Source organism: Rheinheimera sp. D18, from assembly GCF_004345025.1.
GTDB classification, from domain to species: domain Bacteria; phylum Pseudomonadota; class Gammaproteobacteria; order Enterobacterales; family Alteromonadaceae; genus Alishewanella; species Alishewanella metallidurans.
In genome coordinates, this window is record NZ_CP037745.1 from 979,714 (window position 1) to 1,037,384 (window position 57,671).

The 57,671-nt window shown below is 43.4% G+C and carries 54 protein-coding genes (2 of these 54 only partly in view); 28 read left to right on the forward strand and 26 right to left on the reverse strand.

From position 1 onward, the window contains the following. Window positions 1-472: the 3' portion of a hypothetical protein gene (locus E0Z06_RS04680; protein WP_132582347.1), read on the forward strand. It extends 98 nt beyond the left edge of the window; 472 of the gene's 570 nt are visible here — the last part of the coding sequence; its start codon lies beyond the left edge, outside the window; its stop codon occupies window positions 470-472. A gap of 133 nt (window positions 473-605) precedes the next feature. Here E0Z06_RS04680 and E0Z06_RS04685 read toward each other — a convergent pair whose 3' ends face one another. Beyond that, complete coding sequence (locus tag E0Z06_RS04685) at window positions 606-1,157, reverse strand: DUF3617 domain-containing protein (protein ID WP_132582349.1); 552 nt, start codon at window positions 1,155-1,157, stop codon at window positions 606-608. Window positions 1,158-1,389: 232 nt separating this feature from the next. Between E0Z06_RS04685 and E0Z06_RS04690 the strand changes: the two genes are divergently transcribed. From E0Z06_RS04690 to E0Z06_RS04700, 3 genes are all read left to right on the forward strand, one after another. Then, complete coding sequence (locus tag E0Z06_RS04690; RefSeq protein WP_132582351.1) at window positions 1,390-2,886, forward strand: hypothetical protein; 1,497 nt, start codon at window positions 1,390-1,392, stop codon at window positions 2,884-2,886. A 153-nt stretch (window positions 2,887-3,039) separates the two neighbouring features. Then, window positions 3,040-3,225 carry a hypothetical protein gene (locus E0Z06_RS04695; protein ID WP_132582353.1) on the forward strand — a complete coding sequence of 62 codons (186 nt, stop codon included), beginning with the start codon at window positions 3,040-3,042 and terminating at the stop codon, window positions 3,223-3,225. A 97-nt stretch (window positions 3,226-3,322) separates the two neighbouring features. Further along, complete coding sequence (locus tag E0Z06_RS04700) at window positions 3,323-4,030, forward strand: DUF445 domain-containing protein (RefSeq protein WP_132582355.1); 708 nt, start codon at window positions 3,323-3,325, stop codon at window positions 4,028-4,030. Window positions 4,031-4,081: 51 nt separating this feature from the next. Here the strand turns inward: E0Z06_RS04700 and E0Z06_RS04705 are convergent, their stop codons facing one another. Beyond that, window positions 4,082-5,266 carry a dipeptidase gene (locus E0Z06_RS04705; RefSeq protein WP_132582357.1) on the reverse strand — a complete coding sequence of 395 codons (1,185 nt, stop codon included), beginning with the start codon at window positions 5,264-5,266 and terminating at the stop codon, window positions 4,082-4,084. Between the two features lie 230 nt (window positions 5,267-5,496). Here E0Z06_RS04705 and E0Z06_RS04710 point away from each other — a divergent pair, with 230 nt between their 5' ends. Next, a complete protein-coding gene (locus E0Z06_RS04710) occupies window positions 5,497-5,880 on the forward strand; it encodes a cytochrome b562 (RefSeq protein ID WP_132582359.1) in 384 nt (127 codons plus the stop codon). Window positions 5,881-5,943: 63 nt separating this feature from the next. After that, window positions 5,944-8,136: a M3 family metallopeptidase gene (locus tag E0Z06_RS04715; RefSeq protein WP_132582361.1), complete on the forward strand. Its 2,193-nt coding sequence runs from the start codon at window positions 5,944-5,946 to the stop codon at window positions 8,134-8,136. A gap of 83 nt (window positions 8,137-8,219) precedes the next feature. Here the strand turns inward: E0Z06_RS04715 and E0Z06_RS04720 are convergent, their stop codons facing one another. Continuing rightward, window positions 8,220-8,924, reverse strand: coding sequence for a YebC/PmpR family DNA-binding transcriptional regulator (locus E0Z06_RS04720; protein WP_132582363.1), 705 nt, complete (start codon window positions 8,922-8,924; stop codon window positions 8,220-8,222). A 228-nt stretch (window positions 8,925-9,152) separates the two neighbouring features. Between E0Z06_RS04720 and E0Z06_RS04725 the strand changes: the two genes are divergently transcribed. The 3 genes from E0Z06_RS04725 to E0Z06_RS04735 are packed head-to-tail and all read left to right on the forward strand — an operon-like array spanning window position 9,153 to window position 10,265. Further along, the gene (locus E0Z06_RS04725) at window positions 9,153-9,404 is read left to right on the forward strand and encodes a hypothetical protein (RefSeq protein ID WP_132582365.1); all 252 of its coding nucleotides are present in this window, start codon (window positions 9,153-9,155) and stop codon (window positions 9,402-9,404) included. Window positions 9,405-9,456: 52 nt separating this feature from the next. Further along, window positions 9,457-9,978: a hypothetical protein gene (locus E0Z06_RS04730; RefSeq protein ID WP_132582367.1), complete on the forward strand. Its 522-nt coding sequence runs from the start codon at window positions 9,457-9,459 to the stop codon at window positions 9,976-9,978. Further along, entirely contained in the window at window positions 9,975-10,265 is a 291-nt protein-coding gene (locus E0Z06_RS04735; RefSeq protein ID WP_132582369.1) for a hypothetical protein, read from the forward strand. The genes E0Z06_RS04730 and E0Z06_RS04735 overlap by 4 nt, the downstream gene beginning before the upstream one ends. Here the strand turns inward: E0Z06_RS04735 and E0Z06_RS04740 are convergent. Beyond that, entirely contained in the window at window positions 10,262-10,600 is a 339-nt protein-coding gene (locus E0Z06_RS04740) for a methylated-DNA--[protein]-cysteine S-methyltransferase (RefSeq protein ID WP_132582371.1), read from the reverse strand. The genes E0Z06_RS04735 and E0Z06_RS04740 overlap by 4 nt on opposite strands. A gap of 173 nt (window positions 10,601-10,773) precedes the next feature. Here E0Z06_RS04740 and E0Z06_RS04745 point away from each other — a divergent pair, with 173 nt between their 5' ends. Together E0Z06_RS04745 and E0Z06_RS04750 are read left to right on the forward strand one after the other, a co-directional pair. After that, a complete protein-coding gene (locus E0Z06_RS04745; RefSeq protein ID WP_132582373.1) occupies window positions 10,774-11,361 on the forward strand; it encodes an HAD family hydrolase in 588 nt (195 codons plus the stop codon). Between the two features lie 102 nt (window positions 11,362-11,463). Continuing rightward, window positions 11,464-12,453 (forward strand): GGDEF domain-containing protein, encoded by a 990-nt coding sequence (locus E0Z06_RS04750; protein ID WP_132582375.1) that lies wholly within the window; start codon window positions 11,464-11,466, stop codon window positions 12,451-12,453. Here the strand turns inward: E0Z06_RS04750 and E0Z06_RS04755 are convergent. The 9 genes from E0Z06_RS04755 to E0Z06_RS04795 all read right to left on the reverse strand — a co-directional run bounded on the left by E0Z06_RS04755 (window position 12,450) and on the right by E0Z06_RS04795 (window position 24,067). Next, window positions 12,450-15,521, reverse strand: a complete 3,072-nt coding sequence (locus E0Z06_RS04755; RefSeq protein ID WP_132582377.1) for a transglycosylase domain-containing protein — start codon at window positions 15,519-15,521, stop codon at window positions 12,450-12,452. The genes E0Z06_RS04750 and E0Z06_RS04755 overlap by 4 nt on opposite strands. A 5-nt stretch (window positions 15,522-15,526) precedes the next feature. Further along, window positions 15,527-16,615, reverse strand: coding sequence for a ferrochelatase (gene hemH, locus E0Z06_RS04760; RefSeq protein WP_132582379.1), 1,089 nt, complete (start codon window positions 16,613-16,615; stop codon window positions 15,527-15,529). Between the two features lie 191 nt (window positions 16,616-16,806). Continuing rightward, complete coding sequence (locus tag E0Z06_RS04765) at window positions 16,807-17,298, reverse strand: peptidylprolyl isomerase (RefSeq protein WP_132582381.1); 492 nt, start codon at window positions 17,296-17,298, stop codon at window positions 16,807-16,809. 187 nt (window positions 17,299-17,485) lie between these two features. Beyond that, on the reverse strand, window positions 17,486-18,286 hold the full coding sequence (trpA, locus tag E0Z06_RS04770) for a tryptophan synthase subunit alpha (protein WP_132582383.1): 801 nt from the start codon (window positions 18,284-18,286) through the stop codon (window positions 17,486-17,488). Continuing rightward, window positions 18,283-19,473 carry a tryptophan synthase subunit beta gene (gene trpB / locus E0Z06_RS04775; RefSeq protein WP_132582385.1) on the reverse strand — a complete coding sequence of 397 codons (1,191 nt, stop codon included), beginning with the start codon at window positions 19,471-19,473 and terminating at the stop codon, window positions 18,283-18,285. The genes trpA and trpB overlap by 4 nt, the downstream gene beginning before the upstream one ends. After that, window positions 19,466-20,866 (reverse strand): bifunctional indole-3-glycerol-phosphate synthase TrpC/phosphoribosylanthranilate isomerase TrpF, encoded by a 1,401-nt coding sequence (gene trpCF, locus E0Z06_RS04780; RefSeq protein ID WP_207903143.1) that lies wholly within the window; start codon window positions 20,864-20,866, stop codon window positions 19,466-19,468. The genes trpB and trpCF overlap by 8 nt, the downstream gene beginning before the upstream one ends. Then, window positions 20,856-21,878 carry an anthranilate phosphoribosyltransferase gene (gene trpD / locus E0Z06_RS04785; protein ID WP_132582387.1) on the reverse strand — a complete coding sequence of 341 codons (1,023 nt, stop codon included), beginning with the start codon at window positions 21,876-21,878 and terminating at the stop codon, window positions 20,856-20,858. Before trpD ends, trpCF begins: the two co-directional genes overlap by 11 nt. Next, entirely contained in the window at window positions 21,875-22,465 is a 591-nt protein-coding gene (locus E0Z06_RS04790; protein ID WP_132582389.1) for an aminodeoxychorismate/anthranilate synthase component II, read from the reverse strand. Before E0Z06_RS04790 ends, trpD begins: the two co-directional genes overlap by 4 nt. Window positions 22,466-22,468: 3 nt before the next feature. Further along, window positions 22,469-24,067, reverse strand: a complete 1,599-nt coding sequence (locus E0Z06_RS04795) for an anthranilate synthase component 1 (RefSeq protein ID WP_132582391.1) — start codon at window positions 24,065-24,067, stop codon at window positions 22,469-22,471. Window positions 24,068-24,369: 302 nt separating this feature from the next. Between E0Z06_RS04795 and E0Z06_RS04800 the strand changes: the two genes are divergently transcribed. From E0Z06_RS04800 to rluB, 5 genes are read left to right on the forward strand one after another with little or no spacing between them, the layout of a single operon-like run. Further along, window positions 24,370-25,284 (forward strand): PHP domain-containing protein, encoded by a 915-nt coding sequence (locus tag E0Z06_RS04800; protein WP_243695564.1) that lies wholly within the window; start codon window positions 24,370-24,372, stop codon window positions 25,282-25,284. Window positions 25,285-25,315: 31 nt separating this feature from the next. Next, window positions 25,316-25,936 carry an L-threonylcarbamoyladenylate synthase gene (locus tag E0Z06_RS04805; protein WP_132582393.1) on the forward strand — a complete coding sequence of 207 codons (621 nt, stop codon included), beginning with the start codon at window positions 25,316-25,318 and terminating at the stop codon, window positions 25,934-25,936. A 21-nt stretch (window positions 25,937-25,957) separates the two neighbouring features. Further along, a complete protein-coding gene (locus E0Z06_RS04810) occupies window positions 25,958-26,785 on the forward strand; it encodes a ScpA family protein (protein WP_132582395.1) in 828 nt (275 codons plus the stop codon). Further along, window positions 26,785-27,369: an SMC-Scp complex subunit ScpB gene (scpB, locus tag E0Z06_RS04815; RefSeq protein WP_132582397.1), complete on the forward strand. Its 585-nt coding sequence runs from the start codon at window positions 26,785-26,787 to the stop codon at window positions 27,367-27,369. Before E0Z06_RS04810 ends, scpB begins: the two co-directional genes overlap by 1 nt. Beyond that, window positions 27,369-28,385 (forward strand): 23S rRNA pseudouridine(2605) synthase RluB, encoded by a 1,017-nt coding sequence (gene rluB, locus E0Z06_RS04820; protein WP_132582399.1) that lies wholly within the window; start codon window positions 27,369-27,371, stop codon window positions 28,383-28,385. The genes scpB and rluB overlap by 1 nt, the downstream gene beginning before the upstream one ends. Before the next feature lie 94 nt (window positions 28,386-28,479). On the opposite strand, the gene E0Z06_RS04825 is transcribed toward rluB, so the two are convergent. Both E0Z06_RS04825 and E0Z06_RS04830 read right to left on the reverse strand, forming a co-directional pair. Further along, window positions 28,480-29,283 (reverse strand): SDR family oxidoreductase, encoded by an 804-nt coding sequence (locus tag E0Z06_RS04825; RefSeq protein ID WP_132582401.1) that lies wholly within the window; start codon window positions 29,281-29,283, stop codon window positions 28,480-28,482. 48 nt (window positions 29,284-29,331) lie between these two features. Beyond that, complete coding sequence (locus E0Z06_RS04830; protein ID WP_132582403.1) at window positions 29,332-30,102, reverse strand: hypothetical protein; 771 nt, start codon at window positions 30,100-30,102, stop codon at window positions 29,332-29,334. Between the two features lie 129 nt (window positions 30,103-30,231). Between E0Z06_RS04830 and E0Z06_RS04835 the strand changes: the two genes are divergently transcribed. Together E0Z06_RS04835 and E0Z06_RS04840 are read left to right on the forward strand one after the other, a co-directional pair. Continuing rightward, on the forward strand, window positions 30,232-31,389 hold the full coding sequence (locus E0Z06_RS04835) for a histidine kinase (RefSeq protein WP_132582405.1): 1,158 nt from the start codon (window positions 30,232-30,234) through the stop codon (window positions 31,387-31,389). After that, window positions 31,382-32,038: a response regulator transcription factor gene (locus E0Z06_RS04840; RefSeq protein WP_132582407.1), complete on the forward strand. Its 657-nt coding sequence runs from the start codon at window positions 31,382-31,384 to the stop codon at window positions 32,036-32,038. Before E0Z06_RS04835 ends, E0Z06_RS04840 begins: the two co-directional genes overlap by 8 nt. A 50-nt stretch (window positions 32,039-32,088) precedes the next feature. Here the strand turns inward: E0Z06_RS04840 and galE are convergent, their stop codons facing one another. Together galE and E0Z06_RS04850 are read right to left on the reverse strand one after the other, a co-directional pair. Next, window positions 32,089-33,099: a UDP-glucose 4-epimerase GalE gene (gene galE / locus E0Z06_RS04845; RefSeq protein ID WP_132582409.1), complete on the reverse strand. Its 1,011-nt coding sequence runs from the start codon at window positions 33,097-33,099 to the stop codon at window positions 32,089-32,091. Between the two features lie 23 nt (window positions 33,100-33,122). Beyond that, window positions 33,123-33,422: a YciI family protein gene (locus E0Z06_RS04850; RefSeq protein ID WP_132582411.1), complete on the reverse strand. Its 300-nt coding sequence runs from the start codon at window positions 33,420-33,422 to the stop codon at window positions 33,123-33,125. A gap of 190 nt (window positions 33,423-33,612) precedes the next feature. Here E0Z06_RS04850 and E0Z06_RS04855 point away from each other — a divergent pair, with 190 nt between their 5' ends. After that, complete coding sequence (locus E0Z06_RS04855; RefSeq protein ID WP_132582413.1) at window positions 33,613-35,025, forward strand: sodium-dependent transporter; 1,413 nt, start codon at window positions 33,613-33,615, stop codon at window positions 35,023-35,025. Window positions 35,026-35,085: 60 nt separating this feature from the next. On the opposite strand, the gene E0Z06_RS04860 is transcribed toward E0Z06_RS04855, so the two are convergent. From E0Z06_RS04860 to can, 4 genes are all read right to left on the reverse strand, one after another. Further along, window positions 35,086-36,813, reverse strand: coding sequence for a proline--tRNA ligase (locus E0Z06_RS04860; protein WP_132582415.1), 1,728 nt, complete (start codon window positions 36,811-36,813; stop codon window positions 35,086-35,088). Between the two features lie 60 nt (window positions 36,814-36,873). Beyond that, window positions 36,874-37,941 (reverse strand): galactose oxidase, encoded by a 1,068-nt coding sequence (locus E0Z06_RS04865; RefSeq protein ID WP_132582417.1) that lies wholly within the window; start codon window positions 37,939-37,941, stop codon window positions 36,874-36,876. Then, on the reverse strand, window positions 37,910-38,620 hold the full coding sequence (tsaA, locus tag E0Z06_RS04870) for a tRNA (N6-threonylcarbamoyladenosine(37)-N6)-methyltransferase TrmO (protein ID WP_132582419.1): 711 nt from the start codon (window positions 38,618-38,620) through the stop codon (window positions 37,910-37,912). Before tsaA ends, E0Z06_RS04865 begins: the two co-directional genes overlap by 32 nt. A gap of 78 nt (window positions 38,621-38,698) precedes the next feature. After that, entirely contained in the window at window positions 38,699-39,355 is a 657-nt protein-coding gene (gene can / locus E0Z06_RS04875) for a carbonate dehydratase (protein WP_132582421.1), read from the reverse strand. Between the two features lie 345 nt (window positions 39,356-39,700). On the opposite strand from can, the gene E0Z06_RS04880 reads away from it, so the two are divergent. Further along, a complete protein-coding gene (locus E0Z06_RS04880) occupies window positions 39,701-40,228 on the forward strand; it encodes an H-NS histone family protein (protein ID WP_132582423.1) in 528 nt (175 codons plus the stop codon). Between the two features lie 55 nt (window positions 40,229-40,283). On the opposite strand, the gene E0Z06_RS04885 is transcribed toward E0Z06_RS04880, so the two are convergent. Continuing rightward, entirely contained in the window at window positions 40,284-41,033 is a 750-nt protein-coding gene (locus E0Z06_RS04885; protein WP_347812438.1) for a YciK family oxidoreductase, read from the reverse strand. Window positions 41,034-41,248: 215 nt separating this feature from the next. Between E0Z06_RS04885 and E0Z06_RS04890 the strand changes: the two genes are divergently transcribed. From E0Z06_RS04890 to tmpT, 3 genes are all read left to right on the forward strand, one after another. After that, window positions 41,249-43,726 (forward strand): VolA/Pla-1 family phospholipase, encoded by a 2,478-nt coding sequence (locus tag E0Z06_RS04890; RefSeq protein ID WP_132582427.1) that lies wholly within the window; start codon window positions 41,249-41,251, stop codon window positions 43,724-43,726. 97 nt (window positions 43,727-43,823) lie between these two features. Beyond that, window positions 43,824-44,822, forward strand: a complete 999-nt coding sequence (gene sohB, locus E0Z06_RS04895; protein ID WP_132582429.1) for a protease SohB — start codon at window positions 43,824-43,826, stop codon at window positions 44,820-44,822. Continuing rightward, window positions 44,822-45,469 (forward strand): thiopurine S-methyltransferase, encoded by a 648-nt coding sequence (gene tmpT / locus E0Z06_RS04900; RefSeq protein WP_132582431.1) that lies wholly within the window; start codon window positions 44,822-44,824, stop codon window positions 45,467-45,469. Before sohB ends, tmpT begins: the two co-directional genes overlap by 1 nt. Window positions 45,470-45,513: 44 nt before the next feature. On the opposite strand, the gene E0Z06_RS04905 is transcribed toward tmpT, so the two are convergent. Then, the gene (locus tag E0Z06_RS04905; protein WP_132582433.1) at window positions 45,514-46,848 is read right to left on the reverse strand and encodes a dicarboxylate/amino acid:cation symporter; all 1,335 of its coding nucleotides are present in this window, start codon (window positions 46,846-46,848) and stop codon (window positions 45,514-45,516) included. A gap of 171 nt (window positions 46,849-47,019) precedes the next feature. Between E0Z06_RS04905 and E0Z06_RS04910 the strand changes: the two genes are divergently transcribed. Continuing rightward, entirely contained in the window at window positions 47,020-49,368 is a 2,349-nt protein-coding gene (locus E0Z06_RS04910) for an Ig-like domain-containing protein (RefSeq protein ID WP_132582435.1), read from the forward strand. A gap of 139 nt (window positions 49,369-49,507) precedes the next feature. Then, the gene (locus E0Z06_RS04915; RefSeq protein WP_132582437.1) at window positions 49,508-50,482 is read left to right on the forward strand and encodes a hypothetical protein; all 975 of its coding nucleotides are present in this window, start codon (window positions 49,508-49,510) and stop codon (window positions 50,480-50,482) included. A 72-nt stretch (window positions 50,483-50,554) separates the two neighbouring features. Here the strand turns inward: E0Z06_RS04915 and astB are convergent, their stop codons facing one another. Next, complete coding sequence (gene astB / locus E0Z06_RS04920) at window positions 50,555-51,901, reverse strand: N-succinylarginine dihydrolase (RefSeq protein WP_132582439.1); 1,347 nt, start codon at window positions 51,899-51,901, stop codon at window positions 50,555-50,557. 224 nt (window positions 51,902-52,125) lie between these two features. Here astB and topA point away from each other — a divergent pair, with 224 nt between their 5' ends. Then, window positions 52,126-54,711: a type I DNA topoisomerase gene (topA, locus tag E0Z06_RS04925; protein WP_132582441.1), complete on the forward strand. Its 2,586-nt coding sequence runs from the start codon at window positions 52,126-52,128 to the stop codon at window positions 54,709-54,711. Between the two features lie 73 nt (window positions 54,712-54,784). Here topA and E0Z06_RS04930 read toward each other — a convergent pair whose 3' ends face one another. Further along, complete coding sequence (locus tag E0Z06_RS04930; protein WP_132582443.1) at window positions 54,785-55,549, reverse strand: hypothetical protein; 765 nt, start codon at window positions 55,547-55,549, stop codon at window positions 54,785-54,787. Between the two features lie 76 nt (window positions 55,550-55,625). Beyond that, window positions 55,626-56,318, reverse strand: a complete 693-nt coding sequence (locus tag E0Z06_RS04935) for a HAMP domain-containing sensor histidine kinase (protein ID WP_132582445.1) — start codon at window positions 56,316-56,318, stop codon at window positions 55,626-55,628. Between the two features lie 165 nt (window positions 56,319-56,483). Here E0Z06_RS04935 and cysB point away from each other — a divergent pair, with 165 nt between their 5' ends. Further along, on the forward strand, window positions 56,484-57,461 hold the full coding sequence (gene cysB / locus E0Z06_RS04940; protein WP_132582447.1) for an HTH-type transcriptional regulator CysB: 978 nt from the start codon (window positions 56,484-56,486) through the stop codon (window positions 57,459-57,461). Between the two features lie 120 nt (window positions 57,462-57,581). Continuing rightward, a protein-coding gene (locus E0Z06_RS04945) for a PepSY-associated TM helix domain-containing protein (RefSeq protein ID WP_132582449.1) crosses the window boundary here: on the forward strand, window positions 57,582-57,671 show its start. Its footprint extends 540 nt past the window's final position; 90 of the gene's 630 nt are visible here — the first part of the coding sequence; its start codon is at window positions 57,582-57,584; its stop codon lies beyond the right edge, outside the window.

Consider the following 57,671-nt stretch of genomic DNA (forward strand, 5'->3'; position numbering starts at 1 on the left):
ATTTACCGAAAACGCAGATAAAGCTGAAACGTCTGGTTTTGCATTAGGGTTACGCAAAGTAGATAGAAACGATCTATATATGCAATTTGGCTTAAGTTATCAGCGTATTACTTTGAAGCAGCAACCGGCTGACTATTCTGAAGGCCGCATAAGGCCAGTGTTTTTATATGCGCGGTTGGGTATGGACTGGTGGCTTAGTCCTTATTTTCAGGCTGGTTTTGACTTAAGTGGCAGCCTATTGGAATGGATTGAAAATGACAGTAATAGCAACAACTGTTGCCATGGAATGGCCAAAGTAGGGCTTGAGCTTAAATTGCAGCCGAATATTCGGCTTGATTTTTACGGCAATTATTATAACTTGCAATATCAGAGCTTTTACCCCAATTCACTGCCAATTGATTATCAAGTGAATGGTGACAATAGGCGGTTTAGCCGCACTACAATTGGTGCGCAGTTGTCATTGCTATTTTAATATTTACTATAGCTTTTTAGGCAACTATAGAGCTTTAGCTGCACGTTAAGATAAAACGATAGAAGTAAATGCTGATAGAATCTCGTTATCAGCATTTTTTATGGCAGGCTTTAAGTATAAGTAGCGCTAAAAATTAACCGCAATCGGCTTTAAGCCATTTGCCACTTTGTTGCATGGTCATTTGCTCTGCTTTGCCGTTAAGCTGGGTGGTAAAACTGGCATTGCCAGTGTAGGCTTTGCGGCCATCTAAAGTCATAACGCCACTGCCGCTACTGGGTGGGTTGGTGTCGCAGCTAAATGTAAAGCTGTAGCTGTTGGCGCCGGTTTTATTAACTTGTTGCTCACAGCCGTCTTGGCGAGGTAACTGGCCACGATCTATTTCTTCCTGAGTTAGGCAAACTTGCATCGAGCTGTTTTTAAAGTCGAATGACACATTTTGGCTTGCCATCATTTTTTCCATCATTTTGCGTTGTGCAGCCGGTATACTGGCTAATGTTTTTTCCAATTGCTCCATGGCACGTTCTAGCTCGCCACTGGCGGTTTTAATACTGAAACTGTGTTGCCATAAGCCTGGCTCAATATCAATTTTGGGTGTTTCAGCATTGGCTGTCTGGCTTAAAGCTAAAGCTGCAATAAAGCTAACGCTAGCTAAAACTAACTTAGGTTGTATTTTATGGTGTTGCATAAGGTGCCTCCTTGGCGTTTAAATAAAGCAGAGCAAACAATGGCCAAGCATAGGCGTTAATAGGCAAAATCGCAAAATAGCCCGTATTGACTCTAGTTAGTTTGCTATTAACTCAAGCTTATATAATAAAAGTAACAAGCCCTTTCGTTAAAGACTTATCTACTGCTAAAATGGCGCTGTTTTTCTACCCGCTAGCCGGCGGCATATAACCTATCTTTGATCCGGAGTTACGATGCGTAATTTTATTGCGTTATTGTTTACTGTTTGGCTACCAACTGTATTGGCTCAGGCGTCTTCTGTGGTATTTATTGATGGCTTTGAACGCGCAGATACCGACATTTGGCGTCAGCTTGGCGATTGCCGCGCGTTAATGGGGGTACCGCACTCTGGCGAATTAGCGCTGCGCTGTAAACCGGGTAGTAGTGTGTTATTTAGTAAAGACACTATTGCCGAAATGGGCGTATTAGAATTGTGGGTTAAGCCCGATACCACTATTACTGGCTATCGCATTCAAGTATTGGTATCAGACTTACCGTCTATTAATGCGCTGTGGCAACCGGTAGCATTAATAGAGCAGAGTGCTGGCGATACTAATTATACCGCACACCGAGTTTCTATCGATGACCCAGCAAAGCGATATTTAAGGCTTGATATTGAAGCAATAAATGGCGTAATTAATATTGATGATATTCAAATTGAACGCATCTTATTGGCTACCGCCTTGCAGAAAAACGAGCAACGTATTGTTAGTGGTATTTTAGATAAGCTGCGCCAAGATCAGAATATTGAGCTGCAAGCCGAGTCATTTCGTACCTTGGGCGTAAATTATGCGGCGCAGTTAGATCTGCAGCGGCAATACTTAGAATATGCCAACGGTTTACACTCAGGCATTGCATTAGCCCTTGCGGGCTCTGAGCGTAATAAAATGGCTAACCCCATGGCTTATGCCAGTTTTCGAAATATTATTACCGACACTAAACGGGTAACTACGCCACTGCAGCAAGCACGTTTAAGCTCAATGTTAAAGCCGTTTGGCGATTTAACTACCGCGACGTTAAATGTAATGAGTGGTGGCGTGTACTCTGCATTTGCCGAACCCTTTAAATCGTTTTTAGCCGCTAGTTTTGATAAATCAAGCTATGGTGATGCTGATTTAAGCCGTTCAGATCGAAAATTTGCTGAAAAAAATGGCCTGAAAATCTACCAAGAAGCTGAGCGTTTTCTTGCAGAGCTAGAAAAAGAGCTAGTGCAAGTGGGCGGCTTAGATGCTGAGCTATTGAGTATTCAAAAAAATATCGAAGGTTTTCGGCGTAACCTCGATAAACAGCTACGAGATACCTTGCAGCACGCCAGTATGGCCCGCTCACAAGAAACGGTTAGCCGAGCACTAAGCAAAGATGACGTTGTGCGACAAAAACTAATGCAAGAGGTTGCCGGTAACATAAGCTTGAAAGCCAACAGCTATCTTGCCGAGGGAAACAGCACAGAGTTAGTGCGTTTTGTCTTAAAAACCTCTGAACAGTTAGAGCAAACCCAGAGTTATAAAGACCAGTTTAATCAAATTACTTCAGCGATGCTAACCTATTACGACCGTTTTGAGCGTTCGATAAATAGCAGTCAAAACCCGTTTACCGATGCCAATGATAAACAAGCCTGGGATACACATGCCCAAAAAGCGCGGGTTTATTTGCAGCAGTCAAAAGAGTCGTTTAACCGCGCCTACCTTTAAAGCGGAATCGCGTCGCTATCAGCAGTAACTGAATTATATTGCTTAATTCAGTTACTGCTCAGTTTCAACCAACTAAGCTGAAGCCATAAAGTTAATTGGGTTGTTGATAGTAAGCACTGACCCATAGCACCTAGCTAAATGCCGGAGGCCGCCATGAGCGCAATAAAACAAAATAATGATACGCAACATTTTTTCTTTCAACAGCAAAAAACTGTCGATTTAACCCAGCAAGAACGTAACGCATTAAGCTTGGTTTGGTCTGATAATGAAGCAGATAATAAACCTGCTGCACGCTATGAGGTTGATACTGCGCACTGTGCCATATTAGGTTACAACTAAGTATTACGTGTGATAATAAAACAGATGCTTGCCCCAGTGTTAACTGCTGATTAGAATTGGCGCCTTTGATGATATATCAGCAGTTTTGGGGCACAAAATGAATAAAAATGTTATTACTAATGGTGTAGCTGCAGTATTGGCAATAGTCGGTTGGTACTATCAGCAACCATTACTGTTTAGTGTAGGGTTGTTTGCCTTATCTGGCGCACTAACTAATGCGCTTGCCATTCATATGCTTTTCGAAAAGGTACCTCTGCTGTATGGCTCGGGAGTTATTCCTGCGCGATTTGAACAATTTAAAGACGGTATCTATCAGCTAGTAATGACTCAGTTTTTTAGTTCAGGCAACATTGAGCGCTTTTTAGCAGGCAAGCAGCAAAGCCACAGCCAAGCTTTTAATTTTCAGCCAGTGATTGAACAAACTGATTTATCGCCCACCTTTGATTCATTGCTCAGCGTTGTTGAGCAGTCATCTTTTGGCGGCATGTTAGGCATGTTTGGAGGTACTGCGGCGCTAATGCCATTAAAAGAGCCGTTTATTGGCAAGTTAAAGCAGGCATTGGTTGAGGTATCGCAATCTGACGAGTTTAACCAGTTAGTGCTGGCTCAGCTTGATAAGCCCGAGCAGCTAGATAGCATGCGAGCTCAAGTTGAAACTATAGTGCAGCAACGTTTAAGTGAGTTAACCCCTGCGTTAGTTAAAGATATTATTCAGCAAATGATTCGTCAGCATTTAGGCTGGTTGGTGGTGTGGGGCGGTGTATTTGGCGGGCTTATCGGTTTAATAGCCGGTGTGTTGCAATAATTATTGTTAACAGAGAAAGTAGCAGTAGCGCCAGGGCGCTACTGCTTTCATTTAGCCTTTTTGTTTAGCTGCATAAGCTTCAACTTCTTGCCAAACTCTTAGTAAGTTACCAGAAAGAATTTTTTCAATATCAGCTTCGCTATAACCGCGCTTAAGTAAACCAGCAATCAGGTTAGGGTAACTAGCAACGTCTTTTAAATCGGTAGGTAAAGAGTCGCCCACACCGTCGTAATCAGAACCAATGCCAACGTGATTAATTCCCACTAGTTTTACCACCCGATCAATGTGATCTAATACGTTATCTAAGCTAGCAAACGGATATGGGTTGGTTTTACGAAACTCTAGCTCAAAGTTATCATCATCAGTTACGCCAGCCTTTTTAGCCGCTGCGCTTTGCAATGAGCCGTACTTATTTGCGTGTTCGGTAACAAAAGATGAACCAAAGTTTATTTGAATTACGCCGCCATTTTTTGCTAAGGCTTCTACCATCTTATCGTCCATATTACGCTCAAAACCTGGCGTATAATGACGCATTGACGAATGTGAAGCGATAACCGGCACTTTGCTAATTGCCACTGCTTGATAAAATGCCTCGTCAGACACGTGCGAGATATCAACCATCATGCCGATGTTGTTCATGGCGACTACTAGCTCTTTACCAAACGGGCTTAAGCCATTCCACTGATGGTTTGAGTCGTAGCTTGAGTCGGCAATGTGGTTGCTTTTAGAGTGAGCTAAGGTGATGTAGCGTATGCCGCGCTGGTAGAAATGCGTTAGGTTTTCCAGCTTCCCTTCAATCGGTGTGCCGTTTTCCATGCCCAGTGCTAGCGATATTTTACCGCTACCAAATTGTGCCCTTACATCTTTCGTATTGGGTGCCATAGCAAATTTGTCTGGTGCACGACCAACTAGGGCTTCCATGCTATCAATTAGTTGGTTTGCTAGCTCGAAGCTACCGCCGCTTTGCTCATAAGATGCCGGAATGTAAATCGACATAAAGGGTACGTTTAGGCCACCTTGTTTAGCGCGGGGAAAGTCAAATTCACCAAGCTCGGTTGCTTCGGTTATATCTTCCCATTTGTCACGTAAGCGGTAAGGTACGTCGATATGGGTATCAATAATAATGTACTTTTGCGCAAGTTGCTGCGCCTTGGCACTAAAGTCAGTATTAGCAGCGCTAGCGCCAAAGCCGGTAGCACATAAGAGCGCAATTGCGAGGGGTGTTAGTTTTTTCATGTAGTTTGTCCCTAGTCGATTTAGGCGCTTATCAAAACAGCTTTAGGGTAAAACGGCAAGAACTGTAAGGCTAGTTGGCTAATTTTAGCGTTGAGGTTAATTGCACTGCATTATTTACACATTTAAGTTTAATGCCTAATTTTTATAGTTAAGTGTGCTTACAACCGTAAACTGAGGTTAGTACAATGGAGAAATGTTAAGGCAGCTGTTTTAATCTTGAGTTGGTAAATATGCGAGCTTTTTGCTTATGTTTGTTTTTTTTCAGTGCGTCAGTATTTGCTGACACTAAGATAGATTTAGAAAAAACCATGAAAAACATGGCGTTTCACTATAAACAGGCTTACGACACACAGCAAACTGCTGACTTAGTACCTATATTAACTGAGCTTATTACGTTAACACAGCAAGCATTAATCGCGGAATTTGCGCCAGATAAAGCGGAGCAGTTTAAGCAAGGGCTTGATAAAGTGTTAGCTGAATTACAGTTGGCTAAACTGGCCGCCGAGCAAGACGACCTTGCTGAGACAAAAAGCCATTTGCGTAAAGTTGATGCGCTGCGCAAAGACTATCATAAGCTGCGTAAAGTCAGCATTTGGGATTTACTATTTGGTTAGGGTTTTATGCCATGATAAGTTGCAGCCCTAGGCTGCTAATAATTTAATGCTTCGGAGACATGCATGAAATCACTACCTCTTTGGGTTGGCACCGCGTTGGTGTCGGTAAGTTTGTTGGGTTGTAACGATACTTCTACCCCAACAACGCAAGGTAATACAAATACAGCAGAGCAAGCGGCAGTAACTGCTGCGGTAACGCAAACTAACCCATTATTAAAACCTTGGGCGGGGCCTTATCAAGGCGTTCCTGCATTTGATCAGATGCATCTAGCTGATTTAAAAGCGGCGTTAGAGCAAGGTATGGCTGAGCACTTAGCTGATATAGATAAAATAACCAGTAACCCAGAACCTGCAACCTTTGGCAATACCATTGTGGCATTAGAAAAAGTGGGCCCAGCATTAGATCGCGTATTTACTTATTACGGTATTTGGAGTGGCAATAAATCATCTGAAGAGTTTCGTGCTATTCAACGTGAAATGGCACCTAAATTGTCTGATTTTTCGTCAAAGGTGACACAAAACGAAGCTTTATTTAAGCGAGTTGCTGCCGTGCACCAGCCGGAGCAGATGAGTAAATTAACACCAGAGCAGCAGCGCTTAACGCATTTAGTGTATTTGGGCTTTGCTAATAACGGTGCAACGCTAAATGCCGAGCAGAAAAAGCGTTATGCCGATATTAATCAGCGTTTAGCTCAGTTATACACGCAGTTTTCTAATAACGTGCTGGCAGATGAAGAAAACCATGTCCTGTATTTAACTAAAGATCAGTTGGGTGGTTTATCTGACTCATTCATAAAGGCGTCTGCCGCTGCGGCACAAAGCCGTGGCAAAGAGGGTATGTACGCTATTACCAATACCCGCTCGTCAATGGACCCATTTTTAACTTATTCAACAGAACGTGAGTTGCGAGAAAAAGTATGGACTACCTACTATAGTCGTGGCGATAATGCTGATCAGTATGATAATAACGCGTTAATCACGGAAATTTTACAGCTTAGGGATGAACGTGTTGGCTTATTAGGCTTTGATAATTATGCGACCTGGCGCTTACAAGACCGCATGGCGCAAACCCCTCAGCGCGCGATGGATTTAATGATGTCAGTATGGCCAGCAGCGCTTGCCCGGGTTGCTGAGGAAGTAGCCGATATGCAAGCCTTAGCCACTAAGCTGGGCGATAATATAAAAATTGCCGCGTGGGATTATCGCTACTACTCCGAAAAAGTACGTAAAGAAAAGTACGATTTAGATTCAAACGAAGTAAAACAATATCTGCAACTAGATAAGCTACGTGAAGCGATGTTTTATGTGGCTGGTCGCTTATTTAACTTTAATTTTGCGCCCGTTCCAGAGGGTTCAGTGCCGGTATTTGACGCTGACGTTAAGGTGTGGGAAGTAACGGACAAAACCACGGGTCAACATATTGGCCTGTGGTATTTAGACCCATTCGCACGTCAGGGTAAGCGTTCAGGCGCCTGGGCAACGAGTTACCGTGGTTACAGTACCTTCGATGGTACTAAAAATGTACTGTCGTCTAATAATTCTAACTTTATTAAAGGTGCACCGGGCGAACCGGTATTAATTTCATGGGACGATGCAGTTACTTATTTCCATGAGTTTGGCCATGCATTGCACTCATTGTCGTCTAAGGTTACTTACCCAACGCTTAATGGCGGCGTGCGTGATTACACTGAGTTTCAATCACAGCTGTTAGAGCGTTGGTTATTAACGGATGAGGTCATTAACCAGTTTTTAGTCCACAGTGAAACTGGTAAGCCAATGCCAAAAGAACTGGTAGATAAAATTAAAACAGCATCTACTTTTAACTCGGGCTTTAAAACTACCGAATATTTAGCTTCAGCTATTATCGATTTAAAGCTGCATATGTTGGATGACCCTAAAGGTATAGATCCAGATGCATTTGAGCGTGATACGTTAACGGGTATGGGCATGCCAACTGAGCTTGTAATGCGCCACCGCACACCGCAATTTGGCCATGTGTTTTCTGGTGAAGGTTATGCTGCAGCTTATTACGGTTATATGTGGGCTGAAGTATTAACTTCTGATGCAGCGGAAGCCTTTGCTGAAGCACCTGGTGGTTTTTACGATAAAGCGGTTGCTGATAAATTAGTGGAACATTTATTTAGCGTGCGTAACGCGGTAGACCCAGCTGAAGCGTACCGTGCGTTTCGTGGCCGTGATGCGAAAATTGATGCGTTAATGCGTGATCGTGGTTTTCCTTTACCGCCGGCAAAATAATATTGCTAATAAATAACATCTGCTGAAAACAAAAAGGGAGCTAACAACTAGCTCCCTTTTTAAGGCGAGATAATTAGATTTAATTAACCAGCGATACCGGCATACACGTGTTGTACGTCATCATCGGCATCAATAGCATCCAAAAAGGCTTCTACTTCGGCTAATGCGGTTTCATCGGCTAAGGTTACTGGATTATTAGCGCGATATACTAAACGCGCGGTGTTTACGCTAAAACCGAACTCAGGTAGTGCTTTGGCGACTAAATCAAGATCGGTAGCCTCAGTTAAAAACACCACTTCGTTATCTTCGCCTAGTTCAAAATCTTGCGCTCCAGCTTCAATGGCTGCGAGCTCTGCATCAGAGTCGGCGGTAATGGCTTCGGCCTCAATTTGGCCAAGGTGTTTAAAATCCCATGATACAGCACCTGAAGTTGCCAACTGACCTTTACGAAACAGCATACGAATACTCATCGCGCTGCGGTTTTTATTGTCGGTTAAACACTCAACAATTATAGGTACTTGGTGTGGTGCAAAGCCTTCGTAAACTACTGTTTCATAGTTTGCCGGGCCATCAAGTAAGCCAGCACCTTTTTTAATGGCGCGCTCTAAGGTGTCTTTTGGCATTGAGGCTTTTTTTGCTAGCTCAATAACAGAACGCAGCTTGGCATTCATGTCAGGGTCGGCACCATTACGTGCGGCTACCGCTATTTCTTTGGCTAGTTTAGTAAAAATGCGACCCTTGGCATTAGCTGCATCGGTTTTGTGTTTGGCTTTCCACTGTGCGCCCATTATCGCTTTCCTGTATGTTTAACGAATAAATCGAATAGGCTGCTAGTCTAGCGAATAGCAGGCTTTTAACGCAACAAAAGCTAATATATTTCCTGCATGTTTTGCGGTAGTTGGTTAAAAAATGCAAATATCAGATCTTTGTCAGATTATTAAGAGTATTTTCACTAGAAAAACACAGTGTTTAAATTTAGTATCAGCTATTCAGTTATCGTTAATAAAAGGTGATTTATGTCAGTAAATAATATTAATAATAGCGCTGCTCAACTTCAGCTTTATGCGCAAAATAAAACTACAGCTGTGGCGCCTAAGCAGCAAGACTTAACAGCAGAAGCCAAGCCGATTACAAGTACTGCTGATACAGTGCAAATTAGTACGCAGGCTCGAATGCTTTACTCTGATGATAGAGCTGTCAATCTTTTGGGTAACGGTGCGGGCATAGAGCCACCAAAAGATCCTCCGGTTAAAAAAGATATTATTTAATAGCTAATCTACATCAAACTGTTGGCTAATTTCGAATTGTAGCGAGGGACGCATGGACTGGGAAACAATGGAAAGTATATTGTTTTCATTAGATAAAATAATTTTTATTATTTATTTTCTAATCTTGAGCATGGTAATGTTAGTTGAGGGGAAGGTGACGTCCTTTGTGATTACGTTAGTTGTATTAACATTAGCTAATGGAGCGATGACGTCAATTGTCCCATCGTTATATCAATACGCTGTTAAACCTGGTTTGTGGACAAAGTTTGCTTGGTACGCAAGTTTTGCAGTAATAGATACGCTAGCGGTATTCTTATTATTCAAATTTCATAAATTATTAAAACAATCAGTTGGCTTTATTGCGAATATAGTTGGTGCTTTATTTGTTTTATTTGCAACATTACAAACAGTAAGATTTATAGATCGATTTGTATTTGAAGCAGAAGCCTTTCAATTAATTTATCAGTATGCGATTCCATTTATTAATATGGCGATTGTGCCTGTGCTTATACTAGTTTGGTTATTTGATTATGGCTCACGGCAAAAGAAAATCAGGCAGGCGGTTATAATATGAATATTGTGTATGCTTGTCTCATTATTATTGTAAATATTTTAGCTTTAATAGCATTAAAAAAGTTACGTTGTTTACGTTCTATAAGCCAAATCCAAGCCGAAGTTGAGCTGGAAATGCATAGTCGGGCACATCAGTTATTAGTGCAGCGCGACCGACTTGAAGTGGGTATGTTAAAAGAACAGACAGATGCCGCTGATGAACAATGGAAATGCGATCTAGCTGAATATATGGAAGAGTTTGAACAAGAAGCCATATACCGTGCTAAAAGTCGCTTAAATCGAGTCTAATAGTGCAGCTTAAATAGTAATTCGGCTAAATCGGGTTGCCAGATATCTTGTGGCAAAGCTCGATAATTTTTTAGTATTACACCTTCATTTAACAAGCATAAGCGCTGCTCTTCTGCCGTGATAGAACCGGCAGCAAAGGCAAGGCGACGGTCACTGCGTAATACCCTAAACCAAGGCACGGCTAATTCTTTTGGTGCATAACCTAATGCTTTACCAACTAGCCTTGCTCGGCCGGGTAAGCCGGCAAGATCGGCAACTTGGCCATAGCTGGCTACTTTACCTATTGGAATTTGTAACACGGTGTGCCAAATGCGCTGATACTTAGTGTCATTCATGCGTTATTCTTACTGCGCTTTGCCAATACTTTGGACTATTTCGTTTTGACCGACGTATAACTTACACTATTTTTAATCGTAACCAAGGCAAATACGACTATTTTGTTGCAGTTTGCTTAGGCCTCTGTTCCACTATTCAGTAATAAAAGTTGCGATCCTTTAGGAGTGTCGGTGTGGTATTAAGCGCAGTAAAAGCTGTGGTGTTTGACCTAGATGGCACCTTAGTAGATTCAGCGTTAGATTTTGCCAGTATGTGTGACGACATTGGCTGGCCGCGAGGCAGTGCTTTACTAGAGCAGTTAGCCTTGGTTGAGGATGCAGCTGAACATCAGCGAATTACACAAATTATTTGTCATCATGAAATGCAAGGTGCGAAATACGCCAGCTGGATGCCAGGTGCGCGTGAGTGTTTACAGCGGTTAAATGAGCTTAAGATGCCGCTAGCAATATTAACGCGTAATATGCGCTCAGCCACACAGCTAACTATCGAGCGTTTACAAATACCAGTACAGCGTGTTATTACTCGTGAAGACTGTGCGGCAAAGCCTGATCCTGAAGGTTTGTTGTTACTAGCAAACGAGCTAAAATTGCCAGTGCAAAATATGCTGTATGTTGGCGACTATATTTATGATCTGCAAGCGGCGAGCAATGCGGGTATGCCGTCATGTTTGTATTTAAATGAATATAATACCCATTTCTCTGCACACGCCAGTTGGACTTTTCACCATTTTGATGAGCTTACTGCTGCATTAATGTTGTAGTTGTTGTTTGTTAATATCTATTTTAGCGTTCTAATTAGGTTATACCTTAATTATGCTTCTATATTAAGTAGCATAATCGAACCTATCCTTAGGATATTATGAGTGTTAAAGCGTTTTAAAACAGATTTTTATCTTGCCATGTTAACACTGGTAACAACCCTGATCGTGCTTTGTATTCTACCGTACGCTGTTTATCGATTGTATACGGGCAATTATCTTGTTGGTTTTGCTGATTTGGTTGTTGTGCTTTCTTCTCTTATCGCCACTACCGTGGCGTGGCGCAGCGGCGATACGGTTAAACCCGGTGTATTTATGGCGGCAGTGTTTTGTATCGGTGTGTTAGTGATCTGTTTTGCCTTGGGTATTGATGGGCTATTTTGGGTGTATCCTTTTATGGTGTTCATTTTCTTTTTGGTTTCGCCATTTCGCGCTTTTATATTGCTATTACTATTACTTATATCGTTATTTGTTATGGCTAACGTGTTTCCAAACCGAGTGTTTTCTAGCCAATTCCAGATGATGGCATTTTTTGTTACCACCGGGGTAACCAGTATATTTGCTTTTATTTTTGCTTACAGAGCGCAAGTTCAACGCTTTGAACTACATCGGTTAGCCACTACTGATGGTTTAACCGGTGCGGCTAATCGGCGAACATTAAATGATAGGTTGGCAATAGCGGTGCTTGAAATGAGTAAACTAGAGCGTCCATACGGTTTGTTATTACTAGACTTAGATCATTTCAAACAGATAAATGACAATCATGGTCATAAACAGGGTGATGAAATACTCGTTAAATTAGTGCCAGTATTACAATCTTTGTTGCGCCAGAGCGATCAGGTATTTCGCTTTGGGGGTGAAGAGTTCGTCGTGCTGATTTCTGATGTTAAACCGGCGATGCTTCTTGTTTTGGCTGAGAAGTTACGAGCTGGAGTGCAGCAACAAATGGTGTTACCTAACGGCAGTTATATGACTACCTCTATAGGAGGTGCAATGTTAAAACCAGATGAAGAATGGGAATCATGGTTACATCGGGCTGATATGGCCTTGTATCAAGCTAAGCATCAAGGCCGTAATCAGGTTGTTATTGTCTAGTTACACATGCTGTTACTATCAAGATAAGGCTGCAATAACGGCGCCATGCTGTTCATTACTTGCAGTGGCAAGGCTGAGGTAAAGCTGAACTGTTCTGCATCTGAATCAGGCACATAAGCAGTTAGTACACCAAAGTGTTGCAAACCAAGATAAAAAGTAAAGGTTGCCGTGCGGTTTAGTGCTTTAGAGCTAACATGCTGGCCTTTAGCGTTTAACTGCACTAAGCGGTTATCACCGGTACCCGTTTTACCACCAATTATTAAGTTTGAACTAGCATAAGCTTGATTTAGTCTGCGGCCTGTACCTAATGACACCACCTGCTGTAATGCGTTGCGCAAAGCCGCTGCCACTTCAGGTTCAAGCACTTGTTGCACTTGCGGTTGGCTACGCTCAAAATAGGTTTGGTAGGGTGTGTTGCTGGCAAAGTTAAGTTTATCAATACGCACGCTAGGTAAGCGTTTGCCATTATTAATAATAATACCAACCAGTTCAGCTAAAGCTGCTGGCCTATCACCTGAGCTGCCAAGTGCCGTCGCCAATGAGGGCACTAAGTAGTCAAACGGATAACCCAGCCGCTGCCAGCGTTGATGTAAATCCCAAAATGCTTCAATTTCTAGCATATTGCGAATGCGGTTGTCGCGTGCACTACGAAACCGAGTTTTAAATAGCCATTTATATACTTCTTGGCGTACATCGCTGCTATCGGCAATGGCGGCTTGTAAACTAGCCTCAGGTTTTTGTTGCAAGTAGGCTAGTAGCCATAGCTCTAATGGGTGGCTACGTGATAAATACGCGCGGTCGGGTAGGCTAAAGGCATTAGGCTGATACTTATCGTACAGTTTAAGCGTCTCGCTTTCACGCGCCACGCCGTTGTTAATGTGCTCTTGCAATAGGCTGTTAAGCTGTGCCGGGGTAGCTTTAGGGTTTATATAAAGAAAGGCTACAGCAAGCCGTTCAGATGTTTGTCGGCTACTCGATATATAAAGTTGCAAGCGTTGCTCGGCAGTTTTACCTTGGTATTTTTGCCAGAATCGCCGTAAAAAGGTACTGCCTTCGCGATCAGCAAAACGCCGCAAATATTGATCACGCCGCGGGTTATCATCGTCGGCAAGTAATTTATAGCTGCTATTCTCGCCGTGATAAATACTGTAATTGACGATATCTTGCAATAAGCGCACAAAGGGCAAATTAACTGATTGCTGCAATGCCTCAATAATACTGGGGGTTAATGTATTTTCTTCTTTTTTAAAGTTACCGAACGTATGTAAGCCACCACCGGTATAAAAACTTTCGTTAGGGTTGGCGCTGTAGCGTCGTTCTAATGCCGCTTGCAACATACTACTTAGCTCAGCGCGTGGCTGCTCTGTTAAATAGCTTATTGCCCAACTGGTTAGGTTATCTTGTGGCGCAATATTAACAAATTGCAGAGTTTCGGTGTTTTCTTCTGCATAGAGCCGATGCAACTCGGCCACGATTTCTAAATAGGTTGTTAGTACGCGTAGTTTTGCCGTAGAACCTAGCTCAAGCTTGCTAGAATCGTTCATATCAAAGGGTTGATCGGTATTGTCGGTTTGTACCCGCACTTTATTACCGCTATCTGTACTTTGATACAGCGTAAAACTATAGCGCACTTTGCTTTGTTGCCCAGGCTTTAATAAACGATCAGCAAATAAACCGGCATTTTCCGCACCATCATAAGTATTTAACTGACGTAAGTGCTTACTAATATCATTTTGTAATTGATGATGTAGCGTGGTTTGGCTGGTTAAATCAAGGCGGTCAAGCTGATACAGATTTAGCTCTAGTAACTGGCTTAAACGGTTACGCACCATGGTGGTGGCTTTAAAGTCTTCGCCTTGCGCGGTGGCTGCTGCGACTTTGCCATTAAAGATTAATTTTTGTTGTATGGCTTTATTAGCCAGTTCCGTCGGCAGTACGCCTTGTTGCTGCATTAAACTAAGGTGACTATTACTTAGTTGCTCTAAATCGGCGTGACCTTGTAGCAAATAGTACGACGGGCGACGCTGAGCAATAATAAGCGCCATCACTTGTTTTAACGCTTGGCCTTGCGCATCAGTATAGGGTGCAGCTTGTTTAAGTAGCTGATTCACTTTAGCTGGGTTACTGCCAAACCATGCGTACAAGCCTTCGCCCATACCATTTACTTCGCCGTAAGTCGCTGTGGCGGCCAAAGGTACAGTATTTATATAGTCCAACACGGTTTTTTGTCGGCTGGCGCTGGTATCGACACCGGCTTGATAAGCTCTAATGCTGGCTGAGACTAATTGGCGAAATTTATCGGTAACATCAGACGTTAGTCCTTGCGAGCTGTGCCGATATTTTTCTAACTGCGTTGCCAAGGTGCTACCGCCTGCTGCTGCGGCTGGCAGCCCCACTGCACGCTGCAGTTGCGACCACACCGCTGCGCCTAAGCGAGGTAAATTAATAACCGGGTTGGCGCGAAGGTGGTCAGGGGTCAACAGGGTTCTATCTTCAACAAATAGCAAGCTTTGTACTATTAGTGGGGCAACGTTGGCTAGGTTGGTAAACTGCATAGCCGGTGCTTGGCTGCGATAAAATTGCTCTTGCTGACAACCATTGATAACCAACCCTGCACTATTTTTTTCTTGGTAGGGTGGGTAAAAGCCGTAGCTGGTAAAACGAGCTAACTGATCTGAAAACTGGCTTTGCTGAGTAATTTGAAAACCTGCTTGTTGCAGTTTTTCACTCCAACGCGGCAACTGAGTATAACCAAAGCGCTGATCAAATGGCCCTGCCGCAGGAAAGTTGATTTGTGTGGCTGCGCCCGGCTGCACTTGATAGTTAAGTTGGCTTGCCAAACTATGCCAAAGCGTAGATTGATAAAAATGATTACGGTTTTCTTGATAAACGGCCAGTGCTAGCAGTAATAAAAAGATTAATAATAGCCAAGGCAAATAACGCACCGGTGGTTTTTCCGGCGCAACATAAGGCGTTTCGCGCACATTGTCGAACTTCATCCGTTGCAGTAACGGCTTGCCATGTAAGGTGGGTTCAGTTCTTTGTTGTTTACTTTCTGGTGCGCTCATACCCGCTAATTGGTCTCTTGTTGGTCTTGCTGCAAACTCGCCGCACGTTGCTGACGCTCTGGTTCGTGGTTAATTTGCCAGCCATGTAAATTATCTTTTATTAACTGACATAGCGCCGAAATATGCTGCGGCTCAGCATTTAATGCGCTGATATATTCATAACGCTCACCACCGGCATGCAGAAAATATTCCTTATTTTCTTCGCCAATTTCTTCAATGGTTTCTAAGCAATCGGCAGAAAACCCCGGACAAAATATTTGTACACTTTTCACGCCCTGTGCTGGCAACGCTTTTAGCGTCATATCCGTATAAGGTTTTAACCATTCCTCGCGACCAAACCTAGATTGAAAAGTGGTGAGGTACTGATCTTTAGTTAACCCTAGCTGTTCAGCAATTAAACGTGATGTTTTGTAGCATTCGCAGTGGTAAGGGTCGCCATTGGTTAAATAACGTTTCGGAATACCATGATAAGAAAGAATAAGCTTGTCGGCTTGGCCGTGCTGTTGCCAATGCTGACGAATTCTATCTGCCGCGGCGTTAATAAAGGGCGCGTAATCTGGGTAGTGTGAAATAAAGCGTAAGTCGGGCAGCCAGCGTCGGCGCATAAAGTTCTGTGCCAGCTCATCAAAAGTAGAGGCTGAGGTTGCGCCAGAATACTGAGGGTACAGTGGCAGCACTAATAATTTACGCACACCTTGTTTTAGCATATTGTCAATTACGCTATCAAAGTTTGGGTTGCCATAACGCATAGCAAAATCGACTACTAGGTCGTTAACGCCATCTTGTTGTAACTGTTGGCGTATGGCATCGGTTTGCGCTTGGGTATGAAATAACAGTGGCGAGCCTTGTTCAGTAAATACCGTGGCATAAGCTTGGGCCGAGCGACGCGGACGAATTTGTAAAATCACGCAGTTGAGTATTAACCACCACAGTAAACGCGGCACTTCTACTACGCGCGGATCAGATAAGAATTGCTTTAAATAGCGTTTTAGCGCTTTGGGTGTTGGCTCGTCTGGTGTACCAAGGTTGGTGAGTAAAATGCCAATTTTGTCGCTTTGCTGGTGGTTAAAATTTGGAGTATTGATATAGCGCATAACAGGACGGCTGCTCTTTTTTATTGAATGAACTGATGTTACGTCAATTAGACACAATCAGTTTACATGACTAAAGGCCTGAGCCGATCTTAGCAGTTTCTGTATCAGATAAGTAAGGCAGGTAAAAAAATAATCTAGCGGGGCGAAAAACACTGGACCGTTATACTAACAGCCCAGTGCAGTATTGTGAATTAATGGTTATGGCCACCTTCGCCATGAGCATGGCCATGCGCCAGCTCTTCATCAGTTGCCGCGCGTACTGATAATATTTCTACCGCAAACTGCAAGGTTTTACCGGCTAATGGGTGGTTAGTGTCAACATCGGCTTTAAACATGCCCATTTTAACAATAGTAACCTGACGTTGACCTTGCTCAGTTTGGATCACGGCTGTCATTCCAGGTTGCCATTTTTTGGCACCCATCAGGTGTTTTACTTGTACGCTTTGAATGGCGCCGTCATTACGCTCACCGTAGGCTTGCTCTGGCGTTAAGGTAATATCCAGCTTATCACCTACCACTTTGCCACTAAGGGCTTGCTCTAATGCTGGCAGCATTTGTTGATGGCCGTGCAAATAAAGCAATGGCTGATTACCGTTTGAACTTTCTAGTTCAGTTGGCGTGCCGTTGGTTAAATCAGATAAAGTGTAATGAAACTGTACTACGCTATTGTCGCTAATTTGCATAAAAAAGGTCCGTTAATCGTAAAGTGGCTATTATCCCGTGCTGGTTAGCAAAAATCGACTTAATTTAGTAAAAAAACCGCTACGCATTATAAAAAAAACAGGCATCCGTGCCTTCAACGGTTGGCTTAGCGCAAGCCCGCTTTCGCTTAAATGAGCGACATTAGCTATTTGCACTGTTTGTATTTACTTAGCTGGCTGCTTTCATGCTGCCAACAAATTGCGTCAGTGCGGCCAATAGTTGGCTTGGCTGATCTTTATATTGCTCAATCAGTTTAACAATAGCCGAGCCAGATATTGCCCCTGCGGCGCCATTTTGAATCGCGTCTTTAACATGCTCTGGTGTTGAAATACCAAAACCTAATAATGGTGGTGCTGGGTTATAACTGCGCATGCGGGCAATAAGTTCACTGGTTGGCATTGCTGCTACGGTTTCAGCGCCGGTTACGCCAGCACGACTTAACAAATAGGTATAACCACGGCCGTAAGAGGCTATTTCACGTAAGTCGTCATCATCAACGTTTGGCGGAACAATATAAATTGGCGCAATACCGTATTTGGTTGCACTTAAGCGAAACGGTTTACTTTCATGTAAAGGTACATCGGCAATTAGCACCGAATTGACGCCGGCTGCAGCAGCCTGTGCATAAAAATTATCAATGCCGCGCGCCATTACTAAGTTGGAATACAGTAATAAGCCGATAGGAATAGTGGCGTTATAAGCACGAATTTTTTTAATAATATCAAAGCTAATCGCTGGCGTTACACCCGCGGCCAGCGCGCGAATATTAGCACCCTGAATAGTTGGGCCATCGGCGATAGGATCAGAAAAGGCAATACCAAGTTCTAACGCATCTGCGCCGGCATCAATAAGCGTTTTAATAATCGCAAAAGATAATTCAGGGTTTGGATCACCAATAGTAACAAAGGGCACAAAAGCACCGCGGCCTTCGCTTTGCAAGCGAGTAAACATCTGTTGGTAAAGTTTCATAGTGAGCCTCCTGCTAATACGCTATGTACGTGGGCTAAGTCTTTGTCACCCCGGCCAGATAAGTTAACCAGCAACACGGTAGGTTCGGTGGCTTGCTTAGCAAATTTTAACGCATATGCTAGTGCGTGCGAGCTTTCTAGCGCCGGTATAATACCTTCAGTTTTTGCTAATAGTTGAAACGCGGCTAAGGCTTCATCGTCGTTAATAGCAATATATTGCGCACGCCCAGTTTGTTGCAAATGCGTATGCTGTGGGCCAACGGCTGGGTAATCTAAACCGGCAGAAATAGAATAAGACTCTTCAATTTGGCCGTCTTCAGTTTGCATAATCGCGGTATAAGCACCGTGCAAAATACCATAACTGCCGGTAGACAGCGCAGCACCATGCTGATGAGTGTCAGTACCTTTGCCACCTGGTTCAATACCAATTAGCTTTACGCCGACTTCTTCAATAAAGTCAGCAAAAATACCAATGGCATTGCTGCCCCCGCCAACACAGGCAATAACTGCATCGGGTAATTTGCCTTCAGCCTTTAAAATTTGCTGCTTAGCCTCTTCACCAATCATTTTTTGAAAGTCGCGCACTATAGTGGGAAACGGATGCGGCCCCGCAGCGGTACCAAGCATATAATGCGTAGTATCGTAACTTGCTGACCAATCACGCATTGCTTCGTTTACTGCATCTTTTAAGGTACCGCTACCGCTGGTAACCGGTATTACCGTGGCGCCCATCAGTTTCATACGAAACACGTTAGGTTGCTGGCGTTCAATATCTTTAGCACCCATATAGATACGGCATTTTAAGCCCAGCAGGGCGCAAGCTAAGGCGGTGGCGACACCATGCTGACCGGCGCCTGTTTCGGCAATCACTTCCTTTTTACCCATGCGCTTGGTTAATAGCGCTTGGCCGAGTACTTGGTTAGTTTTATGTGCGCCGCCGTGCAGTAAGTCTTCACGTTTTAAGTAAATTTTCACCAGCGGGTTTGGTGAAATATTACGGCACAGGGTCAATGGCGTTGGCCGGCCAGCGTATTCAGTTAGTAACTGTTGAAATTCGGCATTAAACGCCGGATCAGCTATCGCATCGACATAAGCTTGCTCTAGCTGTTTTAATGCTGGCACTAATAGTTGCGGCACAAACATGCCGCCGTATTGGCCGAAATAGGCGTTTAGTTTTAACTCACTCATAATGAAAATTCCGTATTTGTGAAAATGCGTGCTGAATTTTGCCGGCATCTTTAATGCCTGGCGCAGACTCCAGCCCTGAATTGAAATCAAGCCCTGCTATTGGCAGCTTAAGTGCGGCGCTGCAGTTTTCGCCATTTAGGCCACCGGCTAACATAATTGGCGGTATATTCTGCGTTTGCTGTACTTGTTGTAGCAACTGCCAGTTAAAGCACTCGCCAGTGCCGCCGGGCTGCGCTGCGCTATAGGTGTCTAATAAAATACGATCGGCTAATAAGCTAAATGTGGGTAGCTGCTGTTTTATCCGATAGGCTTGCCAAATTTGACAGCCGTTTGGCAGCTGCGGCTTAAGTACGCTGATATAGCTATCGTCTTCATCGCCATGTAATTGCACTGCATGCAAGTTAAGGCTTTGCGCCAGTGTGGCAACTTCGACTGGCTCGGCATTCACAAATACACCGACAAACTTTAACGGAGCGCTTTGGCTTAAAGTTTGGGCTTGTTCAGCACTAACATAGCGCGCTGATGGCGGATAAAAAATAAGACCACCGTAGCTAGCGCCTGCTGCACAAGCGGCTTTTACATCTTCTGGTCGGGTTAGGCCACACACTTTATGCTCACCTAGTACTAGCGCACGGCAAGCCTCGGCTAAGTTGTCTTGTGACATTAATGAGCTGCCAACTAAAAATGCATCCGCTACTTGCGATAAATGTCGTACCTGCTGGTTAGTATAAATGCCAGACTCAGATACTATAGTAACGCCCGTTGGGATCAGTTTTGCTAAGTTAAAACTAGTATTTAAATCAGTACTAAGATCGCGCAAATCGCGATTATTAATGCCAATCAGTGTAGCGCCCAGCTTTACCGCCCGCAGCGTTTCTGCTTCATTACTTACTTCAGTTAGTACTGTCATATTTAATGTAGTGGCCACAGCGGCCAGTTCACGATACTCTGCATCGCTAAGTACCGACAGCATAAGTAACACTGCATCAGCACCACAGTGGCGGCCAAAATAAACTTGGTAGCTATCAATAATAAAGTCTTTATGGAGTAACGGTACTTCAACCAAACTACGCATAGTACGCAGATAGTCGTAGCTGCCTTGAAAAAATTTTTCGTCGGTCAGCACCGAAATACAGTCGGCATACTGGCTATACACTTGTGCTAATTGCGGTAAATTAAAATCGGCACGAATTAGCCCCTTTGATGGCGAGGCTTTTTTACATTCTAAAATAAACCGCGGCCCAGGTTGTTTAAGCGCCGCCATAAAATCGCGTTCGGTTGGCTTAACCGAAGCAATAAAGCTAGCCAAGGGGTGCTGCTGTTTTAACTCTGCTACTTCTAAATGTTTATGCGCTACTATATTCGCCAGCACATTAGGCATATTAGTTTGCATGGCTTAGCTCCTTAAATTTTACCAAGGTGTTAAAGGCAGTGTCGGTTGCTAACAGCGCTAATACGGCTTGGGTATTAGCTTTTAAATTGTCACCCTTACCAGCAATTTTCAGCATTGCGGCGACATTAATTGCGACTGCAGCGTTATGGGCGTGTTGGCCTTGGCCTTGTAAAATAGCCAGTGTTGCGGCTGCGTTCTCAGCAGGCTCGCCACCGGCCAGCGCGCTAAGCGGTTGAGGTTCAACACCAAAATCTGCTGGGCTTAGGCTAAATTCGGTAATAACACCGTGTTCTAGTGCGCAAACATTAGTGGTGCCATGCAAGGCAATTTCGTCACAACCACTGCCATGTACTACCCAGGCGCGCTTTACGCCAAGTTGCTTTAACGCTTGGGCCATAACGCGGCATAATTTAGCATCGTATACGCCAAGTAACTGAAAGTCAGGCTCGGCAGGGTTAACTAAGGGGCCAAGTAAATTAAATAAGGTGCGGCTTTTTAGTGTATTGCGTACCGCCATCGCGTGCTTAATGCCGGCATGGTAAAGCGGTGCAAATAAAAAGCTACAGTTACTTTGCTCTAGTGCCTTGGCCGCTTGTTGTGGTGGCATCTGAATATTTACACCCAGCTGTTCTAATAAATCGGCTGAGCCAGAGCGCGACGACACACTGCGATTACCATGCTTAACCACTTTTAAGCCCATCGCTGCGCCAACAATGGCAGCGGTGCTAGAGATATTAATGGTATTACTGCCATCGCCACCCGTGCCGCAGCAATCAATAGTGCCAGCCGGTAATTTAGGAAAGGCAGTGGCCGCAGCGCGTAGCGCACTGGCTGCACCGGCCATTTCGTCGGCGGTTTCGCCACGCATTTTTAGGGCAATTAGTAGCGCGGTTAAATGCACCGCATCAACGTCACCTTGTATTACCGCATTGAAAAACTGCTGCGCCTGTAAAAATGATAACGGCTGGCCGCTTAAACTATGTTGCACTGTTTGTAATAGCGATTCGCTCATTGGGTACCTCGCAGTAAATAACTGACGCTTTGTTGCAATAACGGCTTACCCAGTGTGGTTAAAATAGATTCAGGGTGAAACTGAAAACCCAGCATGCGTTTGCACTCGTTTATGACTGCCATCGGAATATGCCGCTCATTAGCTAGCAATGTTAGGGCTTCAGGCAGCTTATTGGCCATTAATGAGTGATAACGTGCTACCGAAAATGGGTTGGGTAAGTTAGCAAATACACTGTGCTCGGTTAGGGTTATGGCTGACGTTTTGCCATGCACGGTTTCGCCCGCTTGGCCAACGGTGCCGCCAAAGTGTTCAACAATAGCCTGATGCCCAAGGCAAATACCCAGTACCGGAAACACACCGTCACATAGCTTTAATAATTGAGGCATACAGCCAGCGTTGGCTGGGCTGCCTGGGCCAGGTGACAGTACTAACAGCACAGGGACCGTTTCAGTTTGCATTTGTTGAAAAATATAATCTGCCGGCAGGGTATTACGATATAACTTTACGCCGTAGCCAAGCTGGGCAAATTCATCTACTAAGTTATAAGTAAAGGAGTCGATGTTATCTAGCAAGTAAATGACACTCATGTATTACTCCTTATGTGCAGCGATAATGGCACTAATTACGGCTTGGGCTTTGCTGCGTGTTTCATCGGCTTCGGCTTGAGCAACCGAGTCAAATACCACGCCGGCACCCGCTTGAATATACGCGGTGTTATTTGCCACATAGGCTGAGCGAATAACAATACAGCTATCAAAATCACCATTGCCGGATAAATAGCCAACCGCACCACCGTAGCTGCCGCGGCGTTTACCTTCTACCTGACGAATAAGCTCGGCAGCTTTAACCTTGGGTGCACCAACTAAGGTGCCCATGTTCATACAGGCTTGATAAGCATGTAGGGCGTCTAGCTCGGGCTTTAATTGACCGACTACGCGTGATACCAAATGCATAACGTAAGAGTAACGGTCTACTTTAAGCAGTTCTTTAACGTAGCGACTGCCGGGTACACTAATACGCGCCACGTCGTTACGGGCTAAATCGACCAGCATTAAGTGCTCAGCTTTTTCCTTGTCATCTTGGCGCAGCTCTAATTCAATACGGCTGTCTAAGTCGCGATCAATACTGCCATCAGCGGCAAAACCACGGCGACGCGTACCGGCAATGGGATAAATTTCTACTTGGCGACTTGCTGCGTCAAACTTTAATGCCGACTCTGGCGAGGCGCCAAATAGCGTAAAAGCGCTATCTTTTAAATAGAACATATAGGGGCTGGGGTTTTGTTGCTTTAGCTTTGCATAGGCGGCCAAAGGTTTAGGGCAGGCCAGAGTGAAGCAACGTGATGGCACTACCTGAAAAATATCACCCGCGACAATATGCTGCTTTAGTTTTTCGACCTGTTCGACAAAATCAGTATCGCTAATATCGACATGCACTTGGCTACTACTTGGCGTGGTAAGTGATGACGCCGGTGTCGCTTTATATAATGGTGTTAGCTGCGGCTGCTGTAACTGCAGCTTTAGCTGCTCTAAGCGTTTGCCAATAACAAAGCAATTTGTCATTGCTTGCTCGCCACAAAATACATTACCAATTAGCCGACTTTGTTTAGTTTGGTGATCCATCACCAGCAAGGTTTCAGCTAAATAAAACACGTAATCGGGGCAGTTGTTATCTATGCTTGGCACATTGGGTAAGTGTTCAACCGTGGCGATCATATCGTAGCCAATAACACCACCAAGGAATATGGCAAACGGCTCATTACTTTGACAGCTTAACTGCCGTTGTATTGCCCGCAGCACACTAAATGGATTTGCAGCTTGTAGCCGAGCATTTTCTTCTAACAGCAGCGCTGGGCGCTGGTAGGTTAGGTTTAGGCTGTTTTCTGCCAAAGTAACCGTGGCATTGCTACTAAGTTTTTCTGCTAAATAAGGCAGTAAGCTAGCGCCATTGTCGCTAACAGCAGTAATGCTAACGCTTTGGTCGTTACACTCTATACGCAGCGCGGCATCGATTAGCAGTAAACTTTTTAAATTATCTTTACTGTCGATCTCAGCCGACTCTAACAACAAAGCGTACGGGCTTTGTAAAGTTAGTGCGGCAAAGTTACCTAAGGCATCGCTTTGGTACTCAACTGGCATGGCAATACTTGCTACCTCGCCAGGAGAGTCTGTGATATGGCTAAAAATCATGTTTAAATTTACCCTTATAATTCAACAATGTTTTGCTTAGCCGGTTCCAACAATTTTGCGCGCCCATAAAAAAAGCCCGCTTCTTGTGGAAACGGGCTTCGGTAATTAAAGCTAATACAACGCCTACACACGCCCGTTGGGAATGTGCCACCACCAATTAGTTACGTTTAGGGTTGTTATAAATTGCATTAGCTTTAATCACTTTATATTTGTTGCCTACATAAAACCGCAAAACCCTAGTAGCCGTCAAGTGCTTATTTGCTATAAGTTAAAATTAAAACGTATAAGCTTCTGGATGGCTAATGCCTTGCTTTGCGATATTGCCGCTGTATGCGATAATAACCGGCTATTTTGAGGTATTAATGAAAATTGATTTACATAGCCACACTCTGTGCTCTGACGGCGTATTATCGCCAGCTGATTTAGTGGCGCGCGCGGTAGAGCGGGACGTGAATGCGTTGGCGATTACCGACCATGACACTGTTGCCGGTTTAGCGGCAGCACAGCAAGCTATCGATGAATTGCAGCTACCACTGACGCTGATTAATGGCGTAGAAATTTCTACTTCTTGGCAGCAACAAGAAATTCATATTGTCGGTTTAAATATAAACCCACATTGTCCGACGTTGTTATCGCGCTTGGCTATACAGCAGCAGCGGCGGTTTGAGCGGGCAGAGGAAATGGCGCGGCGCTTGGCGAAAAATCAGATCCCTGATGTTCTGCCTGCAGTATTAGCACTGGCAAATGGGGCGGCGGTAACGCGAACGCATTTTGCCCGACATTTGGTTGATATTGGTCAAGCTAGTTCGATGAATAATGTTTTTAAAAAATATTTAGGCCGCGGTAAAATTGGTTATGTACCCAATAACTGGGTCGATTTTGCTGAAGCTATACAGTGGATCCAAGATGCTAATGGTGTGGCAGTACTGGCGCATCCGTTAAAATATAAGCTTAATGGCAAGTGGTTAAGGCGTTTAGTTGAGCAGTTTGCCGAGGCTGGCGGTGATGCGATAGAGGTTATTTCTCCCCAGCAAACGCCTGTGCAAAAGCGTGAATTATGTGCTCTTGCTCAGTTGCATGGCTTAACGGCATCAGTAGGTTCAGATTTTCATCAGGTTACAACTTGGAATGATTTAGGAAAAAACCTATATTTAAGTGACGATGTACCAACGGTTTGGGCTAGTTGGCCGCAAATACCAGCTTCGCCACAAGTGTGATAAGCCCCAGATAATTGAAAGAAGAACAATAATGAGCCAATTTTTTCATATTCACCCAGATTCGCCACAACAGCGTTTATTAAAACAAGCGGTGCAAATTATTCAGCAAGGTGGCGTAGTAATCTACCCAACCGATAGCGGTTATGCGCTGGGCTGCCACGTGGGTGATAAGGGCGCTATGGAGCGCATTTTACAAATTCGCCAAGTAAGCGGTGACCATAACTTTACCTTGCTGTGTCGTGATTTAACCGAACTTTCGGTATACGCTAAGGTAGAAAATACTGCGTTTCGTTTAATTAAAAACAATACACCAGGCCCTTATACTTTTATTTTGCGCGGTACCAAAGAGGTGCCTAAACGCTTGTTAAATGATAAGAAAAAGACAATTGGTTTGCGAGTCCCTGAAAATAAAATTGCCTTAGCATTATTAGAAGAACTCGGTGCACCACTGCTTAGCACCAGCTTAATTTTACCCGGTGAGCGGTTTGCAGAGAGTGATCCTGAAGATATGCGGCTGCGTCTAGAAAAACAGGTCGACTTAATTTTACACGGTGGGGTTATTGGCGAAGCGCCAACCACCGTAATTGATTATTCGAACGATGAACCTGTGGTAGTTCGCGAAGGACGCGGCGACCCAACCCCATTTCTATAATGTGGTTAGCCGAAGCATAAAATGTTAGACGACATAGTGGTAGAAAATTTAACCGTACAGCAGCCGCTGCCTTTGGCCTTTGTTCGTGGAGAGGCGGTGCTGGAACGGCCTGATGATTTATATATTCCGCCAGATGCGTTAGAAATATTACTTGATGCCTTTGAAGGCCCGTTAGACTTTTTGCTGTATCTTATTCGTAAACACAAATTTGATATTGTTGATTTGCCGATTAATGAAATTACGCTGCAATATATTGAATATATAGATTTAATGCAGGGTTTAAACTTTGAGCTGGCAGCCGAATATTTAGTAATGGCGGCAATGTTGGCCGAAATTAAATCGCGGCTATTACTACCACGCCATAGTGAAATTATTGATGAGGAAGTAGACCCTCGGGCAGAATTGATTCGGCGTCTGCAAGAATACGAAGTGTTTAAACAAGCTGCTACGGAACTTGATTGCTTGCCGCGCGATGAACGCGATCATTTTAAAGCCACTGCCGCACTGCCAGATAATTTTTCCCCGCTGATTATTTTACCTGAAGTTGATTTAGCCGAGCTGACCTTAGCGTTAAAAGATATTGTAAAGCGCGCCAAAGATTTTCAGCATCACCATGTTAAGCGCGAGCATTTATCTACCCGCGAGCGGATGAGTCGGATCTTAGATTTACTTAGCGCCCATCAAGGTTACTTGACGTTTTCGGCCTGTTTTGATGTTAGCGAAGGCCGGCAAGGGGTAGTAGTAACGTTTTTAGCCATGCTAGAGCTAACTAAAGAAAAATTAGTCGATATTATTCAGGTCGAAGCCTTTGGGCAAATTCATGTTAAATTGAAACAAGCTGAGGCATAATGGCGGCGAAAATTAATGACGCACAGTTATTGCAATTGGTTGAAGCGGCGATTTTTGCTGCGGATAAGCCATTAAGTGCCGATGATATGCAGGCAACCGTGCTAGATGAGTTTAATGTCAGCAAAAAACGCTTAGCCGACACGCTACAGCAATTGCTACAAGATTATGCTGGTCGAGGTATTACGCTAGTTGAAACCGCTTCCGGTTATCGTTTTGTTACCAAGCCAGAATTAAGTGATTATTTAGCTAAGCTATGGCCTGAACGTTCGCCGCGTTATTCGCGAGCGGTGTTAGAAACGCTATCGCTTATTGCTTATCGTCAGCCTATAACCCGTGGCGAAATTGAAGATATTCGTGGCGTATCGGTTAGTAGCCAAATAATCCGCACCTTGCTGGATCGTGGTTGGGTGAAAGTCGTTGGCCATAAAGAAGTACCCGGTCGACCTGGGCTATACGCGACCACAAAAGAATTTTTAGATTACTTTGGTTTAAAACATTTAAACCAATTACCCCCTTTGCCAGAATTTCAGACGCTAAGTTTGGATTTGGCTGACACCGTCGTGACGACAGGAGAATTACACTAATGAGTGATAAAGCCGGTAGTGAAAAACTACAAAAAGTATTAGCCCGTGCCGGCGTGGGTTCGCGCCGTGAAATGGAAGACTGGATCAGCGGTGGTCGTGTCACCGTTGACGGTAAACCTGCGGTATTAGGTGACCGGGTTGGTTTGAAACAACAAATTCGCGTTGATGGCCATCCGGTACAGATAGCCAGCACAGAAGAGCAAATTTGCCGGGTACTGGCGTACCACAAGCCTGAAGGTGAAATATGCTCGCGTACCGATCCGGAAGGCCGGCCTACAGTGTTTTCACGTCTGCCAAACATTAAAGGCGCGCGCTGGATAGCCATTGGCCGGCTGGATATTAATACCTCAGGTTTATTGTTATTTACCACCGACGGTGAATTAGCTAACCGTTTAATGCATCCTAAGTTTGAAGTAGAACGTGAATATGCCGTGCGCGTATTTGGCGAAGTTAACGATGCCATGGTACAGCGGCTGCGCCTTGGCGTTGAGTTAGAAGATGGTAAAGCTAATTTCAAAAAAGTTAAAGCACTACCAGGTGAAGGCATTAACCGTTGGTTTCATGTGGTGTTAACCGAAGGCCGTAACCGCGAAGTACGACGGATGTGGGAATCGCAGGGCGCGGTAGTTAGCCGGTTAATTCGTATCCGCTATGGTGATTTATTGCTACCAAAACATTTACCTGCCGGTGGTTATGCCGAATATGCACTGGAAGACGTAAACTATTTACGCAAACTCGTTAGCATGCCATTAGAAGTAGCCAGCTTAGTGAAAGATGAAGACCGAGTAGAGCGACGTCGGCGCATGGCCAGCATGAAGCGCGCAGTGCGTAAACATCAAATTGCTGAGAAAAGCCCTGAACGTAAAACTAAAGAGCGTAAACCTGCGGCCAATAAACCCGATGCGGCTAAACCTGACGCACGTAAAGGCCCCAACAAGCCTAAAGGGCCGGTAAAAGGCCAAGCGCCAAAACGCCAACCTACCAGCAAAAAGCCGACGCGTGAGGGTAGAGGTTAGTCTATTAAAATCAAAGATATTAACGAGGGCGCATTAAGCGCCCTTTGTTTTTGCAATAGTTTGCTTTTGCGAACAGTTTGCTGAGAGTTAGCTACTAACGTACCTTAGTATTGCGCACCATTTTATACAGTAAGTTAGGTGATAACCTTGATACTAAAGCACCAAGACGCTCTTTTAGTCCACCAATAACAATATAATTTTTATCTTTTATTAACGCTTTTACAGCTTGTTTAGCAAATTGTTCGGCGCTCATGGCACTGGCTTGGGCATCATCCATTTGACCCAATGCACTACCATCGCCAGTTAAGGCGTTACGAGATACATCCGTTTTCACAAAGCCAGGGAAAATAGTCGCCACTTGTAAGCCTTGGTCAAATAATTCTGCACGTAAGCTATTGGCCCACAGGTGCAAAGCCGCCTTGGCCGCAGAGTAACTGCCGCGATATTGGGTACCCACTAAACCCGCCACGCTAGAGATAAACACGACTTTGCCACCACCGTCGGCTAATAATAATGGCAAGGCACTACGTGTAAGGTTAATTTGCGCAAAGTAATCTACGTCAAACAACTTACGTTCGGTTGCTACTGGCGTATCAACAATTAATGAGCGTTGGCTGATGCCGGCATTATTAATTAACCAGTCTAAGCCACCCATTTTTTGCGTAATGTTAACAATAGCCGCATCTACTGCGGCGGTATCGGTAATGTCTAAGTGCAGTAATACATGTCGCTGCGTATTGGTTAGGCTATCTCGCACCCTTATTAACTCTGCTTCTCGGCGCGCGCTTAAAATAAGTACGGCACCCGCTGCGGCAAATTCACGAGCCAGTGCTTCACCAATACCGCCTGATGCGCCGGTGATCCAAATAACTTTATTTTTTAGCGGTGAAACTAGCATGGCACAACTCATTACATTAATTAGCGTTAAACGAACACTAGGGTAGAACTAGCTAAGTTGTAAAGCTTTAGCTGGGGCTTTTTGCACCTTATACTTGCGTTGAAAATAGCCTTTAAACATCAAGATAGAACCCAAGCCAATCACAGGTGCGGTTAGCCAACTTAGCATCATCCATTGCTCTGGCAAGATGTCACTAATTAAGCGCCCACCACCTGCAGCAAAAAAGGCAGTGTAAACGCCAATGCCAGTGCCAACCATTGAGGTAAAGTGCTGAATAATCCACTCTCTATTTTGCACCTGAGCTTTAAACGTATAGCGACAGATGCTTAGTGCAATATATGCACTAACAGCGGCAAAAATCATTAATAAGGTTTGATTAAAACGATAACCTTGCCAAGCAACAAAGCCGGCTAAAGGTAGCATTAATAATACCGGAATAAGGTATTGGCCGCGCTTTAGCAATGCTCGATTAGCTTTTGCTTTTAACACAGCCATGGCATGGCGCACGCTGACCCAGGTAAGCACACTAAGCAATAGTAAAAACTCTGAAAATACCACGCGCCAGCCAAGAAAACGCTGTAATTCTATTTGGCTACGCGTGGTGTCAGTGACATAAATCGCAATAGGATCATATATTGTCATACTACTCATCAATATACCTGAGCCTGCTACTACTAACATAATGTAATAAAAAGCTTTACCTGCGTTATTATGTAATGTGCTACCTTTTCGCACGCACACAGGTAGCCAAAATAGCAGCAGAGCAACGCTGCCCAGCCCAATATGTAGATATAGTAAAAAAGTGTGAATAGTTAACATAGCTCATCTCCTTAGTTTATGAGCCAAGTGTACTGGGCGGTAAATTGTGGCGCAGGTGCCAAAAGTCAGGATATTTAAAGGTGACTTTTGGCCTATTGCCGTTAAATGCTGGTAACGGATAATAACCGAATGAAAATAAAATATTCTTTAGCCGCTGTTGCAGGTTTGGCTACTTGGGCCTTGGTTTTTGCAATAACCTTATTTGTGTTATCACGATATAGCGCTGCTTACCAAGTTAATAGTCATATTATGGTTGCCGCTAGCGCATTGTTTTTACTATATGGCGCTATTTTTGCGTTATTAACTGTAGAGCATTGCTCGATACCTTTAGCATCAAACAAACATAAATTATTACTGTTGGTACAGCTGCTGTGCGCTTTTGGTCTGATGCTGTTATTGCATAGGTATCAGTTAGATTATTTAGCTATTCTCAGCATTATTTGGGTCGCATCCTTACCTAATTTAATGAGCACACCGCGTGCATTATTACTTACTTTCGTGATTGTTTTACTTTGGTTTAGTTTAGCCAGTGTACTTGAGCAACGCGCGCTGTGGATCACCGGATTACTGTACGGTAGTTTTCATATTTTTGCCGTATTAATGCAGCATGCTACTTATTCTGCCCAACAAGCACGCGATGCGTTAGAGAGCAAACACCGGCAGCTACAAGCAACGCAGCAATTATTGCAAGCGGTATCAAGACAAAGCGAGCGCACAAGAATAGCGCGAGATTTACACGATGTGGTCGGACACCATTTAACGGCATTAACAATTCAGCTGCAGGTTGCGGGACATATTACTGATGGCGAGGTTAAAACTCAAATTGATAAATGCCATCAGCTGGCTAAATTACTGCTATCTGATGTACGCGAAGCAGTATCTACGTTACGTCAATACCGTGATATGGCGTTAAAGGATGCGGTGCAACAGCTAACGTCTTTAATTCCGACACAGCTAAACGTCATCCTTGATATAGAGCCGGCTATAGTATTGCAAGACTTAGCGCAAACTCAGCATTTATTTTGCATTATTCAAGAAGCGATAAGTAATAGCTTAAAGCATAGTGGCGCTAGCGAGTTTGTGATTAAGGCTGCTGTGCAGGATAATATACTGCAACTTGATTTGTATGATAACGGAAAAGTACATAGTAATTGGCAAGCCGGTAGCGGTATAACCGGTATGTTTGAGCGAGCTGCAGAATGTGCCGCCAACCTAACCGTAACGTCAATAAAAGGTGCGTTGCACCTTAGATTACAATTAGCTTATTTAGGGTTGAAAAATGTATAAGGTATTGCTAGTTGATGATCAGAAACTGATCCGTGATGGCATTAAAAGCCTGTTGGCGTTATCGGGTAAGGTGGATGTTGTTGCTGAATGCGCAGACGGCTCTAGTGTTATCGTCACGTGCGAGCAAGTGCAGCCTGATGTGATATTGCTCGATTTATCTATGCCGATAATGAATGGTGTACAAACCCTAGCGGCGCTTAAACAAGCAGGTATTTATATACCGGTACTTATGCTAACTACCTTTGATGAGTCTGGGTTAGTACTAAAAAGTATTCGTTTAGGGGCTAAAGGTTTTTTGCTCAAAGATGTGTCGCTGGAAACATTAATAAACGCTATTAGTACCTTAGCGAGTGGCGGTAGCTGCTTTTCTAGCAATATTACCGAGCGATTATTAAATATCGTACAAAATGCGGAACCGGCAGCAAACTCGTTGTTTTCTATGCCAGCTATGCTTGCGCCGCTAACAGATAAAGAGCGAGAAATATTGCAATTAATGGCGGCGGGTTATAGTAACAAAGAGATTGCCGCGGCCTTGTTCAAATCTGAAGGAACAGTAAAAAATCAATGTTCGGCTATTTTATCCAAGCTAGGAGTGCGAGATCGCACCCGAGCCGTATTGCTAGCATTAGAGCATGGCATTATTAGCTAGCGTTTTACCTATTACTTAGATTTATAAGCTAACAACTTAGCCTTAGATGCTTAATAGCCGTTAGGGTTAGTTGACTGCCAATGCCAGCTGTCGCGTACCATGTCTTCTAGTGTTTTATTGGCAGACCAGCCCAGTAAGCTTGCTGCTTTATCAGGCTGTGCGTAACAAGTGGCAATGTCACCTGGCCGGCGAGCGACAACCTGATAGGGCACCGCTACCTTATTTACTTTACTAAAAGCATTTACCATATCAAGTACGCTATAGCCTACGCCAGTGCCTAAGTTTATCGCTTCAATACCGTTATTGTGCTCTAAATATTGTAAGGCTTTTACATGGCCTAAGGCTAAGTCAACTACATGAATGTAATCGCGCACGCCAGTGCCATCATGGGTTGAGTAATCGTTTCCAAACACACTTAGCTGTTTGCGTTTACCTACGGCAACTTGTGAGATAAATGGCATTAGGTTATTGGGTATACCGTTAGGGTTTTCGCCAATACGACCGCTGCTGTGGGCGCCCACTGGGTTAAAGTAACGCAATAGCGTAATGCCCCAGTCAGGCTCAGCGGCAACTAAATCTTGTAAAATATACTCGACCATAAGCTTAGTTTGGCCATAAGGATTAGTGGCTGAGCGGGGCGCTGTTTCAGGAATAGGCACTTGCTTGGCATCGCCGTACACGGTAGCAGAAGAGCTAAAAACCAGCTTGTTAACGTTAAATTCGCGCATTACACGACACAGAGTAACGGTGCCTGCAACGTTGTTATCATAATAATGCAGGGGTAACTCGGTTGATTCACCTACCGCTTTTAAACCAGCAAAATGCACTACGGCTTTAATATCATATTGGCCAAATAGCTGTTTTAACGCTTGCTCATCGCGAATGTCACCCTTAATGCTAATAACGGTGTTGTTCGTTAATTGCTCTACGCGGTTTAAGGCTTCATCTGAGCTATTGCTAAAGTTATCAAAGCTAATAACTTTATACCCACTGTTTAATAGCTCTAACGCGGTGTGGCTGCCAATGTAACCAGCACCGCCTGTTAATAATATATAGCCCATTGTACTCTCCTTGTTACTAGACCTTACGGCAATACTTTTTTAAACGGTTTTACCGTTGAGCGGGCATACACACCTGCCGCTAAGTAAGGGTCGGCATTCGCCCAATCTTTTGCCGCGTTAAGCGAGCTAAATTCAGCGACAACTAAAGAGCCGCTAAAACCGGCGCTACCAGGATCATTGCTGTCAATTGCCGGTAATGGCCCTGCGATTAGCAAACGACCTTCGTTTTTTAATTGTTCTAAGCGGCTTAAGTGAGCCGGACGTGCGGCTAAGCGCTTATCTAAACTCTCTGCTACGTCTTCAGAATAAATCATATAAAACATACTAGTGTCCTTGCGCCGTGCGAATAAATACTGCGCGAACCTTAGCAGAAAGTCGGCTTTTCGCCAATGGAATTCAGCGTATAAGGCCGGTTCAGCACTAGGATTTACCCCAACACCCTGTTAGCATGCAGAGCGCTTAAAAAAATAATAATCAATTCTAATAAGAAATTTTCAGGGAGTTTTCGCCGCGATGAAACGTGAACAATTCAGTTCAAGCCTCGGTTTTGTGCTGGCAGCCGCCGGCTCAGCAGTAGGTATAGGTAATTTAGTCGCCTTTCCGGTTATGGCCAGTAAAAATGGCGGTGCCGCCTTTTTAATCATGTATGCCTTTTTTGTATTTTTTATCTGCTTGCCAATAATGTTGGCGGAGATGAGCTTAGGCCGTCATACCAGACAAAATCCATTGGGTGCTTACACCGACATTGGTAAAAATGCCGCTTGGCGCACTGTGGGTTGGATGTCGGTGATTACGCCGTTTATGATTGGTGTATTTTATTTAGTTATTACCGTGTGGATCTTTGGCTATTTAGGTAAGTCGGTGTTGGGGCAACTAACTGAACTTGCTGATCCAAGTAGCTTTGGTGCTTTTATTAATAGTAACGAGCTATTTGTCTATATGGCCATTGTTGTTGGCTTAACTTTTCTTATATTACAAGGTGGCGTTAAACAAGGCATTGAAAAGGCCGCTAGAGTATTAATGCCAATGCTGTTTGTCATGCTTATTGCTTTGGTTATTTATGTTATGACCTTAGATAATGCCATGTTAGGTGTTAAGTTTTTCTTAATTCCTGAGTTTGATAAGTTAACGGGCAAGGTACTAAACGGCGCATTGGCACAAGCATTTTTCTCGCTGTCGCTGGCTATGGGTATTTTAATTACCTACGGCTCTTATATTCAAAAAAACAATAATATTGTCCACGCCGGTAAAATGGTGGCGGGCTTATCTTTGTTGGTAGCCTGTTGTTCAGGGTTGTTAATTTTACCTGCGGTGTTTTCGTTTAACCCAGATATTCAAATTAGTACCTTATCTGAATCTAGTATCAGTATGATTTTCACCTTTTTACCGAAAATATTTTTAGCGATGCAGGCTGATATTGGTTATTTTGGTGCGTCCTTCGTTGCTAGTTTTTTCTTCTTACTAGTGTTTTTTGCTGCGCTAACCTCACTGGTATCTATTATCGAAGTGCCGGTAGCCAGTTTAATGGATAGTAAAGGTGTAAGTCGTCGCTCGGCATTATGTGTGCTTGGTGGCGCGATGATTGTACTGGCTATTATTTCTGCTTTGTCTTTTGGTCGGGTTGAGCTGTTTAGTAACTTGCTAAGCTACGGCGGGGTAGATAAGTCATTTTTCGATCTGGTATATGATATTTTCTACGAAACTATTCTGCCGCTAAATGGTTTCTTACTGTGTCTGTTCGTTATTTACCGCTGGAAGAAGCATAACCTTGACGCGGAGATTAGTCAGGGGAACCCTAGCTTTAGCGGTTCGTTACTACAAAAGTATGTTAACTTTTCATTAGGTACTTTTATTCCGCTGATTTTGGCGGTGATCTTTATTAATACCGTATCGACTATTTTCTTTGGTAAAAACCTACTGTTTTGATCATGCAGTAGATAAAAGAAAGGCCGCAAATTGCGGCCTTTCTTTATCGGTATAAGTAAATTACTTTACTAACTTTTGCTGCATTGCTGCGACAACGCCAGGAATATCTAACATTGCTTTTTCACCGGTGCGGCGGTTTTTGTATTCTACTTGCTGGTTATCTAAGTTACGTTCACCAATTACAATGCTGTGTGGAATGCCAATCAGCTCCATATCAGCGAACATAACGCCTGGGCGCTCTTTACGGTCGTCAAATAGCACTTCAAAGCCTGCAGCAGTTAACTCGTTATATAAGCGCACGGTGGCTTCTTCAATGCGTACCGACTTGTGCATGTTCATCGGAATTAACGCAATTTGAAATGGTGCTATCGCATCTGGCCAAATAATACCGTACTCGTCATTATTTTGTTCTATGGCCGCGGCGATAATGCGTGACACACCCACACCATAGCAGCCCATGGTCATAATTTGATGTTTGCCTTCTTCATTCAGTACACCGGCTTTTAATGCCTGAGAGTATTTGTCACCTAATTGGAAGATATGACCTACTTCGATACCACGCTTAATAACTAATTTACCCTTACCACAAGGGCTGGCATCACCTTCAACGATATTACGTATGTCGGCTACGGTATAATCTTGGATGTCCCGCTGCCAGTTGACGCCAGTTAGGTGATAACCGTCTTTGTTTGCGCCGCAAATAAAGTCGGTAAGGTGGGCGGCGCTGCGATCAACAATCACCGGTATCTTGCTAGCAACTGGGCCTAATGAGCCTGGGCCTGCGCCGATTGCTGCGCGAATTTCCTCTTCTGATGCAAATACTAATGGGCTTTGCACCTGAGGAAGTTTTTCCGCTTTAATTTCGTTTAATTCGTGATCGCCACGTAGTACCAAAGCAACCAGTGTTTGTGTTGCTTTTGCATCCGCCTTTGTTGCGTACACGACTAAGGTTTTACACACTTTGGCGGAGCTTTGATTTAGTAGCGTGGCTACATCAGCTACAGTTTTAACATTCGGGGTGGCTACTTCAGTTAATACTTCGCTAGGAGCTGCAGGTTCGCCTTGTGGCGCTAATGCTTCGGCCATTTCAATGTTTGCCGCGTAGTCGCTAGCATCTGAAAAAGCGATAGCGTCTTCGCCAGAGGCCGCCAATACATGGAATTCGTGCGACATACTGCCGCCAATAGCGCCGGTGTCGGCGAGTACTGGACGAAAGTTCAAGCCTAAACGGGTAAAGATATTACAGTAGGCTTGATACATTGCATCATAAGTTTGCTGCAAACTGTCTTGTGATAAATGAAATGAGTAGGCATCTTTCATCAAAAATTCCCGTGCACGCATTACGCCAAAACGTGGCCGACGCTCGTCACGAAACTTAGTTTGAATTTGATATAAGCTCAGTGGTAGTTGCTTGTAGCTGGTAATTTCGCGACGAACTAAATCGGTAATAACTTCTTCGTGGGTTGGCCCTAAAACAAAATCGCGAGTGTGCCGGTCTTTAAAACGCAGTAGCTCTGCATCCATTTGCTCCCAGCGCCCAGATTCTTGCCATAGCTCAGCTGGCTGTACCATTGGCATTAATACTTCAATAGCACCGGCTTTATTCATTTCTTCACGAACAATTTGCTCTACTTTACGCAGCACGCGCACACCAGTAGGTAAGTAGGTATACAAACCTGATGCAACACGGCGCACCATACCGGCGCGCAGCATTAATTTATGACTAATAACTTCAGCGTCGGCTGGCGTTTCTTTAAGGGTAGATAATAAGTACTGGCTGCTGCGCATGGCATTCTCATATTGGTGCTAAAAAATAGCCGCCATTCTAGCAAGGCGGCAGTGGCAATTCTATTGGAGTTTTAATTGGTGTTGGATCAGCTTATTGGTAACGTGCTGTTCGGCTGTCATGCCACCGACAGAGTATATACTGCCATCAATATCTATTAAGCCGCGCAAGTCCATTACTGCCGTAGTATCGGCCGCTTTTAACCAGCGCTGTTCTGTTAAAGAATAAAGCCATACTTTACTATTGGGTGCTGACGCGACGTTGTTATAGCCAATACCGTTGTAGTTATATGGGTTAGTGCTGCCACCAACAAAAGCAATAACATCTTTACCATCTACTTTACTGGCAATAGCGGCCATACGATAGCGCGCCGTGCCAGTCGGATGCGGCACCTTTCGCCAGTCTATACTATTCGCGTTGTCACCAACACTACCTAAATAACAGGCTGGTTCGCTTACAAACTCGCGTTTGCGGTCAGTATAATATTGTAAGGTTACGCCATCACAGAGCAACATCTTATTGTTTAGCATTGCACCGGCTAAGCCAAATACGGGGTTACCGGGGAAAGGCGTTGCTTGAGACCAACGTTGGGTATAATTATCAAAGAGTTGGACTAAATTAACGTTGCCATTGTCGCTCCAACCACTGACTAAATAGATGTAGCGGTTCTGGTAGGTTAGTGCCACTGCATCATCTACTGGCACGGGTATATCATTAAGTTTTGTATAACGTTTGGTTATCGGGTCAAGCCGATAGCTATCTGCCACCGTTTGCTCGCTACCGTCGGTATTTACGCTAAAGCCACCAAACACAAAGAAGTTATTATTCAACGCCACGGCACTGGCCGCAATGCGCCCTGATAAACGTTGCTGGCTGGGTACTGCTGGCATATCGTGCCAGCCGAAATCACCTAGCGTGTGCATAAATACTTTGTTATGAATATCCGCTTGCTGCTTGCCTTGGCCAATACCCATAAAGCTAGCAATGTAAGTTTTGCCGCGAATATGCACGCTGGCTACTGCATTATTGCTTACCGGTTCGGGTAAATCGGGTAAGGCTGCTGCTGATACGGCAATACAGGTTGTTGCAGCTGCCAAACTACTCAGGTAGCTGATGTATTTCAGTAACATGGTTATGTTCCCCGTTAACGGTCCATTTTATATTGTAGTTATATAGTGTCATGCCATAACTTTGTTCGCCGTCACGTTGTTTTTTATACGACGGTCGTGGATCTTGTTTTAGTACTTTTTCAATAAATAACTGTAAATCTGGATACTGAATTTGCTGTTGGCAAAAAATACTGGCGGTTTCGGTAAAACTGACGGTCATTGCGGTGCTAGGCGCGGCATCAGCAAAGCCACCAGCGGCGTTTGGTAGAGCGTCAGAATAGGGTAGGTAAGGCTTTATATCAATAACGGGTGTGCCATCCAGTAAATCGATACCGCTAATTTTAAGCATTAGCTTACCGTTTTTACGTTCTACACCGTCTAGCTTTACCACTGATAAGCCAATTGGGTTGGGCCGAAAGGTTGCCCTCGTCGCAAATACGCCTTTACGGGCATTACCACCTAAGCGTGGTGGGCGTACCATCGGTGACCAGCCTTTATCTGCAGTTTCGTGAAAGACAAATAACAACCATAAGTGGCTAAAGCTGTCGATACCGCGCAGTATAGCCTCATCGTTATACTCATTTTCCAACACCAAATAACCTGTAGCTTCTGCTATAAGACCCGGCTGGCGCGGAATGGCAAATTTTTGTTTGTAGGGCGATTGAATATAGCCAACTACATTAAATTGATAAGCTGCCATAGGCTCCTGAGGTAAAACACTAACGTGCGTAATGTGCTAATTTATAAAAGCCTAAAGTAGCATACTGTTTTTAAATAGCTATTTTTCGTTAAGGTGGCAATCGCTTAAATCAATAGTATAAATATTATCCAACTTGTCGATAGAAGAATGGCTAACGCTTAAATCTTTTACCCGGCCATTGCGCAGACTATAAACCCAGCCATGAATAGTTAAGGGTTGGCCGCGCTCCCATGCTTCTTGCACAAAGCTGGTATGACATAAATTGCGTACCTGTTCCATCACGTTTAATTCAATCAATCGATTAACGCGATCGTCTTCATCAGCAAAGGCGTCTACATCATCGCGGTGCATGGCATACACATCTTTTACATTACGTAGCCAGTTATCAACAAAGCCCACGCGTTGCTTGGTCATAGCCGCCTTAACACCACCACAACCATAATGACCGACGACCAATATATGCTTAACTTTAAGAACTTCAATGGCATATTGTAATACTGACAAGCAGTTCATATCTGAATGTACTACTAGGTTTGCAACATTACGGTGGACAAACAGCTCACCTGGCAATAAGCCCACTATTTCATTAGCAGGAACACGGCTGTCTGAACAACCTATCCACAAATACTCAGGAGCTTGTTGCTCTGAAAGTTGTTTGAAGAAGCCTGGCTGCTCTTTTTCGATGCGGTCAGCCCAGTTTTTGTTGTTAATAAACAGCTGTTTAAACGCAGGCATAGCTCTACCTTGAGTGTAGGTTGACGAGGAGAATACTAATTTTACCTGCTTTTTTTACACCGGCAACGATTAATTTGGAAAAGTTTCGCTTAGCTCGGTAGTAAACAAACTATTTGGTCATGTTTATTGCATTAGCAAGAATATAGTAAAGTATGTTATACAATGTTTAAACGTTAAATGTAATATGCACTCTGTGTGCTGCTTATTATATCTAGAATGTAATTTGATATTATTATTAACCCAAGCTGAATGAGCGTGGTGTTTTTATATAATACAATTTCAATAATATCTTTATTTTTTTCTATAATTTAATTATTCTGATCCCAATTATGATAGGAGGTTACAATGTCCATTTTGTTAGATAAGCGTGAGCTGAGAAAGGCGGCGAAAGAGGTTACACTGGCTAAACTGACCGATATTATTGAGACCTTAAATGCGGTTATGGTTGAACGGCAAAAAGAAGTTGAGCTTATTACACAGCTAGAGCAATTAGCAAAATCACAAGGTTTCACCTTAGAACAGTTAGGCTACAAACTTAATAATGATGCTGCAGTAGTGCCGATGGATAGCGCAGTTAAGGCTGATAAGCGGCCAACAAAGCCTAAATTTAAAACCATTAATAAAGAAAATCAGTACTTCTATATTGAACATGGTGAATTATTGCTATTGCGTACTCATACGATGAAAAAGAGCCTGCAAGATCGTGGTATTGATGTTATGCCTTTGGCTAAAGTTGACAAAAAGCATGCTAAGCAAATAGATAGCTTAATTGCTGATGCCACAGTGCAAGCTGTTGAAAATTTTAATGCTAAAGTTGACGCGTGGAACGAATGGGCGGCAGCGAATGGTGAAGAGATTTTAAGCAAAAAATAAAGGTTATTAAGCAAATAATAGCTTAATAAATAAAAAACCGGCTATTGCCGGTTTTTTATTTAGGTTGTGCGTCTAAGGATTGACCATTGACGTGTTTACTATCATTACTCATTAGGTATAAATACAGCCACATTAATTGTGCTGGTGTTTTCAGTAAACTAACATCTTCGCCTGGGTAAGCACGGCTGCGCATTTTCGTACGGGTAGCGCCAGGGTTGATACAATTTACCCTAATGTTGCTGTTTTCAAATTCATCAGCCATTACCTGCATTAAGCCTTCGGTGGCAAATTTGGATACAGCATATGGCCCCCAATATGCTCGGCCTTTTCTGCCAACACCCGATGAAGTAAATACAATAGACGCATTACTTGAACGCTTTAGTACCGGTATCAAAGCCTGACTCATCAGCATGGCAGCAGTAACGTTAACCTGCATAATATCTTGCCAAGTATCTAGGTCAATGTGTTCAAATGGGCTAAGCACACCCAAAATGCCGGCATTATGTAATACGCCATCTAGCTTGCCAAATTCAGCTTCAATGGTGCTGGCCATATCTCGATAATGTTTCGCTGTGGCACCCTTTAAATCAAGTGGGATAATAGCGGGTTCATTGGCACCCATAGCAATAATTTCGTCGTAAACAGCGGTAAGCTTACTTACGGTTTTACCCAGTAATATAACCGTTGCACCATGGCGAGCATAAGTCATGGCTGCTTCTTTGCCTATGCCATCGCCTGCGCCGGTGATTAATATTACTTTATCTTTTAGTGCATCAGTAGCTGCTTGATAATCTTGCATAAAAATTTACCTGTTGCCGCAAAAACGGCGCAAGCATACGCCCAATTAGTCAACTTTGCACCTTTCTTCGTGGATTCTGTATTTTACAGCTAGCGAATTGCGAAAGTTTGAGTTAACTTTAACTGGTCGTAGCTGTTGCAGCTATATATAAAAATTTCCAATATATAAAGCATAGGTTTGCTTTATATAAAAAAAGACAAAATAAGGATAGGGGAGAAACTATGAACAAGCTGACACTGAGTGTGGCTGTTGCTCTGGCACTGGGGTTAACCGGGTGTGGTGAGTCTTTAGATGATATTAAAGCTGATATTGGTGATAACACTGCAAAAACTTACTCTAGGGTAGTGTTTGATCCGGGTGCCGCTACTCCGCGTTTATCAGTGCCAAACGACTTGTTATTTCAAGGCACCACGGATGGTACATTAACCACTGATAGTGGCGCATCGCCTGACTATTCAGATCCTCAAGTGGCATTAGGTGCGCTTGATGGTTGGTCAACTCAGAACCCCTTTGCTATTGATATCGATTTTGCACCCGGTATTAGCCTAGACGCTGCCACCGCATCTTTGCCTGGCGCAGTAAAAATATTTGAAATTATATCTGGCGGTGCTACCTCTGCCGATGCCGATTGCCGGCCGGTTACGCAAGGCCATGCTTGCAAAATTGTTGGCGAGTTAACCTTCGGTGTCGATTTTCTATCAGGCGCTAGCGGTAAAAGCGTCGCTGTTATTCCACTTAAACCGCTTAAAGCTGCAACAACCTATATGGTGGTGTTGACCTCAATATTAGAAGACAGTGCTGGCAATGCTATTGCGCCATCAACGACTTATGAATTAGTAAGACAAGATAAAGATAGCCTACCGCTTGCAACGCCATCACAGTTGGCCTTACAGCAACTCATTAATAGTTTTGAAAATGTGGTTGAAGCTGAAGGTGTAGATCGCGACAGTATAGTTTACACGGCGGCTATAACGACTCAGTCTACCGATATTGTATTTAACACCATTAAGCAAATGCTTACTCAGCCAAGCTTGCGGCCTACAATGGGCTTAGCAGCACAAGGTTATACTGTTGCTGATGCATTGGTTCAGGCTGGTGCTATTCCTGCTAATCAAGCAAACTTAAGCAACCCCGCCTATGCTGCAGCAACCAGCGCACAGGTTTATGGTGGCGTAATTAAACTACCTTATTTTAGCGGTGTACCTACAGACGAAAACCCGTTAGCACCATTAAATAGCCGCTGGATGGCGCAGTATGATAGCCCCGTTACGCTGTTAGGTGCTATTCAAGCTGATTTGGTTAACCTTGCAGATTTAGGTTTAACACCGGCTGACTTACAAAATCCGGCAAACTTACTTGGTTTTGACTTGGGGATTGATAAAGCGCGGCACTTAACAAAGTTTAACCCTGTGCCTAAAGTTAATACTATTGCTAACGTCCCGGTATTGATGACAGTGCCGGATTTAGCGCAAATTAATATGCTTCGCGCTTTACAACAACAACCGGCGATGATTATGCCTGCTGGCGGTTGGCCCGTAGTGATATTCCAACATGGTATTACCGGTAACAAAACTAACGCGCTAGCTGTAGCCGGTGCGTTGTCGATGGCTGGTTATGCCGTTGTTGCGATTGACCATACGCTGCACGGCGAACGTGGTTTTACTGTTGATATAACAAAAGATGGTGTTACATCAACCAAAGTTATTAATGCCTCGACCAACGCTGCTACTGACTATATGAACTTGCAAAGCTTGCTAACCACACGTGATAACGTGCGTCAGAGCATTAGCGATATTCTCGGATTACGTGCTGGACTTAATTTTAGTAATTTGGCGCAAACAGGTGTAATTAACCCAACTGATGTGCAATTTATGGGGCATTCGTTAGGTGCAATTACTGGAACGTCGGCAGTTGGTGCGGCGAATACACCAGTGCAAAGCGCCACGCTGACTGAAGAGCAAAAAGCGCAAATTGATGGTTTATATGCACTGAAAACGGCCACCTTGGCGATGCCTGGCGGTGCTATTGCTAACTTCCTGCTTGAGTCTGCAGAGTTTGGCCCGTTGATTAAATCGTCGGTATTACTTAGTGTTGGCACAGTTGAGCTTAAAACGGCATTTTCTCAGTTTGCTGCAGCGCAAAGTGGTTGTGGTGGCGCATTAACGCCACCATTCGCATCTTGTTATAATCAGTTTGAAGGTTATTTGCGTGCTCAAGGTCAAGATACAACGGTAGCTGCGTTGTATTCAGGTTTCAGTAAGTTTGCTTTTGCGGCACAAACGGTAATTGATGCCGGAGATCCAAATAATTACGCACAAAAATTAGTCAGTAGCGAAACGCCGGTGTATATCATTGAAGTTGCTGGCAATGGTGTAGATACTCTGCCAGATCAGGTTGTACCAAATGGCATTTTCTCGGCAATTCAAGCGGTAAGTAAAGGTAAAATGCCGTTAGCTGGTACCGAGCCTTTGGCGCGTTTATTGGGTGCAACTGGCATTGAAAATACTGCGGGTGCTAAATTAATTAACGGCAGCAACTCAATAGGCCGTTTTAATATTGGTAACCATGCGTCTATATTAGATCCAACGGCAAGTGCTGCGGCAACAGCTGAAATGCAGATGCAAACGGCAAGCTTTGTTAGCACCAAAGGTGCGGCTATTGTTGTAACTAATGCGAGTGTTTTAGCACCAGCAAACTAAACAATACCGAAACGTCTTACAAGCCCAGCTATAATGCTGGGCTTTTTCTTTTGCAATAAACCGATACAATGGCAAAAAACTAATTAAGGAGACTGCGTTGGAATTTTTATATGAGTATGGGTTGTTTCTCGCCAAAATAGCCACGCTGGTGCTAGCCATTGCGTTAGTGGTTGGTTTAATTGCCGGTGCAGCAGTAGCGAAAAATCGGCCGAAAAAAGGCCAGTTACAATTTACTGATCTTACCAAACGCTATCAGTTAATGATCGAAGATTTACAGCAACAAATGCTAAGCAAAAAGCAGTTAAAACAATGGTATAAAGCGCAGCGGGTAGCTAAGAATGAGCCCAAAGCCAGCAAGCTGTATGTTATTGAATTTAATGGCAGCATGGATGCGCGCGAAACTGAATCGTTAAGAGAGGAGATAACCGCCATATTAGCAATAGCAACCAAACAAGATGAGGTGTTGCTGCGTTTGGAGAGTGGTGGCGGTGTAGTACATGGCTATGGCTTAGCCGCATCGCAGCTTGATAGGTTACGAAAACATGAGGTTAAACTCACCATAGCCATAGATAAAATAGCCGCCAGCGGCGGTTATATGATGGCGTGTATTGGCAACACTATATTATCTGCACCCTTTGCCATCGTTGGTTCTATTGGTGTTATTGCCCAGTTACCGAACTTTAATAAGCTGCTGAAGAAAAATAATGTTGATTTTGAACAGTTTACTGCAGGCGAATTTAAGCGCACCGTAACAGTATTTGGCGAAAATACGGATAAAGGTCGGCAGAAATTTCAGCAGGAATTAGAAGATACCCATTACCTATTCAAACAGTTTGTACAGCAACATCGGCCAAAATTAGATATTGATGCAGTAGCAACTGGTGAGCATTGGTTTGGCCACCAAGCATTAGATCTGAATTTGGTTGATAGCATACAAACCAGTGATGATTATATTGTGTCACAAATGACAGAGAAGCAGGTGTTTGGTGTTAGGTACCAGTTACGCAAAGGCATTGCAGAAAAAGTAGGTATGGGCACGGCTAGCGTTATGTCGCACTGGTGGCAAAAGTTAGCACAACATTATTGGATACGTTAATGGACGCTAATTTTTGGCATGAACGCTGGCAAAATAATGAACTGGGTTTTCATCTTGAAGACCCGCATCCGTTATTGCAGCAGTGCCTTAGCGCGGTGTTGCCCGGTAAGCATAAAGTGCTAGTGCCACTATGTGGTAAATCGCCCGATTTACACTATCTTGCTGGTTATTTGCCGGTGGTTGGCGCTGAATTGTCGGCAATTGCTTGTAACGATTTTTTTGCCGAGCGTTCAATACCTTTTGAGCAGTGGCAAGCACATGAATTTGTTTGTTATCACAGCGATACTATTCGTTTGTGGCAGGGTGACTTTTTTGCTTTAACGCCCGAGCAGATTGTCGGCTGTAATTTAGTTTACGACCGAGCAGCATTAATTGCTTTGCCACCCGCTATGCGAGCGCAGTATGCAGCTAAGATACAACAGTTATTACCTAGTAACAGCACTATTTTGCTAATTAGCTTGGAATACCCAAAGCATGAGAAGCAAGGGCCACCGTTTAGTGTAACGCACACTGAAATTGAGCAGTTGTTTTCTGGCGCTGAAATAGAGTGCCTTGCTCGGTTAGATTTAACCGGCAAGGGCTTTGCTAAACGCCGGTTTACGACCACAAGTTTAGTTGAAACAGCCTACCGTATTACTCTACCTTAATAGGTAGCTTAATACGGTAGCTGATTGGTCAAGATTTTCGTCACCTAACGTAAGTGGTGAAAATCAACATTCTCTTCTTTAGTGCCAGCATTGATATCGTCAAATATCGCTTGGTCAAACGCGCCTTCACTTTTACCGACAATACAAGACACCATGGCATCACCGGTAATGTTAACTGCGGTTCTGGTCATATCCAGTAAACGGTCAACACCAATAATTAACGCTATGCCTTCAACCGGTAAGCCCACCTGTTGTAATACCATCGCCAGCATAATAAGGCCAACACCAGGCACACCAGCGGTACCGATTGACGCTAAGGTAGCCGTAAGTATGACCATCAAATAGTCAGACATAGTTAAATCGACTGCAAATACTTGGGCAATAAATACGGTAGCTACACCCTGCATAATCGCAGTACCATCCATATTAATGGTCGCGCCCAAAGGCACAGTAAAAGAGGCAACGCTATTTTTAACGCCAAGCTTTTTAGTTACGGTTTCCATAGTAATTGGCATGGTAGCGTTGCTGCTAGAGGTGCTAAAACCAAATAATGCGGTATCGCGCATTTTACGGAAGAAAATAAACGGATTAAGGCCAGATAGTAATTTCAAAATGACGGCGTATACAACAAAACCATGTATCAATAGGGCGGCTAGCACAACTGCGAAATATTTAGCTAAGCTAGCAATAGTTTCAAAGCCTAATGTCGTGAACAGCTTGGCCATTAAGAAAAATACCCCATACGGGGCAAGGTTCATTAATAGGGTAACCAGCTTCATGATCACTTCGCTCAGATCAGTAAATATCGTGGCTAAACGCTCACCTGATTTACCGCTAATAGCCATCGCTAAGCCAAATAACACCGCAAACACGATAACTTGCAGCATGTTACCTTTAGCCATAGATTCAATAGGGTTACTTGGGAAGATATTAATAAATACTTGTGATAACGCTGGTGCTTCGCTGATATCGAAGGTAGCGTCGGATTGCATTTGCACGCCTTCGCCAGGGCTAACAAGTAATGCAGCGAAAATGGCAAGGCTAATAGCAATTGCTGTGGTTACTAAATATAAACCGATGGTTTTGCCGCCAAGCCGACCCAATGCTGAGGTGTCAGACAGCGAACAGGTGCCACATACTAAAGAGACAAACACTAATGGCACCACTAGCATTTTTAAGCTGGAGATAAATATTTCACCGCCAATATGAAAGAAACCATCAACAAATAGTGCTTTAAGAGCAATATCGAAACCGAGTAAATGCAGTATTCTTTCTTCTTGCCCTGCGAGTATAAACTTAAAAATAAAACCAACCGCAATACCTGCAACCATACCAATTACAATACGGGCGGTTAGGCCCAGTTTTTTATTTCTTGCCATAACATCAGACTAGTATTTAGTTTTCAATGGCACTAAGACTAACAGGTTGAGGCGGTGAAAGGCAGATTAAGGCGAATTTTTTTTAAAATATGCTATGACGTTTGCAAGAATAATGGTTTAAGATACAGTATTAACAAAATTATATAATAAAAACAGCTAGGGAGAGGTTTCATGCGAAACATCCAGCAACTATTTGTTGCAATAATTATTACAATGTTGGCTGCTTGTGGCGGTGGTGGTTCACTAGGTACTGGTAACACTGGAGGTGGCAATACTGATGTTGTTTACTCTCTAGATCTTACTTTAGCTAAATCTAATGGTTTAGCGTCGAGCGAATTATCGCAAGCTACACCGCTTACGGTAAAAGCAACGTTAAGTGCAACTAATGACGGCGTAATAGCTAATAAGGTTATTAGCTTTACCCTAAGCGACCCAGCCTTAGCTTCATTTAGCAATCAATCGGGTACAGCGCTTACCGACGCTAATGGTGTAGCAACTATTGTTTTATTGGTAGGCACTAAATCTGGCGCCGGCCAAGTAGAAGCCAGTTTTAATGATGCTATTACAAATGTAGGCTTTAACTCTGCAGGCGATGGTGGTGGAACCGTTGATGTTAGTATAGGTTCATTAACCCTATTAGCTAATAAGTTGCAATTAGGTAGTGGAGGTTCTGATAAAGTTGAACTATATGCTCTTGTTAAAGACAGTCGAAATGTGTTGATGGCTGATGTTCCTGTCGTCTTTTCTACTAGCCCTACCGGTGCTTTAGGTGGAGAGTTAGAAATCGTTAAAGATGTAACTGGTAACGATGGTATTGCTATCGCTGTATTAAAATCACAGATTGATCCTTCATTAAGAACTATAGATGTTACTGCTAAGGTGGCTGATAAGTCGCAGACAATTACCGTTAACGTAGTGGGAACTTCGATTGATGTATCAGCTCCTGAAGCTATGGTTGTTGGTGATAATCGTACGATTAGCATGTTAGTTAGAGATTTTACAGGTAATGCATTGGCTAATCAGACATTATTAGTATCTTCAGCGCTCGGTAATACACTGAGTATGACTGAAATGCAGACAAATAATGTTGGTCAGGCGGAGGTGATTTATACTGCCATTAATAGTGGGCGTGATACTGTTTCTGTATCTGGTCTTGGTTTGACACAAGTGTTAGATATTAATGTTAGCCCAGATGAGTTTGTGTTTTCAGAATATCCTGAAGAAGATATCTTTTTAGGAAGCCCATCTTCTTCTGAAGATACGCCTTTTGTTACATTGACCTGGTTAAAAAATGGTACCCCATGGGTAGGAGAAGTTAGCTTTGTTATCACAAGAGGCATTATCTTTGCTGACGCTAACAATCCAGTTGCAGATCAGACAGGCGTCAAAGTGACGACCAATGCACAAGGTAATGCAAAGGTATATTTAAAGTCAGATAGTGCGGGCTTTACTACGATTAGTGCTAGTGCAGGCGAAGGTGATGATTTAGTAACTGCTCAATTATCTTTAGAGTTTGTTGCAAACACTGTGGATAGTGTAGAAGTTCAGGCCTCACCAAGCCAGCTTGGTGTAAATGAGCAAAGTTCTGTACGTGCTATTATTCGGGATAGTAAAAATAATCCAGTTAAGGGAAAAACCGTTAATTTTGTATTGACTGGTGACGCGGGTGGTTTATTAAACCCTGCAAGCGGTATTACTAACTCTCAAGGGATTGCATCTACAATCTACACTGCAACAGCTGCGACAGGAGCAAATTCAGTGCATGTTACGGCAAAAGTAGAGGGGAAAAGTGGTAGCACTAGTTTGTCAGTTGGGCAAAGAACGCTTTTCTTCCGTTTTGGTACTGGTAATACAGTAGAAGTTGTTTCTCCTACATTATTTCGTAAAGAATTCTCTGTAGTAGTAACGGATGCATCAGGTAATCCTGTAGCAAATCAAGCGCTGAATATAGCAGTAACACCTGTAAATCCGATTGATGTTGCATCTCCAAATTCTGATGAGTGGGCTTATGCTAAAGGGCGCTGGGTTATGCTGCCTAATGAGAAGGAATTTGAATATTGGGCCCCGCAGTTCAGTTCAGTTATCAAAGATGCAACAGGAACTCCACCAGATCATGACTTTCAAATTAATGAAGTAGATCCTAATGATCCTAGTAAAACTATAACAAAGTATGGTTATTATACTCGTTGTCAGAACGAAGACTCTAATTTGAATGGAGTCTTAGATGATGGTGAAGATGCTAACAATGATGGTTTTTTAACACCTGGTAATGTTGTTACAGTCCAGCAGAGTGAAACGTCGGATGAGAATGGTATAGCTGTTTTCTCACTAACTTATCCTGCTGATTATGCTGGATGGACACATGTAAATATTACCGTATCAGCGCTTGCATCAGGTACTGAAAATCGTAATTCAAGAAAGTATATTCTTTCTTACCCAAGTTCATATGTTGTTAATAAAGCAGCAGCACCTGCGAAGAATCCTTTCGGTTCTTCTAATAGTTGTGGTGATACTTTTTAAAAAGATTGGAACAACAAAAAAGGAGCTTAGGCTCCTTTTTTATTGTATATGATTTGTTACATCTAAGTTGTGGCCAGTATAATAGCATTACTTTATAGTGCTTATAATTATCTAAATCATGTTTATGCGGAGCGGTTAAATGCGCATGGCTTTTTTCTTATCTGTTTTTTTGCTTTTTAGCGCTATAGCGCAAGCAGACAATGCTAGTTTAGCTTCACAAGTAAAAGCCTTATGGCAAGCCAAAGATTATCAGGCAGCTAAGCAATTATTGGTAGATAAAATAACCCCGAAAACCAAAGATGCCCAGTTGCTTGCTTTATGGGGCGAAACAGAAGCAAAGTTAAATAATACCGATTTAGCTGAAGAGCTATTAAAAAAAGCCGTTAAATATGAAGCTAATAATGCAGATTATCAGCATTGGTATGCAACAGCGAGTTGCAATAAAGCCACATCGGCTAGTATGTTTAGTGCTTTAGGTTATGCTAAGCGTTGTAAAAAAGCTTATGAAACTGCGCTGAAACTTGCACCAGAGCATCCTCGTAGCTACATTGCTCTAGCCAGTTATCTTGCTCAAGCTCCTAGTATAGCGGGGGGGGATAAAGATGCTGCGCTAGCTTTAGCTAACCAGTTAAAAGCAATAGATAAGTTACAAGGCTTGTTGTTAGAAATTAAGATTATTGATTTTGCTGACACGACGGACTTTGAGCAGTTTTTAGAGCAGGCTGTAGAGTTAAAGTCTCGGCCTGAACCTTATTTTTATCGAGCTCAGCAGTTAGCAGCAAAACAAGACTATACGGCCGCCATAAGCTTATTTGCACAAGCTATTCAACAGCCTGCTGTTGATGATGCCGCGTCGCAGCTAATATTAGAAAGCAGATATCAGTTAGCTCGAAATGCGATACTGGCTAAAACAAAAATAACTGAAGCTATCGCTATGTTATTGCAATTTATTGCAGAATCTACAGAAGAAGAGCGTCGAGAATGGGCTCAGTTTCGCTTGGCTCAGTTATATGCATTAAATGGTGACAAAGAATTGGCACACACTATAGTTCAGGCCCTAACATCTACTACAGAAGACGATAAACTAAAACAACAGCTAGCAGAGACGTTTTAGCAAGGAAGAGAATAGCGAAGCACTTAAAGCGACTAAATTTGTTTAATCGCTTTAAGTGCTATTTAAGCAAGCTTATTTACTTTGTTGAAACTGATAAACCGATCCTAAATCTAATAGTTGGGTTAATTCATCTAAAGCGGTGCGTGACTCAACCAATAATTGGGGATCAGCTAAGTCTGCTTCTGATAATTCATCACGGTAATGCTTATCTACCCACTGGTTTAAATCAGCAAATAGGTTGTCATTCATAATTACGTGCTGATTGACCGCGGCTTGCTCTTGTTCACTTAAAACTACCCGTAGTCTTAAACAAGCAGGGCCACCACCATTTTGCATGCTTTGCTTAACATCATAATAGTGAACTTGTTTAATTGGCGTGCCACGGCTTGTTAGTTGTTGTAAATAGCTATGTACTGTAGGGTTGTCGCGGCATTCTGTTGGCGCAATAATGGCCATCTCACCATTAGGAAGAGTGATAACTTGAGTATTAAATAAATAGGTTTTAATTGCTTGTTCAACACTAACTTCGTCTGTTTTAACTTCAATCAGATGGAGTTCTTGGTCATTGCCAAATTTACGTTGTAACTCGGCTAGTTTATTTTTGCTATCAACAAAAGCTTGTTGATGATAAAACAGCACGTTTTGATTGCCAACGGCAATAACATCGTTATGAAATACCCCTTGGTCAATTACATCAGGGTTTTGTTGCATATAGACTACTTGGTCTTGATTTAAACCGTGTAAGCGGGCTACAGCTTCACAAGCTTCTAAGGTATGTCTGGCAGGGTAGCGTGTTGGGGCAGGTTTGGTGCTATCAAAAGCGTAGCGACCAAAAACAAAAAGCTCAACACCGGTTTTGCCATACTGACTACAAAGTCTGGTATGATTTGCCGCGCCTTCATCACCAAAGTGGTCATTATCTGGTAAATGTGTATGATGCGCAAAATGCGAAGTGCTGCGAAACATAGCTTGCAGAATTTTGCCCGTCGTTACCGGTTCAAGTGAACGATGAAATTTGTTGGTAAGGTTAGCTGGGGTAAAATGTATTTTACCATCTGCGGTATCAGCACTAGGTGAAATAGTGGCAGCATTGGCAGTCCACATGCTAGATGCAGAGCACACAGCTTTAAACACTGCTGGAGCCAGTTTTGCCGCTTTTTCGATAACTTGTGTGTCTGTGCCAGTAAAGCCAAGACGACGCAGTGTGTAGGTGTCTGGGCGCTCTTGTGGTGCTAATACGCCTTGCACTAAGCCTAAATCATGTAAGGCTTTCATTTTGCTTAGGCCTTGTTTTGCTGCTTGGCGCGGGCTGGACGTATTTTTAGCGTTAGATAAAGAGGCAACGTTGCCAACAGATAACCCGGCATAGTTGTGCGTTGGTCCTACCAGACCATCAAAATTGGCTTCAAAGAATTTCATTTTTGCTTTATATCCTTTAGTTGAAATGGGCACTGTTTTTATTATTTTTGCGGCCACATAGGATGCTTCATTTGGTTTGGCGAACCTTTCGCCAGGCAGCTCGGAAAATGAGCCGGTTTGCATAATAATGAGTTTATTCACTTGTCACAACTGCGGTTTACGGATATATGTTAAAAAAGCAGCGTTGATGACATGCACAAAAAGTTAGGGATCTCAGGATTAAGATGGCTAAATCACTGGTAATAGTAGAATCACCGGCAAAAGCAAAAACGATTAATAAATACCTTGGCAATGACTTTATTGTAAAGTCGAGCGTGGGGCATATTCGTGATTTGCCAACCAGCAGTACTAAAGAGAAATCCGCAGCTAAAAAATTGCTCAGTAAAGAAGAAAAAGAGTATCAAGCTTTAGTCGACCGTATGGGCATTGACCCTGTAAACGGCTGGAAAGCACGTTATGAAATTCTTCCAGGTAAAGAAAAAGTTGTTAAAGAGCTCAAAGCGCTAGCTGATAAAGCCGACACCATTTATTTAGCAACGGACTTAGACCGTGAGGGTGAGGCAATAGCGTGGCATTTACAGCAAATTATCGGCGGTGATGAGCAGCGCTTTAAACGTGTGGTATTTAACGAAATTACCCAAAATGCTATTCAAAACGCATTTAAAGAACCGGGTGAGCTTAATGTTGACCGAGTTAACGCCCAGCAAGCGCGGCGCTTTTTGGACCGTGTGGTAGGTTTTATGGTGTCCCCGTTATTATGGAAAAAAGTAGCTAGGGGCTTGTCAGCCGGCCGAGTACAATCTGTTGCAGTGCGTTTAGTGGTAGAGCGCGAGCGCGAGATTAAAGCTTTTGTGCCAGAAGAATACTGGACACTAGTTGCCGATACACAAACCCAAGCTAAGCAAGGCTTACTATTAGATGTTACGCGTCAGCAAGGCAAAGCCTTTAAACCGGTTAATAAAGCTCAGGCTGATGCTGCGTTAGCACAATTAAATAATGCTGATTACAAGGTTGTAGAACGCGAAGATAAACCCAGTAGCAGTAAACCGCAGGCGCCGTTTATAACGTCAACGTTGCAACAAGCTGCCAGTACGCGGTTAGGTTACGGCGTAAAGAAAACCATGATGTTAGCACAGCGTTTGTATGAAGCCGGCCATATTACCTATATGCGTACTGACTCAACAAACTTAAGTGCCGATGCCGTAACGGCTTGTCGCGATTATATTGTTGAGCAGTTTGGTAAAAAATACTTACCCGAGCAGCCTCTGAGTTACGGCAGTAAAGCCAACGCACAAGAAGCACACGAAGCGATACGCCCATCAGACGTTAGTGTTATGGCGGGTAGTTTGGCCGATATGGAAGCCGATGCGCGTAAACTATACGAACTGATCTGGCGCCAGTTTATTGCCTGCCAAATGCCACCAGCACAATACGACGTTACTAATATTATTGTGCAAGCGGCTGATTTTGAACTAAAAGCCAAAGGCCGAGTATTACGTTTTGATGGTTGGACTAAAGTACAACCTGCACAAAAACGTAAAGACGAAGAAGACAACGTATTGCCTGATGTGAAACCAGGTGAAGTGTTAAGTCTTACTGAGCTGCAAAGCGCTCAGCATTTTACTAAACCGCCAGCACGCTTTAGTGAAGCAAGTTTAGTAAAAGAGTTAGAAAAACGTGGTATTGGTCGACCATCAACCTACGCATCAATTATCTCTACTATTCAAGACCGCGGTTATGTTCGGGTGGAAAATAAGCGTTTTTATGCTGAGAAAATGGGCGAAATTGTTACCGATCGCTTAGTTGAAAACTTCAACGATTTAATGAATTACGACTTTACGGCCAATATGGAGCTAAAGCTTGACGATATTGCTAACGGCCAAGCCCAATGGCGTAAAGAGCTAGACACCTTTTATGGCGATTTTTATCAGAAATTAAAGACCGCAGAAAACGATCCTGAACAAGGCGGTATGCGGGTTAATCAATTTGTGTTAACCGATATTCCTTGTGCAACCTGTGGTAGGCCAATGGGCATACGCACGGCGTCTACCGGGGTGTTTTTAGGTTGTTCAGGTTATAACCTGCCACCTAAAGAGCGTTGTACCACGACCATGAATTTAGTGTCGGGTGACGATGCGGTGGCGGTGACTAATGACGAAGAAATGGAAACTGAAGCTTTACGTCAGAAGAAACGCTGTGTTAAGTGCGGCACCGCAATGGACAGTTATCTGATTGATGAAGGCCGTAAACTGCATGTATGTGGTAATAACCCTGCTTGTACTGGCTATGAGGTAGAGCAAGGTAGCTTTAAAATTAAAGGCTACGACGGCCCACTTATTGAATGCGATAAATGCGGCTCTGATATGCAGTTAAAATCTGGCCGGTTTGGCAAGTATTTTGGTTGTACTAATGCAGAGTGTAAAAACACGCGGAAATTACTGCGTAGTGGCGAAGCGGCACCACCGAAGGAAGATCCGGTACATTTGCCTGAGCTAAAATGCGAAAAATCAGACACCTACTTTGTATTACGTGATGGCGCAGCTGGCTTATTTATGGCAGCTGCAACTTTTCCAAAATCGCGTGAAACTAGGGCGCCGTTGGTAGCTGAGTTAGCACAATATCGAGAGCGCATTTCGCCGAAGTTTTATTACCTTGCTGATGCACCGGCCAAAGATCCTGATGGTAATCCGGCTATCGTGCGCTGGAGCCGTAAAACCAAGCAGCAGTACGTTATGTCGGAAAAAGACGGTAAAGCCAGCGGCTGGTCTGCATGGTACGAAAACGGTAAGTGGATAGTGACTAAAAGCTAATAGGTAAAAGCGAAAAGGGGCTAACGTAGTTAGCCCCTTTTTTATAGTAAAAACGTAAACCCATAGTAAAACGCTACCATTTGCGTTTGGGTGCAAATAACTCATCCAAATCTTTGTTTTCTTTTTCTTCTTTTTTCTCTCGGTCTCTAAGATTGCCCTCTTTTAATTGGGTGGCAATATCTTCTAGCGCCTGTATTACTTCTGATTTTCTTGTTAGTACGTAATCATCTTGATGCGGAGTCGCACCAAGTGCGGACAGCGCTTTTTCAAAGTACTGTCGGGCTGAGCCTAACATACTATTATTACGAGCTTGATTTCCGCGTTTAATTTGGCTTTCTACATTAATTTTTAATTGCAACGCTTCAAGTCGTTTATCTTCTTGCACCACCATTTGTGTATCAACGTTACCCCTAGCGTGTTCTGCACGAAGTACCGTACGAAGCCTTTTAATGGCTTTAATCATGCCGATAAGTTGCTGATCATTGTCTGGTAAGGTTATTGATTCAGCAACGACACCTGCGTCAGCCGCCGGCTCAGCAAGGCGCTTTTCTGTTTCTTGTAAACGTTGTTTTATGTCACGACTGCCGGATTCTAATTCAACCATTGCCTTTAATGTCAACGCAATGCGCTTTAATAACATATTGCTAAGCGTAGGCGACATCGGCACGTTAGCGGAATTAACTAATAGTTCTTCAGTGTCTTCCAGTACGGTACGTAATTTACCAAACTCGGCGCGTTTTAACGTAGCAAGGCGTTCTTTATGTTGTTGAATTGCATTTACTATTATTGCGATAACTACCAGTGCAATAACGAGCGTTATAATTAAGGTTAACAGCATTTAAACCCCATTTTCACCTGCGCATTTATTATTATATTAATCACAAAACGGCTGAAATAACAGCTATCAGTATTTTTCATGGCAAAGATACGCAGAATACACCACCACCGAGTTTGCCACCATTGCTTAAATTTACGGTGCCGCGCTCACCTTTGTTAAAGTGCGCGGCAGCAATGAGTTTCGCAAAAAATATGCCTAACCCTGTGTGGTTATTGGCAAGATCGGGCGTATTCATATCAAAATCGGTATTGCTGAGCATAAATGCCGGAAAACCTGGGCCGTCGTCATGCACCTCTATAACTAATTTATTATCTTGCTGCTTAATGTGTAATAAAATTGCGGATTTGCAATAACGTAAGGCATTAGCCACCGCATCATTAATTAGATTTATAATGAGGTCGTAATCAAAAAACCAACGTAAATCTGGTTCGTGGTCTACCGTAACCGTTAAACGTTGTTGCTCGGTAAAAAACTGATTTTTAAGCAGTACCTCTTCGGTAATATCAGACAGATAATACTCATCAACCTGCACTGGCATTTGGTTGCGCTCAAAACGATACAATGACAGCAATTGCAGTAAGTTGGAGTTTAGCCGGTTAGCTTCATAGCTTAACCGTGCTAGTTCATCGCGCGCCGTTTCGGATAGCTGTTGGCGTTCCTGTTGAATAAGCTCGGTAGACTGAATAAGCATGCACAATGAGTTTTTCATATCGTGTACTGTTGATGCCAAGACCGAGGCAAAATCAATGCTTGGGATGCTATTATGCATATATTCTCCATAATGGTGTATCACGCGTAATGCTTGTTATACCGCGGCCTCGTTATTTTTTTAGCTATGATTTAGTTATAACGCGCCGCAAATTAAAAATAAGTTGGAATATCTTACTATAGATGTATATTAAACAATGATATGCCATTACCGGACCAGTAACACATGAAATTGCAGCAGTTGCGCTATATTGTTGAAGTTTTAAACCATAATCTGAACGTATCTTCTACTGCCGAAGGGCTTTTTACCTCACAGCCGGGCATTAGTAAACAAGTGCGTATGTTGGAAGATGAATTAGGTATTCAGGTGTTTGGCCGAAGCGGCAAACATTTAACGCACGTGACGCCTGCTGGGCAGGAAGTTATAGAAATTGCCCAGCAAATTCTGGCAAAAGTTGAAAGCATTAAGTCAGTAGCGAAAGAATATACGCTACCTGATCAGGGTAAGCTAAATATAGCGACTACCCATACACAAGCGCGTTATGCACTGCCGCCGGTTATTAGTGGTTTTATGCAGAAGTTTCCGAAGGTGTCGCTGCATATGCATCAAGGAACACCGCAACAGATTTCTGAAGCGGCATCTCGCGGAGATGCGGATTTTGCTATTGCTACTGAGGCGCTGCATCTATACAACGATTTAATTATGTTGCCTTGTTATCACTGGAATCGCAGCGTTATTGTGCGTAAAGATCATCCATTGTTGCAGTTGGGTAAGCCGGTAACGATAGAAGATATTGCCCAGCATCCGATTGTAACTTATGTTTTTGGTTTTACTGGCCGCTCAGAGCTAGATCGTGCTTTCGCTGCTAAAGGCTTAGAGCCTAAAATTGTTTTTACCGCTACTGACGCAGATGTAATTAAAACCTATGTCCGACTTGGTTTAGGCGTGGGCGTGATAGCGTCAATGGCAATGGATAAAGAGTTAGATAAAGATTTAGTAGCAATAGATGCTAGCCACTTATTCGATGCGTCGACGACAAAAATTGGTTTTCGAAAAGGGACTTTTTTGCGCACCTACATGTACGATTTTATAGAACGCTTTGCCCCACATTTAACCAAAGATGTGGTAGAAAAAGCTAACTTGCTGCGTAATCAAGATGAAATAGACCGCATGTTTGCCCGCTTTAGCTTACCCATCCGCTAGTTTCCTGCGTTAATTCAGTAGCATCAAGCCGTTTTATCTAATGAAACGGCGTTGCCTAGTTGCAAATAAGAATAGTTATCAGTATCATGCCCGCCATGTTTAGTTAATCGTAAATTGTGTATGAGCAAATTTTCGCGCGGCCCAGTATTAGCGAAGTTTATACGGGCAACGCATAGCTATAGCTCGATGTTGGTGCTGGTATTGCTGCTA

What these genes read in the sequence shown, in the direction of transcription:
- E0Z06_RS04695 (WP_132582353.1), top strand. Translation starts at nt 3,040, where the DNA reads ATGAGCGCAATAAAACAAAATAATGATACGCAACATTTTTTCTTTCAA.
- tsaA (WP_132582419.1), bottom strand. Translation starts at nt 38,620, where the DNA reads ATGGCAGCTTATCAATTTAATGTAGTTGGCTATATTCAATCGCCCTAC.
- topA (WP_132582441.1), top strand. Translation starts at nt 52,126, where the DNA reads ATGGCTAAATCACTGGTAATAGTAGAATCACCGGCAAAAGCAAAAACG.
- E0Z06_RS04935 (WP_132582445.1), bottom strand. Translation starts at nt 56,318, where the DNA reads ATGCATAATAGCATCCCAAGCATTGATTTTGCCTCGGTCTTGGCATCA.
- E0Z06_RS04790 (WP_132582389.1), bottom strand. Translation starts at nt 22,465, where the DNA reads ATGAGTGTCATTTACTTGCTAGATAACATCGACTCCTTTACTTATAAC.
- E0Z06_RS04830 (WP_132582403.1), bottom strand. Translation starts at nt 30,102, where the DNA reads ATGTTAACTATTCACACTTTTTTACTATATCTACATATTGGGCTGGGC.
- E0Z06_RS04860 (WP_132582415.1), bottom strand. Translation starts at nt 36,813, where the DNA reads ATGCGCAGCAGCCAGTACTTATTATCTACCCTTAAAGAAACGCCAGCC.
- trpA (WP_132582383.1), bottom strand. Translation starts at nt 18,286, where the DNA reads ATGAAACTTTACCAACAGATGTTTACTCGCTTGCAAAGCGAAGGCCGC.
- E0Z06_RS04840 (WP_132582407.1), top strand. Translation starts at nt 31,382, where the DNA reads ATGTATAAGGTATTGCTAGTTGATGATCAGAAACTGATCCGTGATGGC.
- E0Z06_RS04890 (WP_132582427.1), top strand. Translation starts at nt 41,249, where the DNA reads ATGAACAAGCTGACACTGAGTGTGGCTGTTGCTCTGGCACTGGGGTTA.
- E0Z06_RS04740 (WP_132582371.1), bottom strand. Translation starts at nt 10,600, where the DNA reads ATGAATGACACTAAGTATCAGCGCATTTGGCACACCGTGTTACAAATT.
- astB (WP_132582439.1), bottom strand. Translation starts at nt 51,901, where the DNA reads ATGAAATTCTTTGAAGCCAATTTTGATGGTCTGGTAGGACCAACGCAC.
- E0Z06_RS04690 (WP_132582351.1), top strand. Translation starts at nt 1,390, where the DNA reads ATGCGTAATTTTATTGCGTTATTGTTTACTGTTTGGCTACCAACTGTA.
- E0Z06_RS04865 (WP_132582417.1), bottom strand. Translation starts at nt 37,941, where the DNA reads ATGTTACTGAAATACATCAGCTACCTGAGTAGTTTGGCAGCTGCAACA.
- E0Z06_RS04735 (WP_132582369.1), top strand. Translation starts at nt 9,975, where the DNA reads ATGAATATTGTGTATGCTTGTCTCATTATTATTGTAAATATTTTAGCT.
- can (WP_132582421.1), bottom strand. Translation starts at nt 39,355, where the DNA reads ATGCCTGCGTTTAAACAGCTGTTTATTAACAACAAAAACTGGGCTGAC.
- tmpT (WP_132582431.1), top strand. Translation starts at nt 44,822, where the DNA reads ATGGACGCTAATTTTTGGCATGAACGCTGGCAAAATAATGAACTGGGT.
- trpCF (WP_207903143.1), bottom strand. Translation starts at nt 20,866, where the DNA reads ATGCAAACTAATATGCCTAATGTGCTGGCGAATATAGTAGCGCATAAA.
- E0Z06_RS04730 (WP_132582367.1), top strand. Translation starts at nt 9,457, where the DNA reads ATGGACTGGGAAACAATGGAAAGTATATTGTTTTCATTAGATAAAATA.
- E0Z06_RS04715 (WP_132582361.1), top strand. Translation starts at nt 5,944, where the DNA reads ATGAAATCACTACCTCTTTGGGTTGGCACCGCGTTGGTGTCGGTAAGT.
- E0Z06_RS04705 (WP_132582357.1), bottom strand. Translation starts at nt 5,266, where the DNA reads ATGAAAAAACTAACACCCCTCGCAATTGCGCTCTTATGTGCTACCGGC.
- E0Z06_RS04850 (WP_132582411.1), bottom strand. Translation starts at nt 33,422, where the DNA reads ATGTTTTATATGATTTATTCTGAAGACGTAGCAGAGAGTTTAGATAAG.
- E0Z06_RS04765 (WP_132582381.1), bottom strand. Translation starts at nt 17,298, where the DNA reads ATGCAAATTAGCGACAATAGCGTAGTACAGTTTCATTACACTTTATCT.
- E0Z06_RS04720 (WP_132582363.1), bottom strand. Translation starts at nt 8,924, where the DNA reads ATGGGCGCACAGTGGAAAGCCAAACACAAAACCGATGCAGCTAATGCC.
- rluB (WP_132582399.1), top strand. Translation starts at nt 27,369, where the DNA reads ATGAGTGATAAAGCCGGTAGTGAAAAACTACAAAAAGTATTAGCCCGT.
- E0Z06_RS04795 (WP_132582391.1), bottom strand. Translation starts at nt 24,067, where the DNA reads ATGATTTTTAGCCATATCACAGACTCTCCTGGCGAGGTAGCAAGTATT.
- E0Z06_RS04835 (WP_132582405.1), top strand. Translation starts at nt 30,232, where the DNA reads ATGAAAATAAAATATTCTTTAGCCGCTGTTGCAGGTTTGGCTACTTGG.
- E0Z06_RS04725 (WP_132582365.1), top strand. Translation starts at nt 9,153, where the DNA reads ATGTCAGTAAATAATATTAATAATAGCGCTGCTCAACTTCAGCTTTAT.
- E0Z06_RS04805 (WP_132582393.1), top strand. Translation starts at nt 25,316, where the DNA reads ATGAGCCAATTTTTTCATATTCACCCAGATTCGCCACAACAGCGTTTA.
- E0Z06_RS04880 (WP_132582423.1), top strand. Translation starts at nt 39,701, where the DNA reads ATGTCCATTTTGTTAGATAAGCGTGAGCTGAGAAAGGCGGCGAAAGAG.
- trpD (WP_132582387.1), bottom strand. Translation starts at nt 21,878, where the DNA reads ATGAGCGAATCGCTATTACAAACAGTGCAACATAGTTTAAGCGGCCAG.
- E0Z06_RS04825 (WP_132582401.1), bottom strand. Translation starts at nt 29,283, where the DNA reads ATGCTAGTTTCACCGCTAAAAAATAAAGTTATTTGGATCACCGGCGCA.
- E0Z06_RS04710 (WP_132582359.1), top strand. Translation starts at nt 5,497, where the DNA reads ATGCGAGCTTTTTGCTTATGTTTGTTTTTTTTCAGTGCGTCAGTATTT.
- E0Z06_RS04700 (WP_132582355.1), top strand. Translation starts at nt 3,323, where the DNA reads ATGAATAAAAATGTTATTACTAATGGTGTAGCTGCAGTATTGGCAATA.
- E0Z06_RS04800 (WP_243695564.1), top strand. Translation starts at nt 24,370, where the DNA reads ATGCCTTGCTTTGCGATATTGCCGCTGTATGCGATAATAACCGGCTAT.
- E0Z06_RS04930 (WP_132582443.1), bottom strand. Translation starts at nt 55,549, where the DNA reads ATGCTGTTAACCTTAATTATAACGCTCGTTATTGCACTGGTAGTTATC.
- E0Z06_RS04855 (WP_132582413.1), top strand. Translation starts at nt 33,613, where the DNA reads ATGAAACGTGAACAATTCAGTTCAAGCCTCGGTTTTGTGCTGGCAGCC.
- E0Z06_RS04910 (WP_132582435.1), top strand. Translation starts at nt 47,020, where the DNA reads ATGCGAAACATCCAGCAACTATTTGTTGCAATAATTATTACAATGTTG.
- cysB (WP_132582447.1), top strand. Translation starts at nt 56,484, where the DNA reads ATGAAATTGCAGCAGTTGCGCTATATTGTTGAAGTTTTAAACCATAAT.
- trpB (WP_132582385.1), bottom strand. Translation starts at nt 19,473, where the DNA reads ATGAGTGAGTTAAAACTAAACGCCTATTTCGGCCAATACGGCGGCATG.
- E0Z06_RS04905 (WP_132582433.1), bottom strand. Translation starts at nt 46,848, where the DNA reads ATGGCAAGAAATAAAAAACTGGGCCTAACCGCCCGTATTGTAATTGGT.
- galE (WP_132582409.1), bottom strand. Translation starts at nt 33,099, where the DNA reads ATGGGCTATATATTATTAACAGGCGGTGCTGGTTACATTGGCAGCCAC.
- hemH (WP_132582379.1), bottom strand. Translation starts at nt 16,615, where the DNA reads ATGCGCTATATCAATACTCCAAATTTTAACCACCAGCAAAGCGACAAA.
- E0Z06_RS04685 (WP_132582349.1), bottom strand. Translation starts at nt 1,157, where the DNA reads ATGCAACACCATAAAATACAACCTAAGTTAGTTTTAGCTAGCGTTAGC.
- scpB (WP_132582397.1), top strand. Translation starts at nt 26,785, where the DNA reads ATGGCGGCGAAAATTAATGACGCACAGTTATTGCAATTGGTTGAAGCG.
- E0Z06_RS04915 (WP_132582437.1), top strand. Translation starts at nt 49,508, where the DNA reads ATGCGCATGGCTTTTTTCTTATCTGTTTTTTTGCTTTTTAGCGCTATA.
- E0Z06_RS04810 (WP_132582395.1), top strand. Translation starts at nt 25,958, where the DNA reads ATGTTAGACGACATAGTGGTAGAAAATTTAACCGTACAGCAGCCGCTG.
- E0Z06_RS04755 (WP_132582377.1), bottom strand. Translation starts at nt 15,521, where the DNA reads ATGAGCGCACCAGAAAGTAAACAACAAAGAACTGAACCCACCTTACAT.